This window comes from Agrococcus sp. Ld7, assembly GCF_045064095.1.
Classification (GTDB): domain Bacteria; phylum Actinomycetota; class Actinomycetes; order Actinomycetales; family Microbacteriaceae; genus Agrococcus.
Map to the genome: position 1 here is coordinate 57,672 of NZ_JBISGY010000014.1, position 52,778 is coordinate 110,449.

General features: G+C 71.0%; 53 protein-coding genes and 1 tRNA gene (1 of these 54 only partly in view). 36 read left to right on the forward strand and 18 right to left on the reverse strand.

Translation table 11 applies throughout. The features are described from left to right. Together tal and tkt are read right to left on the reverse strand one after the other, a co-directional pair. On the reverse strand, positions 1 to 244 hold the 5' portion of the coding sequence (gene tal, locus ACJJVL_RS03160; protein ID WP_405216861.1) for a transaldolase. The gene continues 866 nt to the left of window position 1, outside the view; the window shows 244 of its 1,110 coding nt (coding positions 1–244); it begins with the start codon at positions 242 to 244; the stop codon falls past the left edge of the window. A 20-nt stretch (positions 245 to 264) separates the two neighbouring features. Beyond that, complete coding sequence (tkt, locus tag ACJJVL_RS03165; protein WP_405216862.1) at positions 265 to 2,379, reverse strand: transketolase; 2,115 nt, start codon at positions 2,377 to 2,379, stop codon at positions 265 to 267. Between the two features lie 189 nt (positions 2,380 to 2,568). Here tkt and ACJJVL_RS03170 point away from each other — a divergent pair, with 189 nt between their 5' ends. Then, a complete protein-coding gene (locus ACJJVL_RS03170; RefSeq protein ID WP_405216863.1) occupies positions 2,569 to 3,513 on the forward strand; it encodes a heme o synthase in 945 nt (314 codons plus the stop codon). A 157-nt stretch (positions 3,514 to 3,670) separates the two neighbouring features. On the opposite strand, the gene ACJJVL_RS03175 is transcribed toward ACJJVL_RS03170, so the two are convergent. Next, positions 3,671 to 4,687 (reverse strand): Ppx/GppA phosphatase family protein, encoded by a 1,017-nt coding sequence (locus ACJJVL_RS03175; protein ID WP_405216864.1) that lies wholly within the window; start codon positions 4,685 to 4,687, stop codon positions 3,671 to 3,673. 16 nt (positions 4,688 to 4,703) lie between these two features. Continuing rightward, complete coding sequence (locus ACJJVL_RS03180) at positions 4,704 to 5,642, reverse strand: COX15/CtaA family protein (protein ID WP_405216865.1); 939 nt, start codon at positions 5,640 to 5,642, stop codon at positions 4,704 to 4,706. Positions 5,643 to 5,831: 189 nt separating this feature from the next. Between ACJJVL_RS03180 and sufB the strand changes: the two genes are divergently transcribed. The 6 genes from sufB (at position 5,832) to pnuC (ending at position 10,901) form a co-directional block, all read left to right on the forward strand. After that, complete coding sequence (gene sufB / locus ACJJVL_RS03185; protein ID WP_405216866.1) at positions 5,832 to 7,250, forward strand: Fe-S cluster assembly protein SufB; 1,419 nt, start codon at positions 5,832 to 5,834, stop codon at positions 7,248 to 7,250. After that, entirely contained in the window at positions 7,250 to 8,470 is a 1,221-nt protein-coding gene (sufD, locus tag ACJJVL_RS03190) for a Fe-S cluster assembly protein SufD (RefSeq protein WP_405216867.1), read from the forward strand. The genes sufB and sufD overlap by 1 nt, the downstream gene beginning before the upstream one ends. Continuing rightward, positions 8,467 to 8,796, forward strand: a complete 330-nt coding sequence (locus ACJJVL_RS03195; RefSeq protein WP_405216868.1) for a non-heme iron oxygenase ferredoxin subunit — start codon at positions 8,467 to 8,469, stop codon at positions 8,794 to 8,796. Before sufD ends, ACJJVL_RS03195 begins: the two co-directional genes overlap by 4 nt. Before the next feature lie 48 nt (positions 8,797 to 8,844). Further along, entirely contained in the window at positions 8,845 to 9,603 is a 759-nt protein-coding gene (sufC, locus tag ACJJVL_RS03200) for a Fe-S cluster assembly ATPase SufC (RefSeq protein ID WP_405216869.1), read from the forward strand. Beyond that, positions 9,603 to 9,935 (forward strand): metal-sulfur cluster assembly factor, encoded by a 333-nt coding sequence (locus ACJJVL_RS03205; RefSeq protein ID WP_347753601.1) that lies wholly within the window; start codon positions 9,603 to 9,605, stop codon positions 9,933 to 9,935. The genes sufC and ACJJVL_RS03205 overlap by 1 nt, the downstream gene beginning before the upstream one ends. A gap of 258 nt (positions 9,936 to 10,193) precedes the next feature. Next, positions 10,194 to 10,901 carry a nicotinamide riboside transporter PnuC gene (gene pnuC / locus ACJJVL_RS03210; protein WP_405216870.1) on the forward strand — a complete coding sequence of 236 codons (708 nt, stop codon included), beginning with the start codon at positions 10,194 to 10,196 and terminating at the stop codon, positions 10,899 to 10,901. Here the strand turns inward: pnuC and ACJJVL_RS03215 are convergent. Together ACJJVL_RS03215 and ACJJVL_RS03220 are read right to left on the reverse strand one after the other, a co-directional pair. Then, positions 10,898 to 12,703 carry a DEAD/DEAH box helicase gene (locus ACJJVL_RS03215; protein WP_405216871.1) on the reverse strand — a complete coding sequence of 602 codons (1,806 nt, stop codon included), beginning with the start codon at positions 12,701 to 12,703 and terminating at the stop codon, positions 10,898 to 10,900. The genes pnuC and ACJJVL_RS03215 overlap by 4 nt on opposite strands. Before the next feature lie 10 nt (positions 12,704 to 12,713). After that, positions 12,714 to 13,331, reverse strand: coding sequence for a biotin transporter BioY (locus ACJJVL_RS03220; protein ID WP_405216872.1), 618 nt, complete (start codon positions 13,329 to 13,331; stop codon positions 12,714 to 12,716). Positions 13,332 to 13,407: 76 nt separating this feature from the next. Between ACJJVL_RS03220 and ACJJVL_RS03225 the strand changes: the two genes are divergently transcribed. The 3 genes from ACJJVL_RS03225 to ACJJVL_RS03235 all read left to right on the forward strand — a co-directional run bounded on the left by ACJJVL_RS03225 (position 13,408) and on the right by ACJJVL_RS03235 (position 16,567). Then, entirely contained in the window at positions 13,408 to 14,163 is a 756-nt protein-coding gene (locus ACJJVL_RS03225; RefSeq protein WP_405216873.1) for an isocitrate lyase/phosphoenolpyruvate mutase family protein, read from the forward strand. A gap of 92 nt (positions 14,164 to 14,255) precedes the next feature. After that, positions 14,256 to 15,866: an ABC-F family ATP-binding cassette domain-containing protein gene (locus tag ACJJVL_RS03230; protein WP_405216874.1), complete on the forward strand. Its 1,611-nt coding sequence runs from the start codon at positions 14,256 to 14,258 to the stop codon at positions 15,864 to 15,866. Between the two features lie 41 nt (positions 15,867 to 15,907). Next, positions 15,908 to 16,567 carry a trimeric intracellular cation channel family protein gene (locus tag ACJJVL_RS03235; protein WP_405216875.1) on the forward strand — a complete coding sequence of 220 codons (660 nt, stop codon included), beginning with the start codon at positions 15,908 to 15,910 and terminating at the stop codon, positions 16,565 to 16,567. Positions 16,568 to 16,574: 7 nt separating this feature from the next. On the opposite strand, the gene ACJJVL_RS03240 is transcribed toward ACJJVL_RS03235, so the two are convergent. The 3 genes from ACJJVL_RS03240 to ACJJVL_RS03250 are packed head-to-tail and all read right to left on the reverse strand — an operon-like array spanning position 16,575 to position 17,907. Beyond that, positions 16,575 to 17,372 (reverse strand): SURF1 family protein, encoded by a 798-nt coding sequence (locus ACJJVL_RS03240; protein ID WP_405216876.1) that lies wholly within the window; start codon positions 17,370 to 17,372, stop codon positions 16,575 to 16,577. Then, positions 17,372 to 17,611 (reverse strand): hypothetical protein, encoded by a 240-nt coding sequence (locus tag ACJJVL_RS03245; protein WP_405216877.1) that lies wholly within the window; start codon positions 17,609 to 17,611, stop codon positions 17,372 to 17,374. The genes ACJJVL_RS03240 and ACJJVL_RS03245 overlap by 1 nt, the downstream gene beginning before the upstream one ends. Continuing rightward, on the reverse strand, positions 17,608 to 17,907 hold the full coding sequence (locus tag ACJJVL_RS03250; RefSeq protein ID WP_405216878.1) for a DUF3099 domain-containing protein: 300 nt from the start codon (positions 17,905 to 17,907) through the stop codon (positions 17,608 to 17,610). Before ACJJVL_RS03250 ends, ACJJVL_RS03245 begins: the two co-directional genes overlap by 4 nt. Before the next feature lie 60 nt (positions 17,908 to 17,967). On the opposite strand from ACJJVL_RS03250, the gene fabG reads away from it, so the two are divergent. After that, on the forward strand, positions 17,968 to 18,675 hold the full coding sequence (gene fabG, locus ACJJVL_RS03255; RefSeq protein ID WP_405216879.1) for a 3-oxoacyl-ACP reductase FabG: 708 nt from the start codon (positions 17,968 to 17,970) through the stop codon (positions 18,673 to 18,675). Here the strand turns inward: fabG and ACJJVL_RS03260 are convergent. Beyond that, on the reverse strand, positions 18,672 to 19,670 hold the full coding sequence (locus tag ACJJVL_RS03260; protein WP_405216880.1) for an IS481 family transposase: 999 nt from the start codon (positions 19,668 to 19,670) through the stop codon (positions 18,672 to 18,674). The genes fabG and ACJJVL_RS03260 overlap by 4 nt on opposite strands. A 127-nt stretch (positions 19,671 to 19,797) precedes the next feature. Between ACJJVL_RS03260 and ACJJVL_RS03265 the strand changes: the two genes are divergently transcribed. Beyond that, positions 19,798 to 20,190 carry an SRPBCC family protein gene (locus ACJJVL_RS03265; RefSeq protein WP_405216881.1) on the forward strand — a complete coding sequence of 131 codons (393 nt, stop codon included), beginning with the start codon at positions 19,798 to 19,800 and terminating at the stop codon, positions 20,188 to 20,190. A 4-nt stretch (positions 20,191 to 20,194) separates the two neighbouring features. Here ACJJVL_RS03265 and serB read toward each other — a convergent pair whose 3' ends face one another. Together serB and glgC are read right to left on the reverse strand one after the other, a co-directional pair. Next, positions 20,195 to 20,854, reverse strand: a complete 660-nt coding sequence (gene serB / locus ACJJVL_RS03270; RefSeq protein ID WP_405216882.1) for a phosphoserine phosphatase SerB — start codon at positions 20,852 to 20,854, stop codon at positions 20,195 to 20,197. Then, positions 20,851 to 22,089: a glucose-1-phosphate adenylyltransferase gene (gene glgC / locus ACJJVL_RS03275; protein WP_405216883.1), complete on the reverse strand. Its 1,239-nt coding sequence runs from the start codon at positions 22,087 to 22,089 to the stop codon at positions 20,851 to 20,853. Before glgC ends, serB begins: the two co-directional genes overlap by 4 nt. Before the next feature lie 105 nt (positions 22,090 to 22,194). Here glgC and glgA point away from each other — a divergent pair, with 105 nt between their 5' ends. The 3 genes from glgA to ACJJVL_RS03290 all read left to right on the forward strand — a co-directional run bounded on the left by glgA (position 22,195) and on the right by ACJJVL_RS03290 (position 24,577). Further along, complete coding sequence (glgA, locus tag ACJJVL_RS03280) at positions 22,195 to 23,391, forward strand: glycogen synthase (protein ID WP_405216884.1); 1,197 nt, start codon at positions 22,195 to 22,197, stop codon at positions 23,389 to 23,391. Between the two features lie 57 nt (positions 23,392 to 23,448). Beyond that, positions 23,449 to 24,234 (forward strand): ABC transporter ATP-binding protein, encoded by a 786-nt coding sequence (locus tag ACJJVL_RS03285; RefSeq protein ID WP_405216885.1) that lies wholly within the window; start codon positions 23,449 to 23,451, stop codon positions 24,232 to 24,234. A gap of 94 nt (positions 24,235 to 24,328) precedes the next feature. Further along, positions 24,329 to 24,577, forward strand: a complete 249-nt coding sequence (locus ACJJVL_RS03290) for a type B 50S ribosomal protein L31 (protein ID WP_347753622.1) — start codon at positions 24,329 to 24,331, stop codon at positions 24,575 to 24,577. A gap of 209 nt (positions 24,578 to 24,786) precedes the next feature. Here the strand turns inward: ACJJVL_RS03290 and ACJJVL_RS03295 are convergent, their stop codons facing one another. Further along, positions 24,787 to 25,518: an exonuclease domain-containing protein gene (locus ACJJVL_RS03295; protein WP_405216886.1), complete on the reverse strand. Its 732-nt coding sequence runs from the start codon at positions 25,516 to 25,518 to the stop codon at positions 24,787 to 24,789. Positions 25,519 to 25,566: 48 nt separating this feature from the next. Here ACJJVL_RS03295 and ACJJVL_RS03300 point away from each other — a divergent pair, with 48 nt between their 5' ends. Continuing rightward, positions 25,567 to 26,475 carry an alpha/beta fold hydrolase gene (locus tag ACJJVL_RS03300; RefSeq protein ID WP_405216887.1) on the forward strand — a complete coding sequence of 303 codons (909 nt, stop codon included), beginning with the start codon at positions 25,567 to 25,569 and terminating at the stop codon, positions 26,473 to 26,475. 4 nt (positions 26,476 to 26,479) lie between these two features. Continuing rightward, positions 26,480 to 27,550: a glycosyltransferase family 4 protein gene (locus tag ACJJVL_RS03305; protein WP_405216888.1), complete on the forward strand. Its 1,071-nt coding sequence runs from the start codon at positions 26,480 to 26,482 to the stop codon at positions 27,548 to 27,550. Between the two features lie 723 nt (positions 27,551 to 28,273). On the opposite strand, the gene ACJJVL_RS03310 is transcribed toward ACJJVL_RS03305, so the two are convergent. Continuing rightward, positions 28,274 to 29,086 (reverse strand): Sir2 family NAD-dependent protein deacetylase, encoded by an 813-nt coding sequence (locus tag ACJJVL_RS03310; RefSeq protein ID WP_405216889.1) that lies wholly within the window; start codon positions 29,084 to 29,086, stop codon positions 28,274 to 28,276. Positions 29,087 to 29,144: 58 nt separating this feature from the next. Between ACJJVL_RS03310 and ACJJVL_RS03315 the strand changes: the two genes are divergently transcribed. Continuing rightward, entirely contained in the window at positions 29,145 to 29,963 is an 819-nt protein-coding gene (locus ACJJVL_RS03315; protein ID WP_405216890.1) for a TrmH family RNA methyltransferase, read from the forward strand. Continuing rightward, the gene (locus ACJJVL_RS03320) at positions 29,960 to 31,225 is read left to right on the forward strand and encodes a D-alanyl-D-alanine carboxypeptidase family protein (protein WP_405216891.1); all 1,266 of its coding nucleotides are present in this window, start codon (positions 29,960 to 29,962) and stop codon (positions 31,223 to 31,225) included. The genes ACJJVL_RS03315 and ACJJVL_RS03320 overlap by 4 nt, the downstream gene beginning before the upstream one ends. Positions 31,226 to 31,287: 62 nt before the next feature. Here ACJJVL_RS03320 and ACJJVL_RS03325 read toward each other — a convergent pair whose 3' ends face one another. Beyond that, the gene (locus ACJJVL_RS03325) at positions 31,288 to 32,097 is read right to left on the reverse strand and encodes an SGNH/GDSL hydrolase family protein (protein ID WP_405216892.1); all 810 of its coding nucleotides are present in this window, start codon (positions 32,095 to 32,097) and stop codon (positions 31,288 to 31,290) included. Positions 32,098 to 32,182: 85 nt separating this feature from the next. Here ACJJVL_RS03325 and dinB point away from each other — a divergent pair, with 85 nt between their 5' ends. From dinB to hutC, 4 genes are read left to right on the forward strand one after another with little or no spacing between them, the layout of a single operon-like run. Further along, complete coding sequence (gene dinB, locus ACJJVL_RS03330) at positions 32,183 to 33,529, forward strand: DNA polymerase IV (protein ID WP_405216893.1); 1,347 nt, start codon at positions 32,183 to 32,185, stop codon at positions 33,527 to 33,529. Then, complete coding sequence (gene hutU / locus ACJJVL_RS03335) at positions 33,526 to 35,235, forward strand: urocanate hydratase (protein ID WP_405216894.1); 1,710 nt, start codon at positions 33,526 to 33,528, stop codon at positions 35,233 to 35,235. Before dinB ends, hutU begins: the two co-directional genes overlap by 4 nt. After that, entirely contained in the window at positions 35,232 to 36,194 is a 963-nt protein-coding gene (hutG, locus tag ACJJVL_RS03340) for a formimidoylglutamase (protein WP_405216895.1), read from the forward strand. Before hutU ends, hutG begins: the two co-directional genes overlap by 4 nt. After that, positions 36,191 to 36,982, forward strand: coding sequence for a histidine utilization repressor (hutC, locus tag ACJJVL_RS03345; RefSeq protein ID WP_405216896.1), 792 nt, complete (start codon positions 36,191 to 36,193; stop codon positions 36,980 to 36,982). Before hutG ends, hutC begins: the two co-directional genes overlap by 4 nt. Before the next feature lie 2 nt (positions 36,983 to 36,984). On the opposite strand, the gene ACJJVL_RS03350 is transcribed toward hutC, so the two are convergent. Then, on the reverse strand, positions 36,985 to 37,224 hold the full coding sequence (locus ACJJVL_RS03350) for a PspC domain-containing protein (protein ID WP_405216897.1): 240 nt from the start codon (positions 37,222 to 37,224) through the stop codon (positions 36,985 to 36,987). Positions 37,225 to 37,315: 91 nt separating this feature from the next. Then, positions 37,316 to 37,401: transfer RNA gene (locus ACJJVL_RS03355), tRNA-Leu, on the reverse strand. An 89-nt stretch (positions 37,402 to 37,490) separates the two neighbouring features. Between ACJJVL_RS03355 and ACJJVL_RS03360 the strand changes: the two genes are divergently transcribed. Genes ACJJVL_RS03360 through ACJJVL_RS03370 form a run of 3 tightly spaced genes read left to right on the forward strand, consistent with a single transcriptional unit; the run spans position 37,491 to position 40,886 of the window. Further along, on the forward strand, positions 37,491 to 38,783 hold the full coding sequence (locus tag ACJJVL_RS03360; RefSeq protein ID WP_405216898.1) for a M20/M25/M40 family metallo-hydrolase: 1,293 nt from the start codon (positions 37,491 to 37,493) through the stop codon (positions 38,781 to 38,783). Between the two features lie 13 nt (positions 38,784 to 38,796). Then, positions 38,797 to 39,630, forward strand: a complete 834-nt coding sequence (locus tag ACJJVL_RS03365) for an undecaprenyl-diphosphate phosphatase (protein WP_405216899.1) — start codon at positions 38,797 to 38,799, stop codon at positions 39,628 to 39,630. Next, positions 39,627 to 40,886, forward strand: a complete 1,260-nt coding sequence (locus tag ACJJVL_RS03370; protein ID WP_405216900.1) for a cysteine--1-D-myo-inosityl 2-amino-2-deoxy-alpha-D-glucopyranoside ligase — start codon at positions 39,627 to 39,629, stop codon at positions 40,884 to 40,886. The genes ACJJVL_RS03365 and ACJJVL_RS03370 overlap by 4 nt, the downstream gene beginning before the upstream one ends. On the opposite strand, the gene ACJJVL_RS03375 is transcribed toward ACJJVL_RS03370, so the two are convergent. Continuing rightward, on the reverse strand, positions 40,883 to 41,911 hold the full coding sequence (locus ACJJVL_RS03375) for a PAC2 family protein (RefSeq protein ID WP_405216901.1): 1,029 nt from the start codon (positions 41,909 to 41,911) through the stop codon (positions 40,883 to 40,885). The genes ACJJVL_RS03370 and ACJJVL_RS03375 overlap by 4 nt on opposite strands. 105 nt (positions 41,912 to 42,016) lie before the next feature. Between ACJJVL_RS03375 and ACJJVL_RS03380 the strand changes: the two genes are divergently transcribed. The 10 genes from ACJJVL_RS03380 to ACJJVL_RS03425 are packed head-to-tail and all read left to right on the forward strand — an operon-like array spanning position 42,017 to position 52,542. Continuing rightward, positions 42,017 to 42,694, forward strand: a complete 678-nt coding sequence (locus ACJJVL_RS03380) for an HAD family hydrolase (protein WP_405216902.1) — start codon at positions 42,017 to 42,019, stop codon at positions 42,692 to 42,694. Then, a complete protein-coding gene (locus tag ACJJVL_RS03385; RefSeq protein ID WP_405216914.1) occupies positions 42,694 to 43,761 on the forward strand; it encodes a tRNA (adenine-N1)-methyltransferase in 1,068 nt (355 codons plus the stop codon). Before ACJJVL_RS03380 ends, ACJJVL_RS03385 begins: the two co-directional genes overlap by 1 nt. A 29-nt stretch (positions 43,762 to 43,790) precedes the next feature. Then, on the forward strand, positions 43,791 to 44,771 hold the full coding sequence (locus ACJJVL_RS03390; RefSeq protein ID WP_405216903.1) for an FKBP-type peptidyl-prolyl cis-trans isomerase: 981 nt from the start codon (positions 43,791 to 43,793) through the stop codon (positions 44,769 to 44,771). After that, complete coding sequence (locus ACJJVL_RS03395; protein ID WP_405216904.1) at positions 44,771 to 45,814, forward strand: helix-turn-helix transcriptional regulator; 1,044 nt, start codon at positions 44,771 to 44,773, stop codon at positions 45,812 to 45,814. Before ACJJVL_RS03390 ends, ACJJVL_RS03395 begins: the two co-directional genes overlap by 1 nt. Then, positions 45,811 to 46,758: a helix-turn-helix transcriptional regulator gene (locus ACJJVL_RS03400; protein WP_405216905.1), complete on the forward strand. Its 948-nt coding sequence runs from the start codon at positions 45,811 to 45,813 to the stop codon at positions 46,756 to 46,758. Before ACJJVL_RS03395 ends, ACJJVL_RS03400 begins: the two co-directional genes overlap by 4 nt. A gap of 31 nt (positions 46,759 to 46,789) precedes the next feature. After that, entirely contained in the window at positions 46,790 to 47,017 is a 228-nt protein-coding gene (locus ACJJVL_RS03405; RefSeq protein WP_405216906.1) for a twin-arginine translocase TatA/TatE family subunit, read from the forward strand. A 48-nt stretch (positions 47,018 to 47,065) separates the two neighbouring features. Next, positions 47,066 to 47,806 carry a twin-arginine translocase subunit TatC gene (tatC, locus tag ACJJVL_RS03410; RefSeq protein ID WP_405216907.1) on the forward strand — a complete coding sequence of 247 codons (741 nt, stop codon included), beginning with the start codon at positions 47,066 to 47,068 and terminating at the stop codon, positions 47,804 to 47,806. After that, positions 47,803 to 50,226 carry a DEAD/DEAH box helicase gene (locus ACJJVL_RS03415; RefSeq protein WP_405216908.1) on the forward strand — a complete coding sequence of 808 codons (2,424 nt, stop codon included), beginning with the start codon at positions 47,803 to 47,805 and terminating at the stop codon, positions 50,224 to 50,226. The genes tatC and ACJJVL_RS03415 overlap by 4 nt, the downstream gene beginning before the upstream one ends. Further along, on the forward strand, positions 50,223 to 51,821 hold the full coding sequence (gene lnt, locus ACJJVL_RS03420; protein WP_405216909.1) for an apolipoprotein N-acyltransferase: 1,599 nt from the start codon (positions 50,223 to 50,225) through the stop codon (positions 51,819 to 51,821). Before ACJJVL_RS03415 ends, lnt begins: the two co-directional genes overlap by 4 nt. Continuing rightward, positions 51,814 to 52,542, forward strand: coding sequence for a glycosyltransferase (locus tag ACJJVL_RS03425; protein ID WP_405216910.1), 729 nt, complete (start codon positions 51,814 to 51,816; stop codon positions 52,540 to 52,542). The genes lnt and ACJJVL_RS03425 overlap by 8 nt, the downstream gene beginning before the upstream one ends. Positions 52,543 to 52,778: the final 236 nt, after the last annotated feature.

The window sequence follows — 52,778 nt, forward strand, 5'->3', positions numbered from 1 at the left end:
TCGTCAGCGAGGTGATGACCTCGTCGACGCTCGCGCCGCTGGCGGCCAGCTCCTGCACGGCCGCCTCGTAGGACTCGCCCGCGGCGATCGCCTTCGCGAAGATCGTGGGGTTGGTGGTGACGCCCACGACGTTGCGCTCGGCGATCAGCTCGGCCAGGTTGCCGCTCTCGATGCGCTGCCTGGAGAGGTCGTCGAGCCAGATGCTGACGCCGGCATCGCTGAGCGCCTGAGTGTTGTCGTTCATGTGCTTGCCTCCTGGCTCGCTCAGCGAGCCGCTTCGATGGATGCGCGAGCGGCGTCGACGACGGCCTCCGCCGTGAAGCCGAACTCGCGGAACAGGGTCTGGTAGTCGGCGCTCGCGCCGAAGTGATCGATCGCGACCGTGCGGCCCGCGTCGCCCACGATGCCCTGCCACGTGAGCGGGGAGCCTGCCTCGACCGAGACGCGCGCCTTCACCGCTGCCGGGAGCACCGATTCGCGGTACTCGGCCGACTGCTCCGCGAACCACTCGAGCGAGGGCGCGGCCACGACGCGCGCGGCAACGCCATCGGCCTGCAGCCGCCCTCTGGCGTCCAGCGCGATCTGCACCTCGGAGCCGGTGGCGATGAGGATCACGTCGGGCGTGCCGTCCGTCGCCTCGGCGAGCACGTACGCGCCCTTGGCGACGTTGGAGGCGGCAGCGAGCGTCTCGCCGGACGCCTCGCCATCCCCGCGCTCGAACACCGGGATGTTCTGGCGGGTGAGCGCGATGCCCACGGGGCGGTCGTGCCGCTCGAGGATCGCCTTCCACGCCCACGCCGTCTCGTTCGCGTCCGAGGGTCGGACCACGTCGAAGCCCGGGATGGCGCGCAGCGCGGCGAGCTGCTCGATCGGCTGGTGGGTCGGGCCGTCCTCGCCGAGCGCGATCGAGTCGTGCGTCCAGACGTGGATCGGGTGCGCCCCCATCAGCGCCGCGAGCCGCAGGGCGGGCCGCTGGTAGTCGCTGAAGATCAGGAACGTGCCGCCGTACGCCCGCGTGGGGCCGTGCAGCACGATGCCGTTCAGGATCGCGGCCATGGCGTGCTCGCGGATGCCGAAGTGCAGCGTGCGGCCGCGCGCGGAGGCCTCCGACCACATCGTGGTGCCGTGCTCTGCGGGCACGAAGGAGCCCTTGCCCTCGAGCGTGGTGTTGTTCGACTCCGCCAGGTCGGCCGAGCCGCCCCACAGCTCCGGCAGCACGTCGGCGAGCGCGTTCAGCACCTTGCCCGACGCTGCGCGCGTCGACACCTCGGTGCCGGCCTCGAACACGGGCAGGGCATCCTCGACGCCGTCGGGCAGGGTGCCGGCCAGCAGGCGATCGAGCAGCGCGCTGCGATCCGGGTTCGCCGCCTTCCACGCGTCGAAGCGCTCCTGCCACGTCGCGCGCGCCTCATCGGCGCGTGCCCTCGCGTTGCCGCGCGTGTACTCGATGACGGCGTCGTCGACTTGGAACGACTGCTCGGGGTCGAAGCCCAGCAGCTCCTTCACCGCGGCGACCTCGTCGCTGCCGAGCTTGGCGCCGTGCGCCTTGCCGGTGCCCTGCAGCTTCGGGGCAGGCCAGCCGATGATCGTCCGCAGGATGATGAGGCTCGGCTTCCCGGTCTCGGCCTTCGCCTGCTCGATGGCGGCGTGGAGCGCCTCGACGTCCTCGACGTAGTCGTCCGAGGTGGGGCGGTCGCCCGTGCGCCACGAGACCTCCAGCACCTGCCAGCCGTACGCCTCGTAGCGCGCCTTCACGTCCTCGGTGAAGGCGATGTCGACGTCGTCCTCGATCGAGATCTCGTTCGCATCGTAGATCGCGATGAGGCGGCTGAGCTGCTGGTGGCCGGCGAGCGAGCCCGCCTCGCTCGTGACCCCCTCCTGCAGGTCGCCGTCGCTGGCGATGACGTAGGTGTAGTGGTCGAAGGCGCTCTCGCCGACGGCAGTGTCGGGGTCGAGCAGCTCGCGCTCGAAGCGCTGCGCGTACGCGAACCCGACCGCCGAGGCCAGGCCCTGTCCGAGCGGGCCGGTCGTCATCTCGACGCCCTTGGTGTGGCCGTACTCCGGGTGCCCCGGCGTGAGCGAGCCCCACGTGCGCAACGACTCGATGTCGTGCTTCTCGAGGCCGGAGCCCGTCAGGTAGAGCTGGATGTACTGCGTCAGCGAGGAGTGGCCTGCGGAGAGGATGAAGCGGTCTCGGCCCAGCCAGCGGTCGTCCGCCGGATCGCGGTCCATGACCTTCTGGAAGAGCAGGTGGGCGACGGGCGCCAGGCTCATCGCCGTGCCCGGGTGGCCGTTGCCCTTCTTCTCGACGGCGTCGGCTGCGAGCACCCGCGCGGTGTCGACTGCCTGCTGGTCGTTGGTGGTCCATTCGAATGGCAAGGTGGCTCCTTCATCGGGCTGCCCGCGCGGAGCTGCGAAGCGCCGCGGCGGGGCGGACGGTGCGACGCATCCAGCATAGTGAGGAAGCCCGCACCGGCCCTGGGCATTCCCACGAAGCCGAGGCCCGCGTCCGATAGGATGAGGGTTGGTCTCTGGCACTCGCCCTCGTCTGAACGGATCCCGCTGCATATGTCGAACTCGGCTTCGCCCGGCGTCGCCGCCCCAGAGGTCGAGGCACGGCCGCTGGGAGCCCGGCTCTCGGTGAAGGCCAAGGCCTATGTCGCGATGACCAAGCCGCGCGTCATCGAGCTGCTGCTCGTGACCGCGCTGCCGACCATGTTCCTGGCCGCGGGCGGCGTGCCACCGCTCGGCGCGCTGACGGCGACGCTCATCGGCGGGTTCCTCAGCGCAGGCAGCGCCAACGCGTTCAACATGATCCTGGACCGCGACATCGACAGGGTCATGCATCGGACGCAGCAGCGGCCGCTCGTGACCGGCACGCTGTCGGTGGTCGAGGCCCACGTGTTCGCCTGGACGCTCGCGGTGGTCTCCACGGTTGTGCTCGCAGTGTTCGCGACCCCGCTCGCCGCCGCGCTGTCGGTCGCCGCCATCGCCTTCTACGTGCTGATCTACACGATGCTGCTCAAGCGCCGCACCGAGCAGAACATCGTCTGGGGCGGGATCGCCGGATGCTTCCCGGTGGTGATCGGCTGGGCCGGTGTCACCGGCTCGCTGGACTGGCCCGCCTGGATCCTCTTCACGCTCGTCTTCCTCTGGACGCCCGCGCACTACTGGCCGCTGTCGATGAAGTACCGCGACGACTACGAGGCGGCGCACGTGCCGATGCTCGGTGTCGTCCGCGGCACGCAGATGGTGGGGATCCAGGTCATCCTGTACGCATGGGCATCGATCGCCTGCACGCTGCTGCTGATCCCGGTCGCGGGCATGGGGCTCGTCTACAGCGCCGTCGCCGTGATCGCCGGGGCCTGGTTCGTCGGTGAGTCGCACGCCCTCTACAGCCGCGCGATCCGCGGCGTGACCGAGCTGCGCGCCATGCGCGTCTTCCACGCCTCGAACACCTACCTGACGCTCATCTTCCTGGCTGTCGGCGTCGACCCGCTGCTGCCCTTCTAGCCGCGGCGCCGAGCCCTCCGGCGCGAGCGTCGCCTCCGGCTCCTGCACGCGTGTCGGGTGCTTGCACTTCCTGACCCTCAGCGGTGCAACAACCCAGCACGCGTCGGTCGCAACGCGGCGGATGGGCGGGGCGGGGCCGGGCGAGCGAGTGGCGTCGCTAGACGCGGTCGAGCATCTGCAGCAGCCGGCCCTCGCGCAGCGCCCACGGGCTCACGTCGAGCTCCTTGAGGCCGAAGGCGCGCATCGCCTCCGAGAGCACGATGCCGCCGGCGATGACCTGGAAGGTGCGGTCGGGCGTGATGCCGGGCAGCGCGGAGCGGGATGCGGCATCCATCTTCGCCAGTCGCGGCAACCAGTCGTCCAGCTGCTTGCGCGTGAGCACCGCGCGATCGGCATCGCCCACACCGGGCATGAGGTTGCCCGCCAGGCGCGCGAGCGAGCGGATGGTCTTGGACGAGCCGACGACGTGGTCGGGCCTGCCGAAGGGCTTCACCTGCGCGACCGCATCGCCGAGCACCGCTTTCGCGTACAGCCGCAGCGCGCGCTGGTCGGCCAGGGTCGGGGGATCGGCATGGAAGAAGCCCACGGTCGCCCGGCCGGCGCCGAGCGGGAGCGAGAGCGCCACGTCGGGTTCCTCGTCCCCACCGATCGCCACCTCGAGCGAGCCGCCGCCGATGTCGAGCAGCAGGATGCGGCCCGCGGACCAGCCGAACCATCGGCGCACCGCGAGGAACGTCAGCCTGGCCTCATCCGGCCCCGACAGGATGTCGAGCCGGACCTTCGCCTCGCGCTCGATGCGGGCGATCACCTGCTCGCCGTTCGCGGCCTCCCGCAGCGCGCTCGTCGCCATCACCACAAAGTCGTCGAGGTGCTCGTCCCTCGCGATCTCGGCGCATTCCCCGATCGCGGTCAGGAGCGCCTCGACGCCCTCCTCGCTGATCGCTCCGCTGTCGTCGAGGTAGCGCATCAGGCGCAGCGTCAGCTTGTGGGAGCGCTGGGGGATGGGTCGGCCGCCCAGGCGCACGTCGACGGTCAGCAGGTGCACGGTGTTGGAGCCGATGTCGAGCACACCGAGCCGCGTGCCGTGCCGCGCGGTGCCGATCGCGCCGTCCTCCGGTCGCCCCGTGTCGACGCCATCGTCGGAGGGGCCGGTGCGTGCAGCGCTGCGCGTCATGCGCCCGATCCTGCCATCACACCCGGGTGGCGGTCTCCGCACCCGCCACGGCATCGACGGAGTCCGCTCGTGAGCGCTCCACCGCCTTGTCAGCGGGAACGTGCCACAGCGACAGCACGGCGGCGACGCCGACCGCGGTCGAGACCACCGAGATCACCATGTGCACGCCCACCAGCAGCACCGGCAGCCCGGTGTTCGACTGGATGACGCCCACCAGGATCTGCAGCAGGATCAGGCCCAGCAGCACGAGTGTCCAGCGCAGGTGACGACGCGGTCCGTGCATCGCAGCGGCGATGACGGTCGCGAGCACGAGTGCCAGCAGCAGGTAGCCGGGCCAGGCGTGGACGTGCTGCATCACCGCAGGGTCCAGGCCGTTGCGCGCGGCGCCGCCATCGCCGGCGTGCGGGCCGGAGCCGGTCGTGAGCACACCGACGACGATCACCACCGCGAGGGCGGCCGTCATCGCGAGCACGAGCACCGACTGCCAGCGCGGCGCGGTCCGCGCGCCGGCTGGCCCGACCACGATCCGCCACGCGAGCACCGCGGCGATGGCGACCAGGATGACGGAGAGGAAGAAGTGGACGCCGACGGTGTCGGGGCGCAGCGACATCCACACCACCACCGCGCCGATGAGCGCCTGGGCCACCGTCAGGCCGAGGATGAGCGACGCCAGCGTCACGGCGACACGCCCGGCGTGCTGCCGGATCGCCAGCACGAGCATCACGATCGCTACCAGCACAACGATGCCGCCCATCACGCGGTTGGCGAACTCGATGATGCCGTGGATGCCCTGCTCGGGCACCGGCACGAAGGATTCGGGCGTGCAGTTGGGCCACTGCGTGCAGCCGAGGCCCGAACCCGTGAGCCGAACGGCACCGCCGGTGCCGACGATGACGATCTGCGACACGAGCGTCGTCCAGGCCGCGACGATCAGGCTGCGCGAGCGCGTGAGCAAGATGCACCTCTCCTGCCGTCGCGATAGGATGGATGGGAGCCCATCGGCTCCGAACCCCCGTGCCGCAGCTGCGGCGAGGCATATGCGACGGCCCTTTCATTATGGCGCGTTCTGCGGGGATCACGAGCCGCGCGGAATGCCGAGGAGCACCGCTGGGTTACAAGAAGTGAAGCGTAGATAGGGGGAGCGATGTCCGATGTTCTGATCGACCGGCCCGAGCTCGAGGGTCTGGGACAGTACGAGTTCGGGTGGCATGACTCCGACGAAGCGGGTGCCATTGCCAAGCGCGGCCTGAGCGAGCAGGTGGTCCGTGAGATCTCTGCGCTCAAGGATGAGTCCGAATGGATGCTCGAGCGCCGGCTCAAGGGCCTGGCGCTGTTCGAGCGGAAGCCGATGCCGACGTGGGGTGCCGACATCTCCGGCATCGACTTCGACAACATCAAGTACTTCGTGCGCTCCACCGAGCGCCAGGCGAAGACGTGGGAGGACCTCCCCGAGGACATCCGCAACACGTATGACCGCCTCGGCATCCCGGAGGCAGAGCGCAGCCGCCTCGTCTCCGGCGTGGCAGCGCAGTACGAGTCCGAGGTGGTGTTCCACTCCATCCAGGCCGACCTGGAGGCGCAGGGCGTCATCTTCATGGACACGGACACGGCGCTCAAGGACCACCCCGAGTTCTTCGAGGAGTACTTCGGCACCGTCATCCCCTCCGGCGACAACAAGTTCGCGGCGCTGAACACCGCGGTGTGGTCGGGCGGATCGTTCGTCTACGTGCCGAAGGGCGTGCACGTCGAGATCCCGCTGCAGGCCTACTTCCGCATCAACACCGAGAACATGGGCCAGTTCGAGCGCACGCTGATCATCGCGGACGAGGGCTCCTACGTGCACTACATCGAGGGCTGCACCGCCCCGATCTACTCGTCCGACTCGCTGCACTCGGCCGTGGTCGAGATCGTCGTGAAGAAGAACGCGCGCGTTCGCTACACCACGATCCAGAACTGGTCGAACAACGTCTACAACCTCGTCACGAAGCGCGCAATCGCCGAAGAGGGCGCGACGATGGAGTGGATCGACGGCAACATCGGCTCCAAGGTGACGATGAAGTACCCGTCGATCTACCTGGTCGGTGAGCGAGCCAAGGGCGAGACCCTCTCGGTCGCGTTCGCGGGTCCCGGCCAGCACCAGGACGCCGGCGCGAAGATGATCCACATGGCGCCGTACACGACGTCGTCGATCGTCTCGAAGTCGATCGCGCGGGGCGGCGGCCGTGCGGGCTACCGCGGCGAGGTGCGAGTGGACGCCAACGCGCACCACTCGGCCAACAGCGTCGTCTGCGACGCGCTGCTCGTGGACACCATGTCGCGGTCCGACACCTACCCGGCGATCGACATCCGCGTCGATGACGTCGTGCTCGGTCACGAGGCCACGGTGTCGAAGGTCAGCGAGGAGCAGCTGTTCTACCTGATGTCGCGCGGGCTCGAGGAGACCGAGGCGATGGCGATGATCGTGCGCGGCTTCATCGAGCCGATCGCGCGCGAGCTGCCGATGGAGTACGCACTCGAGCTCAACAAGCTGATCGAGATGAGCATGGAAGGATCCGTGGGTTGATGACCGCCACTGACACGACACCCCAGCATCTGGTGACCGAGCCCGCGGAGCGCTTCGTCCCGATCCAGACCAGGTCCGAGCGGCCCACGTCGTTCGAACCGGCCGACTTCGGCACCCCGACGGGCCGCGAGGTCAACTGGAAGCTCTCCGACGTCAAGCGCCTCGCGCCGCTGTTCGTCGACGAGGAGACGGAGGCCGGTGACGACACCGGCATCGACTATCAGCTCGCGGAGCTCGAGTCGCGTGGCCTGCTGGTCGAATCGACCGGGCACGACGCTGCGCCGCGCGGCGAGATCTTCCTTCCCGAGGATGTCGTCAGCGCGATCGCGTGGAAGCGCTGTGCCAACGCGCTGCACATCCGCCTGCCCGAGGGTCGGGTGCAGGACGAGCCGGTCATCGCCCGCCTGATCGGCAAGGGCGCTGACCGCCGCTCGAACGCGCACATCGTCATCGAGGCGATGCCGGGCTCCGAGGGCACGGTCGTGCTGCACCACTCCGGCTCGGCGCAGTACGCGCAGAACGTCGAGATCATCGTGCGCGACGGCGCCCGCCTCACGCTCATCTCGGTGCAGGACTGGGAGGACGACACCGTCCACGCCTCCGCGCACCAGGCGGTCGTGGGCGAGGGCGCGTACCTCAAGCACATGGTGGTCTCCTTCGGCGGTGGCGTCGCACGCGTGAACCCGTCGATGCGCCTCGCAGGGCTGCACGCCGAGGGCGACATGTACGGCCTGTCGTTCGCCGACAGCGGCCAGCACATCGAGAGCCAGGTCTTCATGTTCCACGAGGGCGTCGCCACGCGCGGCAATGTCCTCTACAAGGGGGCGCTGCAGGGCACGGGAGCGCGCTCGGTGTGGATCGGCGACGTGCTGATCGGCAGCGGAGCGACCGACACCGACAGCTACGAGAAGAACCAGAACCTGGTCCTGACCGACGGCGCGCGCGCCGACAGCATCCCGAACCTCGAGATCAAGACGGGCGACATCGCCGGAGCCGGCCACGCGTCGACCACCGGTCGCTTCGACGACGAGCAGCTCTTCTACCTGGAGTCGCGCGGCATCGAGGAGGAGGAGGCGCGTCGCCTCGTCGTCATCGGCTTCCTGATGGAGATCGTGCAGAAGATCGGCGTGCCCGAGATCGAGGAGCGCCTCGCCGAGGCGATCGAGGATGAGCTGCGCCTCGGTGCCGGTCTTGCGCCGGCGTCGAAGGTGGGCGCATGACGGCACAGCGCGCCTGCGGAGTGAACGACGTGGCCGTCAACGCGGCCATGAAGGTCGAGCTCGACGGCATCCCGGTCGCGATCGTCAAGGACTCCGCTGGCGAGATCCACGCCATCGGCGACACCTGCACCCACGGAGAGATCTCCCTCTCGGAGGGCTTCGTGGAGGGCGAGGCGATCGAGTGCTGGGCCCATGGCTCGCAGTTCGCACTGCGAACGGGCAAGCCGCTGAACCTCCCGGCCTACGAGCCCGTGCCGGTGTTCTCCGTGACCATCGACGGCGACGACGTGCTCGTCGACGTCCAGAATCCACTGACCCAGAGCTAGCGCAGACAGCGTCTGCTGCGGCTGCGGCCGCGAAGGAAAGGAAGCGCGATGAGCGTCCTCGACATCAAGGACCTGCATGTCTCGATCGAGACCGAGCAGGGCAAGAAGGACATCCTCAAGGGTGTCGACCTCACCATCAACTCCGACGAGATCCATGCCGTGATGGGCCCGAACGGCTCCGGCAAGTCGACGCTCGCATACACGATCGCCGGGCATCCGCGCTACATCGTGGACAGCGGCTCGATCACGCTCGACGGCGAGGACGTCCTCGCCATGAGCGTCGACGAGCGTGCGCGTGCCGGCCTGTTCCTGGCGATGCAGTACCCGGTGGAGATCCCGGGCGTCACCGTCTCGAACTTCCTCCGCACGGCGAAGACCGCCGTGTCCGGTGAGGCACCGCGCGTGCGCCAGTGGATCGGCGACGTCCGCTCCGCGATGGAGCAGCTGCGCATGGACTCGTCGTTCGGCGAGCGCAACGTGAACGAGGGCTTCTCCGGCGGCGAGAAGAAGCGCCACGAGATCCTGCAGCTCGAGCTGCTGCGCCCGCGCTTCGCGGTGCTCGACGAGACCGACTCCGGGCTCGACGTGGACGCCCTCCGCATCGTCTCCGAGGGCGTCAACCGCGTGAAGGCGGACAGCGGACTCGGCGTGCTGCTGATCACGCACTACACGCGCATCCTGCGCTACATCGAGCCCGACCACGTGCACGTGTTCGTCGACGGCCGGGTGGCCGAGCAGGGCGGCGCCGAGCTCGCCCACCGGCTCGAGGCCGAGGGCTACGACCGCTACCTGAAGGCGGGTGTCTGATGGCACTGACCGAGATCGAGGCCTCGAAGTTCGACGAGCTCACCGAGGCCCTCAAGGATGTGGTCGACCCCGAGCTCGACGTGAACATCGTCGATCTCGGGCTGATCTACGACCTGGCCTGGGACGACGACCAGGATGCGCTCGTCGTCTCGATGACCCTCACCTCGGCCGGCTGCCCGCTGACCGACGTGATCGAGTCGGAGATCGCCGAGAAGCTCGACGGCCACGTCGAGCAGTTCCGCATCAACTGGGTGTGGATGCCGCCGTGGGGTCCGGAGCGGATCACCGAGGACGGCCGCGAGATGATGAGGGCGTTGGGCTTCACCATCTAGCGATGGATACCCGCGGGCAGAACACCCGCGGGCATGACCACGGACGGTCCTGTGGACCGTCCGGCCCAACGCCGTCGCGAGCGCAAGCGAGCGAGCTGGGGTTCACCGCGCGCAGCGAGATCCGCCCGAGTACCGTCGCGAGCGCCAGCGAGCGAGTTGGGGTTCACGCCGTACGGTGAGATCCGGCCCAACGCCGTCGCGAGCGCACGCGAGCGAGCTCGGGCTCACCCACCCCGCACGAGAGCAGGAAGCCGCCGCATGGAGCCCCTCGACTGGATGGTCGCGCTCTACACCGCGACCATCCCCGTCGGCGGCGGCCAGGAGCTGCTGCTGCGCGAGGTCGTTGGCAATGCCTTCGGCCTCGCGAGCGCGCTCGGCGGCATGCTGCGGCGCGTCTGGGCATGGCCGGTCGGCATCGTCGGCAACCTGCTGCTGCTGACCGTGTTCCTCGGCACGCTGCTCGACCCCGCGCATGAGATGCCGGCGCTACTCGGGCAGGCGGGGCGGCAGGTGATGTTCATCGCCGTGGCGATCTACGGCTGGGTCCGCTGGCGGCAGGCGCGCGGTGCCGACGGGCAGATCGTGCCGCGCTGGGCATCCTGGCGGCAGCGCGGCGCGCTCGTGCTGGTGCTCGTGGTCGGCACGATCGCGATCACCCCGCTGTTCCGCGTCCTCGGCTCCTACGAGCCGGTGTGGGCGGATGCGTGGACCTTCGTCGGATCGCTGCTCGCGACCTACGGCATGGCCCGTGGCTGGACCGAGTTCTGGCTGATCTGGATCGCCGTCGACCTCGTGGGCGTGCCGCTGCTGCTGAGCGCCGGCTACTGGGCGACCGCGGTGATGTACGCCTTCTACGGCGTCTTCACGCTCGTCGGGTTCATCGTGTGGTCGCGCGCGCGGCAGAAGCCAGCCGTGCAGACGCTCATGCCCGACCCCCGCATCGGGCCGGGCCGGGAGCGTCCCTAGCGGTCTCGGTCGTGGCGCGGCTTCCGCGCAGGGCGGTCGTCGCGCTCGGGCCTGTCGTTGCGTCGCGGGCGGTCGCCCTGCTCGCCGCGTCCGCCCCGCTCGTTCCGGCCCGTGTCGACGCGGATGTCGATCGGCACGCCGACGATACGCGTCTTCGACAGCCGCTCCAGCTGTGCGCGATCGAGCTCCGGCAGCTCCACGAGCGTGAAGTCCCAGCGGATCTGGATCCGCCCGAAGTCGTCGCGGCCGAGCCCGCCCTCGTTTGCGAGCGCGCCGACGATCTGGCGCGGCTCCACGCCCTTCCGGCTCCCGACCGCGAGCCGATAGGTGGTCGCGTCGGAGGGTCCGCGGCGCGGGCGTCGCTCACCGCTCTCGCCGCCCGTGCGGCCGGTCTGGTCGGCGCGCGGCGGGCGCTCGGCCCTGGAGGCCTGGAGCGCGCGGTCGGCACGCTCGTCGAGCAGCAGCGGCGTGTCGCCCTGCGCGACGACCGCGAGCGCGGCGGCGACATCCTCCTGCGGGGCATCGTGGTGCTCGACGTAGTGCGCGACGATCTCGCGGAAGCGCTCGATGCGGTCGGTCTGCGCGAGCGCGGCGGTGATGGCATCGTCGAAGCGCGTCAGTCGGGTCGAGTTCACCTCGTCCGCGCTCGGCATGGGCATGATCTGCACGGTCGCGCGGGTCGCCTTCTCGATGGCGCTGAGCATCCGCCGCTCGCGCGCCGTCACGAAGCTGATCGCGTCGCCGGTGCGGCCCGCGCGGCCGGTGCGGCCGATGCGGTGCGTGTAGGACTCGATGTCGATCGGGAGGTCGTAGTTGATGACATGGCTGATGCGCTCGACATCGAGGCCTCTGGCGGCGACATCCGTGGCCACGAGCACGTCGAGGTCACCGGAGCGCAGCTGCTCGATGGTCTTCTCGCGCTGCGGCTGCGCGACGTCACCGGAGATCGCCGCTGCCGCGTAGCCGCGTGCCCGCAGGCGCTCCGCCACCGTCTCGGTCTCGTTGCGGGTCCTGGTGAACACGATCGCACCCTCGAAGGGCTCGACCTCGAGCACGCGCGTGAGCGCCTCGAGCTTCTGCTGGTACGACACCATGAGCGCGCGCTGCGTGATGCTGGGGGAGCTCGTCGCCCCCGCGCGCACGGTGACCTCCGCGGGCTCCCGGAGATGCTGCTGCGAGATGGCGCGGATCTGCCGCGGCATGGTGGCTGAGAACAGCGCCACCTGCTTCTCTGCGGGCGTCGCCTGCAGGATCTGGTCGACATCCTCGGCGAAGCCCATCCGCAGCATCTCGTCGGCCTCGTCCAGCACCACGTGCGTCAGGCCGGAGAGGTCGAGCGTGCCCTTCGCGAGGTGGTCCATGATGCGGCCGGGCGTCCCGACCACGACGTGCACGCCGCGGCGCAGGGCCGAGAGCTGCACGCCGTAGCCCTGGCCGCCGTAGATGGGCAGCACGTGGACGCCGCCGAGGTGGGCCGCGTAGCGCTCGAACGCCTCGCACACCTGCACGGCCAGCTCGCGCGTGGGGGTGAGCACGAGCGCCTGCGGGCTGCGGTTCGCCACGTCGATCGCCGAGAGCACGGGCAGCGCGAAGGCGGCGGTCTTGCCGGTGCCGGTCTGCGCGAGACCGATCAGGTCGCGACCGGAGAGCAGCAGCGGGATGGTCTCGGCTTGGATCGCCGAGGGCGTCTCGTAGCCGACGTCGTCGAGCGCCTGCATGATGCCGGCGGGGAGGCCAAGGCTCGCGAAGGTGATGCGCTCGCCGTCGGTCTCGGGGGCGGGGGTGCGCTCGGTGTCGGTCATGCCCCCAACGCTAGTCGGCCGCGCGGTCGAGCGCGCGCACGCCAGCCCATGCTGCTGGCAGGGCCGCGGCCGCGATCGCCCACTTCACGAGCCCGCCGACGATGAACGGCAGGAAGCCGAGCGCGAAGGCGCCGGCGACGTCGACCGGTGAGCCCAGGGCAGCGAGCATCATCGCCATGTACGGGATGCCGAAGGCGAAGGGGATGAGGCTCGCCAGGCCGAAGAGCGCGATCGCGAGCACCGGACGGCGGTCCCAGCGACGCTCGGCGAGCCAGCCCACCACCGCTGCTGTTGCGACGAAGCCGATGATGTAGCCGAAGCTGGGCTTGCCGAGCGCGGCGATGCTGCCGGTGAATCCGGCGAAGATGGGTGCGCCGGCGACTCCGAGCAGCAGGTAGCCGCCGAGCGCCGCGACGCCGCGCCGGAAGCCGAGGCTGGCGGCGACCAGCATGACGCCCAGCGTCTGTCCCGTGATCGGCACCGGCCACATCGGGATCTCGACCTGCGCGAGCGCAGCGACGACCGCGATGCCCGCGGTGACGAGCAGCACATCCTTGACGAGGGTTCGCTGGCCGACGAGCGCGTCGGCGAGCACGGTGCGGGGGAGGGGCACGGCAGCAGCAGTCATGCGCACAGACTATGACGCCCGCCGTGCTCGCCCGTGCATCCGGCCGATGGGCCCGGGATGCCCGTAGTGTGGCGGCATGAGTGAACTCACCGCCAAGGCCACCGCACTGCTGCGCATGCACGACGACTTCGTCCTGCTTCCGACCGTCTGGGACGCGTGGTCGGCCCGTGCGGTCGTCGACGCCGGCTTCGCCGCCATCTCGATCGGCAGCAATCCGCTCGCCGCCTCCCGCGGGCAGCAGGACGGCGAGGACATGACGCTCGACGACGCGCTCGACGGTATCGCGCGCATCACCTCGGCGGTCGAGGTCCCGGTGAGCGCCGACATGGAGTCGGGCTACGACACGGCTCCCGCCGAGCTGATCGAGCGCCTGCTGGAGGCGGGCGCCGTGGGGCTGAACGTCGAGGACACCGTGCACAGCGAGGGACGCATGCGCGACCCGCAGGAGCACGCCGACTACATCGCGGGCCTGCGAGCCGCGGCCGACGCATCGGGCGTCGACGTGGTCATCAATGCGCGCACCGACGCCTTCGTGCGCCCGGAGCTGCACGGCGCCGACCCGGTGGAGCAGGCGGTCCTCCGCATGCAGCTCGCCGAGCAGGCCGGCGCGCGAGCGCTCTACCCGGTCAAGGCGCCGGATCCCGCAGCGCTCGGCGCCGTGCTCGAGGCCGTGAGCCTGCCGGTCAATGTCGTCGCGCACCCGCAGGATGGCTCGGCTGTCGGGAAGCTGGAGGCGATGCGGGCCATGGGCGTGCGTCGCGTCACGTTCGGGCCCATGCTGCAGAAGGCCCTCGCTGCATCGATGACGGAGCTCGTCCAGCCCTGGCGGTGACCGGGACGGGAGCCCACTGGTAGGCTGGACGGCTGGCTCGCTCATCGCAGGGCCGTCACACCCCAACCGCATCGAGAGAGGCTTCCGCGCGCATGATCGCAGTGTCCGGCTTCGACCTCTCCGTCGGCCCGCGGACGCTGATGAGCGACGTCTCCTTCCGCATCTCCGCGGGCGACAAGATCGGGCTCGTCGGCCGCAACGGCGCCGGGAAGACCACCATGACGAAAGTGCTCGCGGGCATCAGCGACGACCGCGACGGCCACACCTTCTCCGGCACGATCGACCGCAGCGGCGAGATCGGCTACCTGCCGCAGGATCCGCGCTCCGGCGATCCCCAGCAGACCGCTCGGCGCCGCATCCTGGACGCGCGCGGCCTCGGCGAGATCGTCGAGGGCATGCGGATCGCCACCGAGCAGATGGCCGAGACCGGTCCCGTCGCCGATGACGCCATGCGGCGCTACGGCCGGCTCGAGGATCGCTTCCTCGCGCTCGGCGGCTACGCGGCCGAGGCCGAGGGCGCTGCCATCGCCTCGAACCTGCAGCTGCCGGACCGGATCCTCGACCAGCCCCTCGAGACGCTCTCGGGCGGACAGCGGCGCCGCATCGAGCTCGCGCGCATCCTCTTCTCCGGTGCCGACACGATGCTGCTCGATGAGCCCACCAATCACCTCGACGCCGATTCGGTGGTCTGGCTGCGGGAGTTCCTCAAGGGCTACCAGGGCGGCCTGCTCATCATCAGCCACGACGTGCAGCTCGTGGAGGAGACGGTGAACCGTGTCTTCTACCTCGACGCGAACCGGCAGGTCATCGACATCTACAACATGTCGTGGAAGCTCTACCTGCGGCAGCGCGAGGCCGACGCCGAGCGCCGCAAGCGCGAGCGCGCGAACGTCGAGAAGCAGGCGTCGCAGCTCGAGCTGCAGGCGGCGAAGATGGGCGCGAAGGCCACCAAGGCCGTCGCCTCGAAGCAGATGGCGAAGCGCGCGGAGCGGATGCGCTCGGGGCTCGACGACGTGCGCGCCGTCGACCGCGTCGCGAAGCTGCGGTTCCCGAAGCCCGCTCCGGTGGGCAAGACGCCGATCATGGCGCGCGACCTCTCGAAGTCCTACGGCTCGCTGGAGATCTTCACGGCCGTCGACCTGGCGGTCGATCGCGGGTCGCGCGTGGTCATCCTGGGACTCAACGGCGCAGGAAAGACGACGCTGCTGCGCATCCTCGCGGGCGTCTCGGAGAGCGACACCGGCGAGATCGACCGCGGCCACGGCCTGCGGGTCGGCTACTACGCCCAGGAGCACGAGACGCTCGATGTCGAGCGCTCGGTGCTGCAGAACATGCTGAGCGCTTCCCCCGACATCACCTCCACAGAGGCGCGTCGCGTGCTGGGCTCGTTCCTGTTCACCGGCGACGACGCCGACAAGCCGGCGCGGGTGCTCTCCGGCGGCGAGAAGACCAGGCTGTCGCTCGCGATGCTGGTCGTCTCCAGCGCCAACCTGCTGCTGCTCGATGAGCCGACCAACAACCTCGATCCCGCCAGCCGCGAGGAGATCCTCGGCGCACTGGGTGCGTACGAGGGCGCCGTCATCCTCGTCAGCCACGATGAGGGCGCGGTGGAGGCGCTCGACCCCGAGCGCGTGCTGATCATGCCCGACGGCACCGAGGACCTCTGGAGCCCGGAGTACCTCGACCTCATCGGCCTGGCCTAGCCTCGGAGCTGAGCCGCAGGCAGCGCAAGGAGGCAGCAGCGATGGAGGATCCCACCGGATGGGTCGCGGTCGTCCGAGATCTCTTCTCGGGCGTCGGCATCCTCGCCTTCGCCATCTCTGGGGCGCTGCTCGCCGTGCAGAAGCGCATGGACTTCGTGGGCATGGCGGGACTCGCGGTCGTCACGGCCACGGGCGGCGGCATGCTGCGCGACGTGCTGATCGGCGCGACGCCGGTCGCAGCGATGGTCGACTGGTGGATGCTCATGGTGGCGCTCGGCGGTGCGCTGGCGGTCTGGGTGCTGCACCGGTGGATGGTTCGCCTGAACCGGCCGGTGCTGGTCTTCGACGCGATCGGCCTCGGCATCTTCGTCGTGGAGGGCGCGCGCAAGGCGCTCGAGTTCGGCGTCGGTCCGGTCGGGGCCGCCTTCGTCGGCATGCTCACCGGGATCGGCGGCGGCATCCTGCGCGATGCCCTCGCCAACGACATCCCCGCGGTGTTCCGGCGCGATTCGCGCCTCTACCTGCTGCCCGCGCTGGTCGGCTCGAGCGCCGCCGCCGCTGCCGTCGCGCTCGGCGTCGGGCAGTGGTACGTGCTGGCCCTCATCGCGGTGGGAGTCTGCGCCCTGCGCATCGCGAGCGAGCTGCTGCACTGGCACGTGCCGGCGCTGAAGACCGAGGCGATCACGGTCATCCGCGACTGAGCGGGCGTCAGCGTCGATCGAGGATGTCGTCCTCGACATCCGCGTCGCTGCGTCGCGCACGCTTCGGACGCTCGACGAGCGACTCGCTGCGCAGCTCGTCGCGCATGCCCCAGGCGAGCGCCGCGAAGCCTCCGAGCGCGAACACGTACCATTGGAGCGAGTACGACAGGTGCGGCCCAGGGTCGAGCACCGGCCGAGTCGCGATCGCGACGTCGTCCGGCGCCGCACCGTCCTCCTCCACCAGCAGCCCGTAGGCACCCGTGTAGGTCGGCTGGCCGAGCGACTCGGCGATCGACGGAAGATCGACCGTCGCGATCTGGCCCTCCGGGGCGCCGCGGCCGGCGATCGTCCCCTCGTTGGGGCGCAGCCTGGCCACGACGGTGGTGGGGCCGACGGGGGTCTCGGGCTCCGTCGCTGGCTGCTGGGTGTTGGAGGCCTGATCGATCCAGCCTCGATCCACGACGAAGACGGCGCCGTCGTTCGTCTGGAACGGCACGACCACGTCGAAGCCGACCTGGCCCGCTCGCCAGCGGCCCCGCAGCAGCAGCTGCTCTTCGAGCAGGTACTCGCCCTCCAGCAGCACCGGGGTCCACTGCTGGTCGAGGTCGAACCCGCCCGGCTCGGGGAGCACGTCGCCGACCGGCGTCGGCGTCCGGTCGTAGTTCGTCTCGAGCCGATCGATCGCGCTGAGCGCCTCCGCGCGACGATTCCACTGCCAGACGCCCAGCATCGAGCACGCGATCGCGAAGACGACCGCGAGCGCGATGTAGCCGAGCCAGCGCGGCTCCCGCAGCAGGCGCAGCATCAGAGCACCCGCTCCACCGTCTCCCCGAAGTCGGTGACGCTGACGGGGAATCCTCGCGATCTGAGCCACTCGCTCAGTGTCTCGCGATGCTCGGGGCAGGCGGCCCAGGTCTTGACCCGATCGACGCCGTGGATGGAAGGATTGCGCCAGTGGATGGCGAGCCGCGCGGGCTCGGTGCAGCCGGCCGACGAGCACGTCGCTGTCGTGCCCGCGCCATCCAGCATCGACAGCAGGCTCACTGCGGCGCGCCCTCTGCCACCGGGGGAGTCGAGGAACGGCCGGGCGGGAGCGCATTGGGCGCTTCGATGCCCTCCGGCTGCCGATGCGTGGACACGGTCGCGATCACGACTGCGAAGTAGGGGATGACGACGGCGAGGAACGCGGGGATGAGCTTCCACCAACCGGGGACGACGAAGAACACACCCAGCGCGGCGACCCGCACGAGCATCAGGTAGAAGTACAGCCGGAAGCGCCGCTGGCGGTCTTCGTCAGGGGACATCGGCAGGTCGGTGAGCGACCGAGAGTTCTCTCTCATGGCTCTGCACACACTACGCCCGTGGCCTTTGCATCACCCATGCAGACGTAGGCTTGCCGCATGACCACTCGCACCGTGCTCGTCACCGGCGGCAATCGCGGCATCGGCCGCGCGATCGCCCAGGCCTTCCTCGACGCGGGGCACCGCGTCGCGATCACCTCGCGGGACGGCTCGGGCCCCGATGGGGCGCTCGCCGTCGCGGCCGATGTCACCGACAGCGCGTCGATCGATGCCGCCTTCTCGGTGGTGGAGGCCGAGCTCGGACCGGTCGAGGTGGTCGTCGCCAATGCGGGCATCACGCGCGACACGCTGCTGATGCGCATGAGCGAGCAGGACTTCTCTGAGGTCGTCGACACCAACCTCACAGGCGCCTTCCGCGTCGTGCAGCGCGCCTCCAAGGGCATGCTGCGCGCGAAGTGGGGTCGGGTCGTGCTGATCTCGAGCGTCGTGGGGCTCTACGGCGGCCCCGGCCAGGTGAACTACTCGGCCTCGAAGGCGGGCCTCGTGGGCATTGCGCGATCGATCACGCGCGAGCTCGGCGCCCGCGGCATCACCGCCAACGTGGTCGCACCCGGCTTCATCGAGACCGACATGACCGCCGAGCTCGACGACGCGACGCAGGCGGAGTACAAGAAGGCGATCCCCGCCGGTCGCTACGCCACCCCTGCGGAGGTCGCGAACGTGGTGCGTTGGATCGCGAGCGATGAGGCCGCGTACATCTCCGGTGCCGTCATCCCGGTCGACGGCGGCCTCGGGATGGGCCACTAGGTGTGATGCCCAGGCAGGTTGTTCAACCTGCTGATGGGTGTGCCGCCGATGGCGGAGTGTGCTCGGTGATGATTGTAGAAGTGCAGCCAGCCGGGCAACTGCGCGCGTCGTTCGGTCTCTGACGAGTAGAGGCGGGCGTAGGCCCAGCCATCGGCGAGAGTGCGGTGGAAGCGCTCGATCTTGCCGTTCGTCTGCGGCCGGTAGGGGCGTGTGCGCTTGTGCACGATGCCGAGATCCGCGCAGGCGTCTCGCCAGGCGTGGGACTTGTAGGCGGAGCCGTTGTCGGAGAGGACGCGCTCGACGGTGACGCCGCGGTCGGCGAACCAGGCGACGGCGCGTCCGAGCACGCCGATGGCGGTCTCGGCGCGCTCGTCGGAGCAGATCTCGGCGTAGGCGACGCGGGAGTGGTCGTCGATGACGGTGTGGACGAAGGCGCGGCCCAGCAGCGGCTGGTGACGCTTGTTCTTCGGCGCGCCGGTGCGTGCGGCGGTCGCGATCCGGTTGCGGTCGCCCTGCTGCTTGCCGACGTAGCGCCAGCCGCCGCCATCGGGGACGTTGCCGAACTTCGTCACGTCCACGTGGATGAGCGAGCCAGGGTGCGGGTGCTCGTAGCGGCGGATCGGCTCGCCCGTGACCCTGTCGATCGTGCCGAGCCGGTTCAAGCGGCAGCGCACGAGCACCGCATGCACGGTCGAGGCGGCAATGCCCAGCCAGCCGCCGATCTGGACCGGTCCCAGCCGGTGGCGCCAGCGCAGCATCACGATCGCCCGCACGACCTCGTGCGGCGTGCGGTTCGGACTGGTCTTGGGACGGCTGGGCCGGTCCGCCATGCCGGCCGCGCCCTCCTGCCGATACCGCGTGGCCCATTTGCGGGCGGTCGGGGGCGAGACCATGAACAGCTTCGCGGCGGTCACCGCCGTCCAGCCGTCATCGACGATCAACTTGGCAAGGCGAAGACGGGTGCGCGGGGTCAGCGCGGCATTAGCGTGGGACACGAAGGCCTCCTGGTACGTGGAGCGGTGAACTGAACAGCTCCACTCCACTACCGGAGGCCTTCACCTACCCGCAGATCACGCCCGTGTCACGAAACAACGTCCCTGGGCATCACAACTAGGGGGCGGTGTGCAGACCCTGCACCTGAGCGTCGTCGTCCGTCGCGAGCCGCAGGAGGTCTGGGCGTTCGCGCGCAGCGACGAGCATCTGCCGCAGTGGGCAGCCGGCCTGGCGAGCGGCGCGCTGCAGCGCGTGGGCGATGATCTGCTCGTCACCTCGCCGATGGGTCTGGTGCGGGTGCGCTTCGTGGCGGCCAACGAGCTCGGCGTGCTCGACCACGACGTGACACTGCCGGACGGCAGCGTCACGCACAACCCGATGCGCGTGCAGCGGCATCCGCACGGCGCAGAGGTCGTCTTCTCGCTGCGACGGCAGGACGGCGTGACGGCGGAGGCGTTCGACGCGGACGCACGCGCGGTGGCGGCCGACCTCGAGCGGCTGCGCTCGCTGCTGGAGGACTGAGGGTCTACCAGGGCAGGGCGGCGCCGGGCAGGAGCGGCAGGATCCGCTGGAAGTCGGGCACGTCGACGGCGTGACTCGCCTGCTCGCGAACCACAGGCTTGGCGCAGAAGGCCACCGAGATCCCCGCGGCGCCCATCATCAGCAGGTCGTTCGCTCCATCGCCGATCGCCACAACGTGGTCGCGCGGCACACCGAGGTTCAGCCGCAGCGCCTCGAGGGTGTCGCGCTTCGCCGCGCCGTCGATGACGGGACCGACCGAGCGGCCGGTGAGCCGCCCATCCGCGACCTCCAGCCGGTTCGCACGCGTGTGGTCGATGCCGAGCGTCGTCGCGAGTGGGTCGAGCACCTCGTGGAACCCACCGGAGACGGCAGCGACCACGCCGCCGCGCGCATGCACCTCGGCGATGAGCTCCGGCACGCCATCGGTGACGGTGATCTGCTCGCGGGCGTCGTCGATCACCGACACGGGCAGTCCCTCCAGGATCAGCAGGCGCTCGGCGAGCGACGCGGCGAAGTCGAGCTCGCCGCGCATGGCGCGCTCGGTGACCGCGGCGACGTGACGCTCGGCATCCGCGCCGACGGCACGCGCGAGCAGCTCGATGACCTCGTCGCGGATGAGCGTCGAGTCGACGTCCGTGACGACGAGCAGTGAGGCCCGCGTCACTGGTCGAGCTGCATGCCCTTGGGCACGGTGACGATGCCGGAGTCGGAGATCGAGAACCCGCGCGCCCGGTCGGCGGCCTGATCGACGCCGATCTGCACACCGGGACCGATCACCACGTCCTTGTCGATGATCGCGCGGCGCACGACCGCGCCGGCACCCACGTGCACGCCGTCGAACAGGATGGCGTCGGAGACGGTCGCGCCGGCATCGATGATGCACCAGGGTGCGACCACGCTGCGCACGATCGACGCGCCCTGCACGACCGATCCTGCGCCCACGATCGCCTCGTTCACGTCGGCAGCCCGACCCCACGCATCGCGGGTGAACTTCGCGGGCGGCGCGTTCACGATCTGGGTGAAGATCGGCCACTCGCGGTTGTAGAGGTTGAAGATCGGCAGCGCAGAGATGAGGTCCATGTGGGCGTCGAAGAACGACTCGATCGTTCCCACATCGCGCCAGTAGTACTTGTCGCGCTCGGTGGCGCCCGGCACGGTGTTGTTCTTCAGGTCGTACATCGCGGCCTCGCCGCGCTCGACGAACCAGGGGATGATGTCGCCGCCCATGTCGTTGCTGGAGCCCTCGAGCTCGCTGTCGACCGTGACCGCCTCGACCAGTGCATCCGCGTCGAAGACGTAGTTGCCCATCGAGGCCAGCACCTCTCCCGGCGCGACGACGAGGTCGGATGCATCGGCGGGCTTCTCGTGGAAGGCGCGGATGAAGCCCGGCCTGTCCTTCTCCTCCTCGATCACGCCGAACTGATTGGCCAGCTCGATCGGCTGGCGGATGCCCGCGACCGTCGCGCGCGCGCCGGACTCGATGTGCGCCTGCACCATGTCGCGGAAATCCATGCGGTAGACGTGGTCGGCGCCCACGACGACGATGATGTCGGGCTTCTCATCCACGACGAGGTTGAGCGACTGGAAGATCGCGTCGGCCGAGCCCTGGAACCAGCGCTTGCCGGTGCGCTGCTGCGCCGGCACCGAGGTGACGTAGGAGTTCAGCATGTTCGACATCCGCCAGACGCGGGCGACGTGTCGGTCGAGCGAGTGGGACTTGTACTGCGTGAGGACGACGATCTGGCGCAGATCGGAGTTGATGAGGTTCGAGATCGCGAAGTCGATGAGCCGATACGCGCCTCCGAACGGCACCGCGGGCTTTGCCCGATCGGCCGTCAGCGGCATGAGCCGCTTGCCCTCGCCGCCAGCGAGCACGATCCCGAAGACCTTGTTTCCCATGGCGCCACCCTACGCAACCGATCCTGGCTCTGGGCAAGCAATACGGGATCTGGTCGAAACCAGGAGCATCCGGACACCGGGACAGCACTGAAGTACGGTGAGGCCATGCGCGTCGATCTGCTCACCAAGGAATACCCGCCGGCCGTCTACGGGGGCGCTGGCGTCCACGTCGCCGAGCTCGTCAAGGCACTGCGTCGCAGCACTGAGGTGCAGGTGCGGTGCTTCGGCGACCCGCGCGACGAGGCGGACACCACCGCGTACGACGTGCCGGCATCGCTCTCCGATGCCAACGGTGCGCTGCAGACGCTCGCGGTCGACCTGCAGATCGCGGACGCGGTCGCGGGCACGGACATCGTGCACTCGCACACCTGGTACGCCAACGAGGCCGGCAGGCTCGCGCAGGAGCTGCACGGCGTCCCGCACATCGTCACGGCGCACTCGCTGGAGCCGCTGCGCCCCTGGAAGGCGGAGCAGCTCGCGGGCGGCTACCGCATCTCGAGCGACATCGAGCGCCGCGCGTACGAGGCGGCCGACCGCGTGATCGCGGTCTCGAACGGCATGCGCGCCGACATCCTGCGCTCCTACCCGGCACTGGATCCGGAGCGCGTGATCACCATCTACAACGGGATCGACCTCGAGTCCTGGGCCCCGAACCACGATGCCGATAGGGCCCGCGAGCTCGGGCTCGACCCCGACCGGCCGTCGATCGTGTTCGTCGGTCGCATCACGCGCCAGAAGGGGCTGCCGCACCTGCTGCGCGCCGCGCGCGACCTGCCCGACGGCGTGCAGCTGATCCTGTGTGCGGGCGCGCCCGACACGCCCGAGATCATGGCGGAGGTCAAGGCGCTCGTGCAGGAGCTGCAGCAGACCCGCGATGGCGTGGTCTGGATCGACGAGTCGCTCCCGCGCGAGGATCTCTGCGCGCTGCTGACGCACGCCACCACCTTCGTCTGCCCGAGCGTCTACGAGCCGCTCGGCATCGTGAACCTGGAGGCCATGGCCTGCGGTGCACCGGTGGTCGGCAGCGGCACGGGGGGCATCCCGGAGGTCATCGACGACGGCGTCACGGGCTTCGTCGTGCCGATCGACCAGGTGCAGGACGGCACCGGCACGCCCACCGACCCGGAGCGCTACGAGGCCGATCTCGCCGAGGCGCTGTCGCGCATGGTCGCCGACCCCGAAGCCGCGAAGCGGATGGGCGAAGCCGGCAGGGAGCGCGCGCGCACGCACTTCAACTGGGAGCAGATCGCCGAGCAGACCCTCGAGGTGTACGAGACGGTCATCGCCGAGCGCGCGCAGTAGCAGCGCCGCTGGGCGCGCCACCTCGGTGGGCCTGGTGGGATCGATAGGCTCGCCTGCATGGCCAGTGTCCTCGAGCTCTCCGACGTCGCGTTCGTCAGGAACGGCAATCGCATCCTCGATTCGGTCTCCTGGACGGTCGATGAGGCAGACCGCTGGGTGATCCTCGGCCCCAACGGGGCCGGCAAGTCGACCATCCTGCAGCTGGCCTCCGCGACGACGCATCCGACATCCGGCACGGTCGACGTGCTGGGGGAGCGGATCGGCGCCGTCGACGTCTTCGAGCTGCGCACGCGCATCGGCCTCGCGGCGACGGGTCTGGCACGGCGGATCCCGCCGCAGGAGCGCGTCGGCGACGTCGTGCTCACCGCCGCCTACGCCGTGACCGGCCGCTGGCGGGAGCGCTACGAGTCGTTCGACCTCGAGCGAGCGGCAGAGGTGATGGATGCGTGGGATCTCACCGGGCTGTCCACGCGCAGCTTCGGCACGCTCTCCGACGGCGAGCGCAAGCGCGTGCAGATCGCCAGGGCCGTCATGACCGACCCGGAGCTCATGCTGCTCGACGAGCCCGCAGGCAGCCTCGACCTCGGCGCCCGCGAATCACTGCTCGAGTCGCTCGCCGACTACGCATCCAGCGATCTCGCGCCGGCCATCGTGATGGTGACGCATCACGTCGAAGAGATCCCGCCCGGCTTCACCCACGCGATGCTGCTCGCCGACGGCGCGATCCGCGCCGCCGGGCCGCTCGCGGAGGTGCTGACCGACGAGCACCTGACCGCCACATTCGGCGTTCCCCTGCAGGTGCGCCACGAGGACGGCCGCTGGAGCGCTCGCGCGAAGCGCTGAGGCTCGCCGCCGCCCCGAACATCACCTGATACACTCGTCTGTCGGCCCGTACGTTGGCCGAAGACTTCCCGCGCCGAGCGACACAAGGATTGCTATGAAGACCGAGACTCACCCCGACTACCAGTCGATCGTGTTCCGCGACCTCGCCTCGGGCGAGACGTTCCTGACGCGCTCGACGCTCACGAGCGACAAGACGATCGAGCTCGATGGCGAGACCTACCCGGTCATCGACGTCGAGATCTCGTCGGCGTCGCACCCGTTCTACACGGGCAAGCAGCGCATCATGGACTCCGCCGGCCGCGTCGAGAAGTTCAAGAACCGCTACAAGGGCTTCGGCGGCTGATCAGCCCCTGCAACGAGGGCGTCGAGCTTCGGCTCGGCGCCCTCCGTCGTTTCCGCGTGCGACGCCTGCCCGCGTCCGCCTCGCGCGCCGCGCTCCTGCGTCCGCCTCGCGCGTGTCGGGTTGTTGCACTGCCGAGGCCGAGGAACAGCAACAACCTGACACGCGATCCCCGGCGGCGGGACGCCGACGCGGGCGCTGTGCGGCGCGCGTCAGGCGCGCAGCGGCCAGCCCCGCCCAGCGCTGAACGCCGGGTCGGTGCGACGCCGGAACGCCTCGAAGTCGGCCGCCTGCTCATCGGCCCACGTGGCGGTCAGCTCGTGCAGCGAGATGGGATCGATGCGCAGCTCCGGGAACTTCGCCGCCATCGCCTGCGCCACGCGCCCGGCAGCGATGGCGTCGGCGCTCGCATCATGCGCCTCGAGCAGCTCGACCCCGTAGGTCTCGGTCGCGACCGTAAGCGTGCGCTTGCCGCGCCGGAAGCGATCGAACTGTCGGTCGAGCACCATGGGATCGATGACGGGCTTGGCCTCCAGGGGCTCGTGCCCGTGCCGGCGGCACTCGGCATCGAGCAGCGACACGTCGTAGGCGGCGTTGAACGCGCAGACCGCCAGTCCCCGGGCAAGGTAGTCGGCCAGCACGTCGCGGATCTCGCACACCGCATCGGCTGCCCCCGCCCCCTCGGCGCGCGCGCGCTCGGTCGTGATGCCGTGGATCGCGACCGACCCCTCGGGGATGTCGATGCCGGGGTCGACGATCCACGACCGCTCCTCGATGACCGAGCCCGACGCATCCAGCACGCCGACGTACGCCGTGACGATGCGCGCCTCGGCGGGGTCGACGCCCGTGGTCTCGAGGTCGAACACGACGAGCCGGTCGATCCAGCGATCGGGCGCCTCGGGGCTGACCGCGAGGATCGGGCGGTGCATCTGGGTGTCGGTCATGCCGTCACGCTAGCCGGGGCCACCCACGGCCGCCGGTAGGCTCGGCGAGTGCCTGAGGAAGACGGATCCGTGGATCGGCGAGCGGTCGCATCGCCCTACCGAGCGCTGCTCGAGCAGCTGCCGCGGCGCCAGCGCGAGCTCACCATCGACGGCGTGCGCACGGCGGTGTTCGAGTACGGCCCCGAGGACGCGCCGCCCATCGTCTTCGTGCACGGCTTCCGCGGCGATCACCACGGGCTCGAGCCGGTCGCGGCGCACCTGCCCGGCATGCGGGTGATCGCGCCCGACCTGCCCGGCTTCGGAGACTCGGATGCGCTGCCGCACGCCACGATCGACGCCTACGCGAGCTGGCTGCGCGGCCTCGTCACAGAGGTGGCGCCCGGCGCGGTCGTGCTCGGGCACTCCTTCGGGTCGATCGTGGTGGCGCACGCGGCGGCGACCGGCCTGGATGCATCCCGGATCGTGCTCGTCAACCCGATCGCGACGCCGGCGCTGGCGGGCGCCAACAGGATCGGGTCGCTGCTCGCACTCGGGTACTACCGCGCCGCGGCCGTGCTGCCCGAGCGCGCGGGCCTCGCGCTGCTGGGCGCACCGCCGATCGTGCGCGGCATGAGCGCATTCATGGCGAAGACGCGCGAGCCGCAGCTGCTGCGGTGGATCCACGATCAGCATGACCGCTACTTCTCGCGCTACGCGTCCCGCCAGTCGGTGCTGGAGGCATTCGACACATCCATCCGCCACACGGTCGGCGAGGTGGCAGACCGCATCGCGCAGCCCGTGCAGCTCATCGCCGCCGACCGCGACGACATCACGCCGCTGGCGCACCAGCACCGGCTGCGCACGCGGTTCCCGGATGCGCGGCTCTCGGTGCTCACGGGCGTCGGCCACCTCGTGCACTACGAGCAGCCGCGTGAGGCGGCCCGCGTCATCCGCCGCTTCCTGGCAGAGCAGGGGTAGCCGGGTGCGCATCCTGTTCGACTGCCGCTACGTGCGCTTCCCGCGGCACGACGGCATCTCCCGCTTCTCGGCGGAGCTCGTCGCGGGCCTCGCGCGCGAGCACGACGTCACGATGCTCATCAGCGACGCACGGCAGCGCGCGATGCTGCCGGAGCTGCCATTCCTGCTCGGGCCGTCGCCGACCGGCCCGCTCGAGCCCCTCACAGCCTGGCGGCTGCGCGGCGTGCAGGTCGACATCGCCTACTCGCCGATGCAGACGATCGGCGCCGCGGGCCGCGCCTGGCCGCTCGTGACGACCGTCCACGACCTGATCTACTATCGCCACCCGACGCCGCCGCGCGACCTGCCGGCGCCGGTGCGGCTCCTGTGGCGGGCCTACCACCGCTCGTTCGCGCCGCAGCGGATGCTGCTGAACGCCGTCGACGGTGTCGTCACCATCTCCGAGACCACGCGCGGGCTCATCGAGCGGCACCGCCTCACGGGGAAGCCGGTCGCGATCGTGCCGAACGCGGCCGCGGCGCTGGGAGCGCCGGTCGAGCACCGGGCGCCTGCGACCAAGCGTCTGGTCTACATGGGCTCGTTCATGCCCTACAAGGATGTCGAGACGCTCGTGCGCGCCGCTGCGCTGCTGCCCGACCATGAGCTGCACCTGTGCAGCCGCATCGACGCCGCGACGCGCGACCGCCTCCGTGCGCTCGCACCGGGCGCTGCCATCGTGTTCCACGACGGCGTGGCGGACGACGAGTATGCCGAGCTGCTGCGCAGCGCCACCGCGCTCGTGCATGCGTCGCGCGACGAGGGCTTCGGCATCCCGCTGCTCGAGGCGATGACGCTGGGCGTGCCGGTCGTGGTCGCCGACACCGAGATCTTCCGGGAGGTCGGTGGCGACGCGGCGGTGTACTTCCCGGTCGGTGATGCGGATGCGCTCGCACGCGCCGTGCGCGATCTGGAGGGGCAGTGGGCGGAGCGGTCGCGAGCCTCGCTGCAGCGGGCTGCCGCCTTCAGCTGGCGCGACTCCGCGACACGACTGGGAACCTTCCTCGAGGAGATCGCGGCGGCTGCGCGCCGCCCGTAGGCCGCGCCCGCAGATCGAACCGCCCGCAGATCGAGGAGGCGGCGGCCGCAGGCCGCTGCCGTCACGAGATCGAAGGGCCAGCGCTCGCACGTCCGATCTCGTGACGCGGGCGTGCTGCGCACACCCGCTCCTCGATCTACGAGGGTGGGCGGGCTCGCACGGCCGATCTCGTGACGCGAGCGTGCTGCGAACGCACGCTCCTCGATCTACGAGCGGGGGCAGGCTCGGCCGCCAAGCCCGCAGATCGAGGAGGCGGCGGCCGCAGGCCGCTGCCGTCACGAGATCGAAGGGCCAGCGCCCACACGTCCGACCTCGTGACGCGGGCGTGCTCCGCACGCGCGCTCCTCGATCGACGAGGGAGGGCAGGCTCGGCCGCAGCGCCGCAAAGCCCGCAGATCGAGGAGGCGGCGGCCGCAGGCCGCTGCCGTCACGAGATCGAAGGGCCAGCGCTCGCACGGCCGATCTCGTGACGCGGGCGTGCTGCGCACGCACGCTCCTCGATCGACGAAGGAGGGCAGGCTCGCACGCCAAGCCCGCAGATCGAGGAGGCGGCGGCCGCAGGCCGCCGCCGTCACGAGATCGGAGGGCGCGCTCGCGCGTCCGATCTCGTGACGCGGGCGCGCTGCGCACGCACGCTCCTCGATCTACGAGGGTGGGCGGGCTCGCGTCCGGCCTCGAGACGCGGGCGTGCTTCGCACGCGCGCTCCTCGATCGACAGGAAGGCTAGAAGGGGGCGACGAGGGAGTCGGCGATCGCCGTCAGGGACTCGCTGGTGCCGCCCTCGACGCGCACCGCGGCGCGCCCGTCCCACTTCGTCTCGCCCCGATTGACGATCACGATGGGCACCTCGCTGCGCCGCGCGACCTCCAGCAGCCGGGTGCCGGAGTTCACCATCAGCGACGATCCCGCCACGAGCACCACGTCGCCCGCCGCGATGACGTCACGCGCCGCTGCGAAGGTCTTCGGCGGCACGAACTCGCCGAAGAAGACCACGTCGGGCTTCAGCATCCCGCCGCACACAGGGCACGCGGGCACCTCGAAATCCTGCGCCGCATCGATCTCGACGTCGCCGTCGGGCTGCAGCCGCACCTGCTCCGGCACCACGATCCACGGGTTGAGCAGCTCGATCTCCGCGGCGATCCGCTCGCGGCTGAAGGTGGTGCCGCAGTCGAGGCACGTGACCGTGTGCATCTGCCCGTGCACGTGCACGACCTCCTGCGATCCGGCCCGCTCGTGCAGGTCGTCGACGTTCTGCGTCGCGATGCCGCTCACGAGCCCCGCCTCCTCAAGCCGCGCGAGTGCTCGGTGCCCGTCGTTCGGATGCACCGAGGCGAAGCGCTGCCACCCGAGGTGGCTGCCGGCCCAGTAGCGACGTCGGGCATCCTCGCTCGAGCGGAAGGTCTCGAAGACCATGGGCGTGCGCCTGGGCGCACCCGCACCGCGATAGTCGGGGATCCCGGAATCGGTCGAGATGCCGGCACCGGTCAGCACCGCGATGCGGCGGCCGCGGAGCAGGTCGATCGCTGTGTCGAGCACGGCTGCAAGCCTAGTGCGCCACTACCCTCGAAGCACGGCGACGTCGGGGGAGCAGCGCATGCAGATCATCGAGATCGACTCGCTCGACGACCCCCGGCTGCAGGACTACGTGGCGCTGACTGACGTCGCGCTCCGCCGCCGCACCGAGCCGGAGCGCGGTCTCTACATCGCCGAGTCGCAGACGGTGCTCGAGCGCGCGCTGCGCGCCGGCCACCGACCCCGCTCGGTGCTCGTGGCACCCCGCTGGCTGCCGCAGGTGGAAGCGGTCCTGCAGGAGTCTGCCGCGACCGGCGGTGTGCCTGTCTTCGTCGGCGAGGAGCCTGTGCTCGAGCAGCTCACCGGCTTCCACCTCCACCGCGGCGCGCTCGCCTCGATGCAGCGGCCCGTGCTGCCGGATGCCTCGGCGCTGCTGGCGCAGGCACGTCGGGTCGTCGTGCTCGACGGACTGGTCGACCACACCAACGTCGGTGCGGCCTTCCGCTCGGTCGCGGGCATCGGGGCCGACGCCGTGCTCGTCACGCAGACCTGCGCCGACCCGCTCTATCGTCGCAGCGTGCGCGTCTCGATGGGCACCGTGCTGCAGGTGCCGTGGACCCGCATCGAGTCGCTCGAGGCTGCCGCACCCATCTTCCGCGACACCGGCTTCGAGACCGTCGCGATGGCGCTCCGCGATGACGCGGTCGATCTCGAGCAGTACGCCGCCGACCCTGCCGAGCGCGTCGCGCTCGTGTTCGGCTCGGAGGGCCCTGGGCTGAGTCGCCGGGCGCTTGCCGCCGCCGACCGGGTGGTGCGGATCCCCATGCACCACGGCGTCGACTCGCTCAACGTCGCCGCCTCAGCCGCGGTGGCGATGTGGGCGCTGCGAGGCGCCGCGTGACGGTCACCGCTGTGAGTCAGCGCGCCAATCGGACCCATCCGCTCGTCACGCTGCTGCGGGCGCTCCTCGTGCTGGTGCTCCTCGCCGCGATCGTCGCGGGCGCAGCCGTGCTGTTCGCTCCCGCACCCGCGGTCGCGGCGCGGCCGCTGGAGCCGACCCCGCCTGCGCTGCCGGCGGCCACGGTCGAATGGCCGGAGCAGGCGCGAGCCGCGGGCTTCGGGGTCGTCGGCGTCGATGGCCAGGAGGATGTGTGGCAGTCCTGGGGGAGCGAGGAAGCGCATCCGATGGCGAGCGTCACCAAGCTCGTGAGCGTCCTCGTCGTGCTGGCCGAGCATCCGATCGAGGGCGACGAACGCGGTCCGCTCATCACGCTCGGTCCGGATGACGTCGCCGCGGTCGCAGACGCGCTGAGGGAGAACGCGCCCGTCGCTCCGGTCTTCGACGGCATGCAGGTGCATCAGCGCGACCTCATCGAGTGGGCACTCGTGGACTCAGCCGGCAACGCGATCTGGTCGCTCGCGAACTGGGCGTTCGGCAGCATGCAGGAGTTCGAATCCGCCGCTGCCGCCTGGACCGCGCTCCACGGCTTCGACGACACGGTGCTCCGCGACGCTGCCGGACTGGATGCCCGGAGCGTGTCGAGCGCCGAAGACCTGACGCGGATCGCGCTGCGGGCAGTGGCAGAGCCGGTGGTGCTCTCGACGCTGCAGCTCGAATCCGTGCAGATCCCGGGGATCGGCACCGCGCCCAACACCAACCGTCTGCTCGGGGTGAACGACATCGACGGCGGCAAGACCGGCACGCTGCGAGTCTGGGGCCGCAACCTGTTCGCGACCGCGGTTCGAGAGGTCGACGGCGTCGAGCGTCGCATCGTCGGCGTGGTGATGGGGACGATCGCAGCCGATGAGACCGACGCCGCCATGATCGGCATGATTGAGAGCGTCTGGCCGAACTTCACGACCCGCACGATCATGCCAGCCGGGACGGCGATCGCCGAGTATCCGGTGCCGTGGGGCTCGCCGGTGCTGGCGGTGACAGCCGCAGACCTCGACGCGCAGGTCTTCGGGGATCAGGTGCCGACCGTCGAGACGACGACTCGGAGCGTCGTGGTGGGCTCGCCGCGCCTGCAGGTCGGCGAGGCCAGCGTCGCAGGCACAGAGACGACCGCTGAGGTGCAGATCACCGAGAGCGTTCCCGAGCCCGACCCCTGGTGGCGCCTGACGCACCCGGCGACCGCCGTCGGCTGGTACTTCGAGGACTGATCGTGCGGTGAGCGACCGGTGCGGCCGGGAGTGCTCGAGCCGATCGAATCGCGCCAGCGGGTTCAGTCGCCGCGGTGCTCGCGCGCGATCGGCTGCACGTGCGTCGGCTCCGGCCGCTTCGGCAGGATCGAGTCGCCCGACGACCTGCGGCGCAGCCGGCGCACGACCCAGGGCCCGAAGTGCTCCCGTGCCCACTGCAGATCCTCGCGTCGGAGCTGGTAGCGGGTGAGGTCGGGCAGCGGCTCGGGCTCCATGGGCGAGAGCTGGTGCTCGACACCGAGCGCGTCGAGCACCAGGATCGCGATCGCGTGGTGGCCGTTGGGAGAGAAGTGCAGGCGGTCGGGCGCCCACATCTGCGGCTGCTGCAGATGGCGAGCCGACCACATGTCGGCCATGACGGCCCCGTGCTTCGCCGCCACGCCGAAGAGGTTCGCGTTGTAGATGCCCACCCGGCCGCGGATCGACCGCAGCACCGGCGTCATGGCGATGTCGGGGCCGTTGAAGAGCACGACCTCCGCACCGGTCGCTCGCAGCCTCCCCACGATGCCGTCCAGGCGCGCGGCAAGCGCATCCGGGTCGCCGCCGGGGCGAATGAGGTCGTTGCCGCCTGCCGAGATGGTCACGAGGTCGGGCTGCAGCGCGATTGCTGGCTCGAGCTGCTCGGCCTCGATCTGGCCGAGCAGTCGCCCGCGGATGGCGAGGTTGCCGTACTCGAAGTCGGGACGCGTGCGCGCGAGCTCCTCGGCGACGCGATCCGCCCAGCCTCGGACGCCGTTGGGCACGTTGGGCTCGTCATCGCCAACGCCCTCCGTGAAGCTGTCGCCGAGGGCGATGTAGCGGGTGTACGGATGCTCCATGCCGGCGTGCTGCATACGTCCATCCTGCCGTCCCCGAGCGCGCGCAGGAACCATCGGTGCGGGCGCGGCCCGTGTGGGCCCCGCGTGGGACGATGAACGCGTGAGCAAGCAGGACGGCTCGAACCGGCTGGTCTCGGGGCCCGGGATCGACGACACCACCGCGACGATCATGCACGTCGACCTCGATGCGTTCTTCGCGTCCGCCTCGCTGCTCGCACGGCCCGACCTGGTCGGCAGGCCGGTCGTCATCGGGCACGACTCCAGCCGCTCCGTCGTCACCGCCGCGACCTACGAGGCGCGCAAGTACGGCGTCTACTCGGCGATGCCGATGGCGCGGGCGCTGCGGCTGTGCCCGAGCGCCGTCATCCTCGAGCCGGACTTCGCCCTCTACTCGCGGCTGTCGACGCGCGTCATGGGCATCCTCGACGAGACCTCGCCCGACGTCGAGCGGCTCGGCATCGATGAGGCGTTCGTGGGCATTGCCGGGCTGCGCAGGCTCGCGGGTGGTGCCAACCGCATCGGGCCGGCGCTGCGGGCTCGCATCACCGCAGAGACGGGGCTCGTCGCCTCCGTCGGTGCTGCCAGCACGAAGTACGTGGCGAAGCTCGCCTCCTCGCGCGCCAAGCCCGACGGGATGCTCGTGGTGCCCGACGAGCGCGTCATCGAGTTCCTGCATCCGCAGCCGGTCTCGGCGCTCTGGGGCGTGGGGCCGAAGCAGCAGGAGCGGCTGGCGCGCTACGGCCTGCACACGATCGCCGATGTCGCCCACACGTCCCAGGAGCGGCTGAGCTCCTGGTTCGGCGAGGCCACCGGCCGCCACCTCGCCGATCTCGCGTGGGGCCGCGATCCTCGCGCCGTCGCAGAGCGCGGGCACGAGCAGTCCTTCGGTCACAACCACACCTTCTTCCGCGATGTCACCGAGCAGACCGAGCTGCAGGGCGAGATCCTGCGCCTCGCAACCGGGGTGGGTCGGCGCCTGCGCGACGCGAGCGTGCAGGCGCGCACCGTCACGCTCACGGTGCGCTTCCACGACTTCCGCACCATCACCCGCTCGCGCACGCTCCCGGAGGCCACCGACGTCACGCGCGTGATCGTCGAGACCGCCTGGTCGCTGCTCGACGCGCTCGGGACGCTGCCGCCCGTGCGGCTGCTGGGCGTGCGCGCGAGCTCGGTGCAGGAGGCGGGCGATCACGGGCTGCTGTGGGACGACACGGAGACGTGGGGGAGCGCCGAGCGCGCGATGGACGCCGTGCACGATCGCTTCGGCGCTGCCACCGTCGTGCCCGCCAGCATGCTGCGGCGCGAGCGCAAGCGCGATGACACCGGCCCCTCGGGCGGGGACCGACCCGCACCGCGACACGCGCACGATCGCTTGACCGCCTACCTGTCTATACAGCACGATGCAAGCAGCACCCGATCGCCGTCGCTCAACGAGGAGCCCCCATGACACTGTCGTCTCCCGGCCATGAGGCCAGGCCCGTCCGCGCAGCTCGCGGCGCCGAGCGCTCCGCGAAGAGCTGGCAGACCGAGGCTCCGCTCCGCATGCTCATGAACAATCTCGACCCGGAGGTTGCCGAGCGCCCTGACGACCTGGTCGTCTACGGCGGCACCGGTCGCGCTGCTCGCAGTTGGGCGGCCTTCGACGCCATCGTCGAGACGCTGCGCGACCTCGAGGACGACGAGACCCTCCTGGTGCAGTCCGGGAAGCCCGTCGGCGTGCTGCGCACCCACCGCTGGGCGCCGCGCGTGCTGCTCGCCAACTCCAACCTGGTGGGCGACTGGGCCACCTGGCCCGAGTTCCGGCGCCTGGAGGCGGAGGGCCTGATGATGTACGGCCAGATGACGGCCGGCTCCTGGATCTACATCGGCACCCAGGGCATCCTGCAGGGCACCTTCGAGACCTTCGCCGCGATCGCGAAGAAGCGCTTCGACGGCACCCTTGCCGGCACCATCACGCTCACCGGCGGCTGCGGCGGCATGGGCGGCGCGCAGCCGCTCGCCGTCACGCTCAACGACGGCGCCTGCCTCGTCGTCGACGTCGACGAGAGCCGCCTGCAGCGCCGCGTCGGCAAGCGCTACCTCGATGAGGTCGCCTCCGATCTGGACGATGCGCTCGCAAAGGTGCAGCTGGCGAAGGATGAGCGTCGCGGCTGGTCGGTCGGCCTGGTCGGCAACGCCGCGGAGGTCTTCCCGGAGATCCTGCGGCGGCATGAGGCGGGCGAGATCACCATCGATGTGGTCACCGACCAGACCAGCGCCCACGACCCGCTGTCCTACCTGCCGCTCGGGTACTCGGTGGCCGAGTGGCAGGAGCGCGCTGCCGCCGACCCCGAGGGGTTCACGCGCGACGCGCAGGCCTCCATGGCGGCGCACGTCGACGCCATGGTGGGGTTCCTGGATGCCGGCGCCGAGGTGTTCGACTACGGCAACTCGATCCGCGACGAGGCACGCCAGGGCGGCTGCGCGCGCGCGTTCGACTTCCCGGGCTTCGTGCCCGCGTACATCCGGCCGCTGTTCTGCGAGGGTCTCGGCCCGTTCCGCTGGGTCGCGCTCTCCGGCGACCCGGAGGACATCCGCGTCACCGACGAGGCGATCCTGGAGCTGTTCCCGGACGACGCGCACCTGCACCGCTGGATCCGAGCCGCGCAGCAGCGGGTCGAGTTCGAGGGCCTGCCCGCGCGCATCTGCTGGCTCGGCTACGGCGAGCGGCACCGCGCAGCGTTGCGGTTCAACGAGCTGGTGGCAGAGGGCAAGCTCTCTGCGCCCATCGTGATCGGCCGCGACCACCTCGACTCCGGCTCGGTCGCCTCGCCGTACCGCGAGACCGAGGCGATGGCCGACGGCTCGGACGCTGTCGCCGACTGGCCGCTGCTCAACGCGCTCACGGCCGCATCCTCGGGCGCCACCTGGGTGTCGATCCACCACGGCGGCGGCGTGGGCATCGGCCGCTCCATCCACACGGGGCAGGTGTCGGTGGCGGACGGCACCGCGCTCGCCGCCGAGAAGCTCTCCAGGCTGCTGCTGAACGACCCCGGCATGGGGGTCATCCGGCACGTGGACGCCGGCTACCAGCGAGCCGCGGATGTTGCCAGGGAGCGCGGCGTGCGGATCCCCATGGAGCCCGTCATCCGCGACAGCGGGCAGGAGCGATGACGCCGGCCGCGTGGCACGACGCGGTCGACCTGCCGCCGCAGCTGTGGTCCGGTCGCGACGACGGTCCGGGGCCCGAGCACGCCCGGTGGCACCAGGCGGTGGGGGAGTACGCCGCGGACGCCGCCCCGGGCATCGCCCTGATCGGCTTCGCGAGCGATGAGGGCGTGCGGCGGAACGGAGGCAGGCCGGGGCAGGTCGACGGCCCGGATGCGCTGCGCGCGGCGCTGGCACCGCTCGCGCTCGGGGGGCCGCTCACGGTCCACGACGCCGGCACGGTGGTTGCGGGCACGTCGCTCGAGGACGGGCAGGAGCGTCTCGGGCGCGCCGTCGCGAGCCTCATCGATGCCGGCCAGCTGCCGATCGCGCTCGGCGGTGGCCACGAGATCGCCTACGGGAGCTACCTCGGCATCGCCGACACCGCGCTGCGCGCCAGCGGGCGCCTGGGGGTGCTGAACCTCGACGCGCACTTCGATCTGCGCCGCGCCCCCCGCGCCTCCTCCGGCACGCCCTTCCTGCAGCTGCTGGAGCGCGAGGCGTCGCTCGGCCGCGTCGTGGACTACGCGGTCCTCGGCATCAGCGAGCCGTCGAACACGCGAGCTCTGTTCGAGACCGCCACCCAGCACGGCGTGCGCTGGCTGCTCGACGACGACAGCCGCACACCCGCGTCGGTCGACGGCTTCCTCGACGCGTTCCTGGACGGAGTCGACCTGCTCTACCTGACGATCGATCTCGACGTGCTGCCCGCCTGGGTCGCCCCGGGCGTCTCGGCGCCCGCCGCATTCGGTGTGCCGCTCGAGGTGGTCCAGCACGTCTGCGATCGCGTGGCCGCGAGCGGCACGCTGGCGCTCGTCGACGTCGCAGAGCTCAACCCCGCCTTCGACGTGGATGGACGCACTGCGCGGGTGGCTGCCAGGCTCATCCACCGGCTCGCGGCGCGTCGCGCACCGCTCGCGCCGTGAGCGGTCTCGACGCGGACGCGCTCGCGCGCGAGTTCCACGTCGCGGGCGGCGACGGCACCCCCGCGTACCTGCGGATCAAGCGGCTCGTGAGCGCCCGCATCCGCACGGGCGAGTGGGATGCCGGCGATCGGCTGCCGTCGGAGCATCAGCTCGTCGCGGCCCTGGGCGTGTCGCGCATGACCGTGAACCGGGCGCTGCGGGAGCTCGCGGACAGCGGCGCGATCGTGCGCACCTCCGGCGTCGGCAGCTTCGTCGCCGCCGCCAAGGCGGCATCGCCGCTGCTCGAGGTGCGCAACATCGCCGACGAGGTGGAGCGGCGGGGGCACCGGCACCGCACGCGGCTCGTCTCGCTCGCAGCCGAGGATGCCGACGGGAGCCCCTTCGTCACCGGTGCCGCCGCCGGTGACGGTGCCGGTGCCGGTGCCGCAGACGATCGCGTGCACCGCTCGGTCATCGTGCACTTCGAGGACGAGACGCCCATCCAGCTGGAGGATCGGATCGTCAACCCCGCGCTCGTGCCCGGGTATCTCGAGCAGGACTTCACGAGCAGCACGCCGAACGACTACCTCAGTCGCATCGCCCCGCTGACTCGTGCAGAGCTCACGGTCGAGGCGGTGCTGCCGACCGAGGCAGAGGCGGCGCTGCTCGGCGTCGAGACCGCGGAGCCGTGCCTGCTGATCCGGCGGCACACCTGGTCGCGCGATGGGCTCGTGAGCATCGTCCGGCTGCTGCAGCCCGGCACGCGCAGCCGGCTGGAGGGCGGCTTCGACGCGTCAGGCGCCGACTGAGGTCAGCGCCGGCCCAGCCAGCGCTCGAGCGGGATCGAGCCCTCCTGGTTCGGCGTCAGCACCCATACGACGAGGTAGAGCCCCCAGCCGACCACGGGGAGCGCGAAGAGCAGGAGCATCACCACGCGCACGAGCCAGACGTTGAACCCCACCTTCGCCGCGATGCCGCCGCAGATGCCCGCGAGGAGCCTGCTCGGGCCGCGGCGGAAGCCGGCGGAGCGGATGGAGTTGAAGATCGACATGTCGCCAGCGTAGCCGCGCCGCCTGAGCGCCGCGCGGATCGCGTCCGGGAACGGGAAGAGGCCCGGAGCGGATGCTCCGGGCCTCTCACTGTGCGCGAGGGGGGACTTGAACCCCCACGCCCTAATACGGGCACTAGCACCTCAAGCTAGCGCGTCTGCCATTTCCGCCACCCGCGCAAGGTGTCGGACCACTTGGTGGACCAAGAGACGACAGTAGCACGGCGCTGGCGCGCTCGACGACCAGCGGCGGCCACTAGCCTGGATGGGTGACCGACCGACTGACTCGAACCGCGCGCATCGCCAGGGACCTCATCCGGATCGACACCCAGAACTGGGGCGAGGGTCGCTCGAACGGTGAAGCGGATGCCGCCGCCTACGTGACCGAGGTGCTCACCGCCATGGGCGTGGAGAGCCAGACCTTCGAGTCGGCGCCCGGCCGCGCGAGCGTCATCGCCCGTGTCGAGGGCGAGGACCCGTCGCTGCCGCTGCTCGTGGTGCACGGTCACCTCGACGTCGTGCCCGCCGACGCGTCCGAGTGGAGCGTCGACCCGTTCGCGGGAGAGATCCGCGACGGGCTGCTCTGGGGGCGCGGCGCGGTCGACATGAAGCAGATGGACGCCATGATCCTGGTCGCGCTCGAGCGCATCCTCGCCGCAGGCCGCAAGCCGCGTCGGGGACTCGTGATCGCCTTCTTCGCCGACGAGGAGGCCGGTGGCGTGTACGGCTCGCAGTGGCTGGTGCGCAACCACCCCGAGCTGTTCGCCGGCGCCACCGAGGCCATCAGCGAGGTCGGCGGCTACTCGATCGACATCGACGGCACGCGCGCGTACCTGCTGCAGACCGCGGAGAAGGCGCTGCAGTGGATCCTGCTGCGCGCCCGCGGCACCGCCGCGCACGGCTCGCAGCACATGCGCGACAACGCCGTGACGAAGCTCGCGCGCGCCGTTGCCGCAATCGGCGAGCACGAGTTCCCGGTCGAGATGACCGATACGACGCGCGGGCTGATCCGGGGCATCGCCGAGATCCTCGGGGTGCAGGACGACGACCCGGATGCCGTGGCCGAGCGCACCGGCACCGTCGCCCGCTTCCTGCGCTCGAGCCTGCGCCACACCGCGAACCCGACGATGCTCGAAGCCGGCTACAAGCACAACGTCATCCCCTCGGTCGCCGAGGCGCGCATCGACGTGCGCCCGCTGCCCGGCCGCGAGGCCGAGGCGATCGACGCGCTCCGCGCGCTCGTCGGCGATGAGATCGAGGTCGAGCTCGTGCACGGCGACGTGGGGATCGAGCATCCCTTCAGCGGTGCGCTCGTCGAGGCGATGACCGCCGCCATCGGCCGCCACGACCCCGGCGCACCCGTGCTGCCGTACATGCTCTCGGGCGGCACCGACAACAAGGCGCTCTCCGAGCTCGGCATCGCCGGCTACGGCTTCGCGCCGCTCAAGCTCACGCCCGACCTCGACTTCGCGGCGATGTTCCACGGCGTCGACGAGCGCGTGCCGCTCGAGGCGCTCGAGTTCGGCACCGACGTGCTCGAAGACCTCCTGCTGACCTACTGAGGACCACCGCTCCATGGACTGGCTGATCGCGATCTTCCTCGGTGCGCTGCAGGGCGCCACCGAGTTCCTGCCCATCTCCTCCAGCGCGCACCTTCGGATCGCGGGGCTCTTCCTCCCCGGCGCCGAGGATCCCGGCGCGACGTTCACGGCGATCACGCAGATCGGCACGGAGCTCGCGGTGGTGCTCTTCTTCTGGAAGGACATCACGCGCATCATCCGCAAGTGGTTCCAGCAGTTCTCGGGCAAGACCGATCGCAGCGATCCCGACGTGAAGATGGGCTGGCTCGTGATCATCGGCACCATCCCGATCGTGGTCGCGGGCGTGCTCTTCCAAGACCTCATCCGAGACCAGCTGCGCAGCCTGTGGATCACGGCGACGGTGCTCATCGTCTTCGGCATCATCCTCGGCATCGCCGACATGCTCGGACGGCGGGTGCAGACGCTCGAGACGACCACCTATCGCGACGGCCTGCTCATCGGTCTCGCGCAGGTGCTCGCCCTCATCCCCGGGGTCTCGCGCTCCGGCGCGACGGTGACGATGGGTCGCGCCCTCGGCTACGAGCGGCCCGCTGCGGCGAAGTACGCGTTCTTCCTGGCGGTGCCCGCGGTCTTCGGCGCCGGCATCTACGAGACCATCCAGGCGGTCTCCGAGCCCTCCGCCGTCGGCCTCGGCTGGGGCCCGACCATCCTCGCGACCATCGTCGCCTTCGCCGTCGGCATCGCGGTCATCAGGTGGCTCATGGACTGGATCTCGCGGCGCAGCTTCATGCCGTTCGTCGTCTACCGCATCGCGCTCGGAGCCCTGCTCCTCATCGCGCTCAGCGCCGGATGGATCGAGGCGCTGTGAAGACCTGGAACCGGGCCGCGGTGCCCTCGCTGACCGCGTACGGGCACTCGGAGGGCGAATCGCCCAGCCTGCACGACGTGCGCACCGATCGTCGGCTGACGCTGCCGACGGGGCGAGCGGCGTCGATGTACACCTGCGGCATCACGCCGTACGATGCGACCCACCTGGGCCACGCCTTCACCTACCTCGCCTTCGACACCCTCACGCGCGTGTGGCTGGACGCGGGCATCGAGGTGCGCACCGCGATGAACTCGACGGATGTCGACGACCCGCTGCTCGAGCGCGCGGCGCGCGACGGCGAGGACTGGCGCGCGCTGGCGGAGCGGCAGCAGGAGCTGTTCCGAGGCGATATGGCGGCGCTGCGCATCCTGCCGCCCGACTCCTGGGTGGCGGTGACGGAGCGCATCGGACCGATCGCGCACGCCGTGCAGCGCCTGCTCGACTCCGGCGACGCCTATCGCCTGCCCGCGCAGGACGCGCCGGGCGAGGACGTGCTGTTCGACACCGCACGCAAGCGCCGCTTCGCGATCGGCGAGGGCAGTCGCACCGATGCCGCCCGCATGCTCGAGCTCACCCGCGAGTTCGGCGGCGAACCCGATCGCCCCGGCAAGCGATCACCGCTCGACCCCGTCCTGTGGCGGGCCGAGCGGCCGGGGGAGCCGGCGTGGGATGCCCCCGTGGGGCGCGGGCGCCCCGGCTGGCACGTCGAGTGCACGGTGATCGCGATGGACGAGCTCGGCTCGCCGTTCACGGTTGCCGCCGGTGGACGCGACCTGCGGTTCCCGCACCAGGAGATGCAGGGACACCACGCGGTCGCGCTCGGCGCGCCGCTGTTCAGCGAGGCCCGACTGAACGCCGGGATGGTCGGCTTCCGGGGCGAGAAGATGTCGAAGTCGCTGGGCAACCTCGTGCTCGTGTCGCGCCTGCTCGCAGACGGCGCGCGACCCGCGGCGCTGCGGCTCGCCCTGCTCGACCATCACTGGCGCGACGACTGGGAGTGGTTCGAGACCGACCTGGAGGCGGCCGAGCAGCGACTCGACCGCTGGCTCGCGTGGTCGCAGACGCCCGACGACGACCCCTCGCTCGCGGAGTCGATCGTGCCGTGGCTGCGCGTGACCCTGCAGGACGACCTGAACACCCCCGCGGCGCTGCAGGCGGTGGACGCGTTCATCCTGCGCGCACCGGCCGACGACGGCAGCCTGGCCGCGATCGACGCCTTGCTGGGCATCGATCTGCGCAGCATCCAGCCGCGCTAGACCGGTGGCGGGGTGTCGTCGGGACGCTCGTCCGGCGACTCCGACGGCGACTCGGGCGCGGCATCGTCGGCGGCGTCGCCCGCCGCGTCCGGGTCCGCTCCATCCGGGTCCGTCCTGGAGGGCGCCGATGCTCCGCTCGGCGGCTGCTTGCCGCCCTCCGCGCGCAGGAAGCGCTCGAACTCGTGGGCGATCGCCTCGCCGGATGCCTCCGGGCTCTCCACCGCGTCGCGCTGCTCCTCGAGCTTGCCGATATAGGCGCGCATGTCGTCGTCGCGCTCGGTGATCTCGTCGATGCCGCGCTCCCACTCGCCCGCCTGCTCCGGCAGGTCACCGAGCGGGATCGTGACGTCGAGCATCTCGGAGAGCTGGTCGAGCAGCGCAACGACCGCCTTCGGCGCCGAGGCGTTGTGCACGTAGTGCGGCACCGACGCCCACAGGGATGCGGTGTGGATGCCCGCCTCCTCCGCCACCAGGCTCAGCACGCTCATGATGCCGGTCGGGCCCTCGTAGTCGCTCTGCACCGCGCCCAGCCGGGCCTGCAGCTCGCTGCTGTCGCTCGTGACGGTGGTCGCGATCGGCCGCGTGTGCGGCACATCCGCGAGCATCGCGCCCACGAACACGATCGCCTCGATCTCGCAGCCCCGCGCGATCTCGAGGAACTCTGCCGCGTACACCGCCCAGTTGCGGCTCGGCTCCGCGCCGACGAGCGCGAAGATCTCTCCCTCGTTGCCCGTGGAGACGTCGAGCCCTGCGTCCGCCGCGAGCGAGGTCCTGCTGGAGGGCCGGGTCGGCGCGTAGGCGATCGATGCGGGCCACTGCAGCGCGCGCGTGCCGTCGTCGAGCGTCCGGACCACGGGTCGGTGCATCGCGAAGTCGACGAACTCGTCGGGCTCGATCTCGTCGAACGCCTCGAGCTCGCAGGCCTCGATGAGCCGCTTGACGGCGCCGCTCGCGGCATCGCCGGCATCGGTCCAGCCTTCGAAGGCGACGACCATGGTGCGGCCCTCGATCGGTCCTCGTGCCACCCGCGGCACCTCCTCACGTCGAGGATCCACTCTAGGCCCGTCGCCGTCCACTGGGCTCGGCGCACCTGCTCGCGGCGCCCGCTGCGCGTTCACTAGGCTTGCTCGGTGACCTCGTCTGCTCTCGCCGCCGTGCTGTTCGACATGGACGGCACCCTGATCGACACCGAACCGCAGTGGATGGGGGCTGAGGCCCGCCTGGCCGCCGAGCACGGCATCCCATGGGGCGCCGCAGAGGCGGAGGCGCTGGTCGGCTCCGACCTCTGGGATGGCGCGCGCGTCTTCATCGAGCTGGGGGTGCCGCTGGATGCGGACGCGATCGTCGCGCGGCTCGTCGACGAGGTGCTGCGCGGCATCGACGAGGAGCTGCCGGTCAGGCCCGGTGCGATCGAGCTGCTGCACGAGCTGCTGGACGCGGGGGTGCCGGTGGCGCTCGTCACCATGTCGACGCGAGTGATCGTCGATCGCGTGGAGGCTGCGCTGACGCAGCGGCTCGGCCGCGCACCGTTCGCCGCGACCGTCGCCGGTGACGAGTGCGAGCGCGGGAAGCCGCACCCGGAGCCGTACCTGCGCGCCCTGGAGCAGCTCGGTGCCGATCCGGCGCGGAGCGTCGCGATCGAGGACTCGATCACGGGTGCACGCAGCGCGCTCGCCGCCGGCCTCACCACGATCGGCGTGCCGCACGCCGTCGACGTCTCGCAGGTGGACGGCATCGTCCACTGGCCCACGCTCGCGGGCCGGACGCTCGACGACCTCGCCGCGACGCTGGGGGAGGTCCGCGCGTGATGGGCAGGACGGGCCCGTTCCAGTGGGGCGACATCGTGCAGATCACCGGGCCGAAGCAGAAGATGTACACGATCGTGCTGACCGAGGGGAAGCAGTTCGGCACCCAGCGCGGCGCGGTGCCGCACGAGCACTTCATCGGGCTGGACGACGGTTCGCTCATCACCGTCGGCGAGGCCGAGCACCTGGCGATCCGGCCGCTGCTGCACGACTACGTGATGTCGATGCCGCGCGGCGCGGCGATCATCTACCCGAAGGACGCATCGCACATCGTCGGCTTCGCCGACATCCACCCCGACCTGACGATCGTCGAGGCAGGCGTGGGCTCCGGCGCGCTCTCGCTGTGGCTGCTGCGCGCGCTGCACGGCACCGGCAGGCTCGTCTCGTTCGAGCGCCGCGAGGAGTTCCGCGAGGTCGCGGAGGCGAACGTCACGGGCTTCTTCGGCGAACGGCCCGGCAACTGGGACACGGTGCTGGGCGATCTCGCCGAGGAGCTGGGCGAGCACGTCGCCGACGGCGAGGCCGACCGAGTGCTGCTCGACATGCTCGCGCCCTGGGAGTGCGTGGATGTGAGCGCTCGTGCGCTCCGCCCCGGTGGCCTCATCCTCTGCTACGTCGCCACCGTCACGCAGCTCTCCCGCGCCGTCGAGGCGATCCGCGCCGACGGCCGGTTCACCGCGCCGAAGTCGACCGAGACGCTCGTGCGCGGATGGCACGTCGAGGGGCTCGCGGTGCGGCCGGACCACCGCATGGTCGCGCACACCGGCTTCCTCATGACCGCGCGCCGCATCGCCGACGGCGTCGAGCTGCCGTCCTTCCGCCGTCGGGCGGCGAAGGCGGATTTCGCCGACGCCGACATCGAGGCGTGGACCCCTGGCGCGCTCGGCGACCGCGTGCCGAGCGCGAAGCGCGCCCGCCGGGCGCGACGCGACGCGCTGCGACAGGCCGACGCGATCGCCGCGGGCGCAGAGCGCCCAGACCCTGCCGCGCCGCCTGCAGCAGAGCCCGAGCCACCCGTCGCCGTCCCGCCCGCCGCGGACGCGGCCGAGTCGGCCACGCAGGTAGACTGACCCGATCCCCGACCCCGAAAGGCCTCGCTGTGCGCACACGCCCCCTCTCGATCGCCGCGCTGCTCGTCGCCGCAGCCGGTCTCACCGCCTGCGGAGCGCCCGACGACGGCCCGGGCGGCTGCGAGCCGCTCGTGCCGCCGGGAGCGGCGTCCGATCGCGTGCAGGTCGAGCAGGGCGAGGGTGCGCCGACCGTCGAGTTCCAGCACCCGCTCGTCAGCGACGGGATGCAGGTCAGCCACCTCGGTGGCGGCGACGAGCGCGTCTCCCGCGGCGGCATCGTCGATGCCGACTACGTCGTCTACTCCGGCAAGACGGGGCTCGAGATCACCAGCTCCTACGCGGCCGAGAGCGCGCAGGCGCCCGCCGCCGAGCCGCTGCGGGTGACCGCGGGCGGCGAATCGACGCTCGGCCAGGCGGTCGCGTGCGCGGCTGCTGGAGAATCCATCGTGCTGACCACGTCGATCGAGGCGCTCTTCGGGGCCGGCGCGGCCTCGGAGGAGCTGGACATCGAGCCCAATGACACGGCCGTGGTCGTGCTGGAGGTCAAGGAAGTGCACCCGGGCCGCGCCGAGGGCAGCCCCCGCCCGGGCGAGCAGGGCATGCCCGCGATCTCGCTCGCCACCGACGGCACCCCCGGCGTGACCTTCCCGGGCAGCCCCGCACCCGCCGAGCTCAGGGTGATGCAGAGCATCGCGGGTGACGGCGAGCCGGTCGCAGAGGGCGACAGCGTCCTCGTCCACTACACCGGGATCATCTGGGAGACGGAGGAGGTGTTCGACTCCTCCTGGGAGCGCGGCGCCCCCACCGCGATGACCATCGATGACGCGAACCTGATCCCCGGCTTCGTCGACGCGGTCGTCGGTCAGCCCATCGGCAGCCAGGTCGTGGTCTCGATCCCGCAGGAGCTCGGCTACAGCGACCCCGCGACGCGTCCCGCGTCGATCGGGGAGGGCGAGCATCTCCTGTTCGTGATCGACATCCTCGATCGACTCGAGCCCGTCGCCGGCTGATGGTGAGGATCGAAGCCGAGGAGCGGCAGTTCTCGCTGCTGCTCGCGCTCGTCGACACGGGCGTCGGCTTCACGAAGCACGAGCTGTTCGCGCGCGTCGCCGGCTACCAGGGCCAGGCGCCCGGCGATGCGCTCGAGCGCATGTTCGAGCGCGACAAGGATGCGCTGCGCGAGCACGGCATCGTGATCGACGTCGTGCAGCCCCCGGGCGACGACAGCAACCAGGAGGCGCGCTACCGCGTGCTCGACGGCGTGCTGGGCGATCCTGCGGAGCTGCACTTCGACGCCGAGGAGCGCGACCTGCTCGACCTGGCGCTGCGCGTCTGGCACGAGGGCGGCCTCACGGAGGAGGCGCAGCGCGCGGCGCTCAAGCTGCGCGCCGATCCGGAGTTCCGCGGAGGGCTGCCGCTCGCGCGCACCCCCGGCCGCACCGTCGACCAGGCTGCGCCGGGCATCGCCGCCATCCTGCAGGCCAGGCAGCGACCGCGCGAGGAGGCCTTCCAGGCGCTCAAGCGCGCGGCCGACCGCCGACGCGAGGTGCTCTTCGACTACCTGAAGCCGGGCGAGCGCACCCCTCGCACCCGCACGGTGCAGCCATGGGCGACCGTGCTGTTCCGCGGGCGATGGATGCTGGTCGGGTTCGATCTCGGGGCCGAGGACACGCGCACCTTCCTGATGCAACGCATCACCTCGACGGTGCGCGACCGCGCCCCCAAGCAGGCGTTCGAGGCGCCCGCCGATGCGGCGAGCGCCGCCCTCGCGAAGCTCGAGGAGATCTGGTCCAGCGCGGCCGTCGGCGTGCACGTCATGCCCGGCAGCGACGCCGACATCCGGCTGCGCCACCGACGCGACACGCGCGAGGAGGACGGGCTGCTCGTCATCCATCACGCCGACCGCAACCTGATCGCGGATGAGCTGTCGGGGTTCGGCAGCGACGTCGCGGTCGTGTGGCCCGAGGAGCAGCGGGTGCTCGTGCGGCAGCGGCTCGAGCGCATCCGCGACGCCCACGCTGACGGCGACGACTTGGACGGGAGCGCCGCATGAGCGCCGGGCGCGCCGAGCGCGGCATCGGCCTGCTGCTCTCGCTCATCCAGTACGTCACGGCCTCGGGCACGGTGACCGTGCAGGAGGCCGCCGCCCACTTCGGCGTGCCGGAGGAGCGCATCCGCGAGGCCGTCACGCGCGTGTTCATGGCGGGCGTGCCCGACGGATCCGGCGACTTCATCCGCTTCGACATCGACTTCGACGCCTTCGAGGTCGACGACATCATCTCGGTCACCATGCGGCCGGCGTTCGAGGACGAGACCGTGCGGCTCTCGCCGCGCGAGGCGAGCGCGCTCATCGCTGGGCTGACGCTGATCGCCGGCTACACCGACGCGGCCCCGGAGCGGGTCGCGTCGCTCCGCGAGAAGCTGCGCAGCGCCGCCTCGCAGGGCGCCGACACGGTGGCAGTGGACGCCCTCGCCGCCCCGCGCGCGGTGCAGATCGTGCGCGACGCGATCCGCGACCGCTGCGTGCTCGAGCTCGACTACCGCAAGCCCGATACCGGTTCGCAGCGACGCCGCATCGCTCCCGTGAAGCTCGACCTCCACGAGGGCCAGGTCTTCATCGAGGCCGCAGACCTCGACCGGCACGGGATGCGCACGTTCCGGCTCGACCGCATCGAGCGGATCGAGCGGACGCAGCACGCGTGGCCGGATGCGCTGCCGGCGCACGAGCGCACCGTCACGGGCACGGCGCAGGTCGTCGCGACGCGCGCCGCCGCCGCGATGCTCGCCGACTACGCCACCTGCGAGCCCGTGTCGATCGATGGCGAACGGGTGCGGCTCGAGATCGAGGTGTGGAGCGAGGCGAGCGTGCTGCGCGCGGTGGCCTCGTGCGGCGGCGACGCCGAGATCGTCGCGCCGGCGAGCCTGCGGCGAGCGATGCACCGCTTCGCGTTCGACGCGCTGCGGACCGGTGCGAGCGCAACCGCGGTGGAGCGGTAGGCTTGGAGCGCGACCACGAAGGGAGGGCGACATGCCCTTTGGCAATCTGACCGGATGGCACTTCCTCATCCTGCTCGTGGTGGTGCTACTCGTGTGGGGCTCCACGAAGCTCCCCGCCCTGGCGGAGAGCATCGGCAAGTCGGCGAAGATCCTGAAGAAGGAGCTCCGCTCCGACGACGAGCCAGCCGCTGGCCCGGACCGCTCCGCGACCGGCACCGATCGCACCGGCACCGGCGACACACCGCGCGACCCGCGCTAGTCCATGGCCCGGACACGGGCTCGCAGCACCCGCAACGCTGACGGCCGCATGCGCCTCGGCGAGCACCTCGTCGAGCTGCGCCGTCGGCTCATCCTCTCGGCGCTCGCGATCCTGCTCTCCACGATCGCAGGCTTCTTCGCCGTCGACTGGCTGCTCGAGCTGCTGCAGCGGCCGCTCCTCGAGCTGGCAGACAGCGGCCGCGTCACCGACCTGTTGTACACGACGGTGACGCAGGCCTTCGACCTGAAGTTGCGCATCGCGATCACGCTCGGCGTTATCGTCGCCAGCCCCGTCTGGCTGTACCACCTGATCCGCTTCTTCCTGCCTGGCTTGAAGAAGAACGAGCGCAGATACGTGTTCGGGTTTCTCGCCGCGGCACTGCCGCTGTTCCTCGCCGGCTGTGCGGCCGGCTGGTGGGTGTTCCCGCAGATCGTGCAGCTGCTGGTGCAGATCGCACCGAGTGGTGCGATTTCCTACCTGGATGCGACCACCTACTACGACTTCGCGTTCAAGCTGCTGCTCGCGGTCGGGGTCGGCTTCGTGCTGCCGGTGTTCCTCGTCGTGCTGAACTTTGCCGGGGTCCTCAGCGGCAAGGGCATCCTCGGCGCCTGGCGCTGGGCCGTGATCGGCATCACGCTGTTCACCGCCATGGCGACGCCGGCCGCCGACGTCATGAGCATGTTCCTGCTCGCCATCCCGATGCTGCTGCTCTACTTCGGCGCCGCCGGCATCGCGATCCTGCGCGACCGCAGGATCGCCAAGCGCGCGGCAGCGAAGGCCGCCGTATGACCATCGCCACCGACGCCTTCGCCCGCACCATGCCGTTCGGGCTCGACCCGTTCCAGCGCGAGGCCTGCGAGGCCATCGAGGACGGCTCGAGCGTGCTCGTCGCCGCGCCCACCGGCGCCGGCAAGACGGTCGTCGCCGAGTTCGCCATCCACCTCACCATGGAGGCCCCCACCGGTCGCGTCTTCTACACCACGCCCATGAAGGCGCTCTCGAACCAGAAGCACCGCGAGCTCACCGAGACCTACGGCGCCGCATCCGTGGGGCTCCTCACCGGCGACACGAGCATCAACGGCGACGCCCGCATCGTGGTGATGACCACCGAGGTGCTGCGCAACATGCTCTACGAGGGCCGCGACCTGACGCAGCTCGAGTACGTCGTGATGGATGAGGTGCACTACCTCGCCGACCGGTTCCGCGGCGCGGTGTGGGAGGAGGTCATCATCCACCTACCGCGCCACGTGCGGATGGTCTCCCTCTCGGCCACCGTCTCGAACGCCGAGGAGTTCGGCGCCTGGCTCGACGCCGTGCGCGATGACACGCGTGTGATCGTCTCCGAGCACCGCCCCGTGCCGCTCGACGCGCACGTGCACATCAAGGGCCGATTCGTCGACCTGTTCGACTCCAAGGCGGGCGAGGCCACGCATCGGCCCAGCAGGGAGCTGCAGGAGCTCGCGCGCGGCACCGACATCGAGGCATCCGCCGCACGCGGCCACCGGGATCGCGGCGGCCACAACCGGCATCGCTCCCGCGACGCGCCGCGCAGGGGCCGGCAGCGCGACTTCCAGCCGTGGCGCTCCGGCGGTCCCACCCGCGTCGACCGGGTGCGCCTCATCGAGCAGCTCGACGAGCGCGACATGCTGCCGGCCATCGACTTCATCTTCTCGCGCGCGGGCTGCGACGCTGCCGTGCGCCAGGTGGTCGACGGCGGCGTGCGGCTCACGAGCCCCGAGGACCGCGCCGAGATCCGCGCGATCGTCGACGAGCGCACGCGCCTGCTCGACGACGCCGACCTGGGCGTGCTCGGCTACTACGACTGGCTCGACGGCCTCGAGCGCGGCGTCGCGGCGCACCACGCCGGCCTGCTGCCGGTGTTCAAGGAGGTCGTCGAGGAGCTCTTCCGCGCCCGCCTGCTGCAGGTCGTCTTCGCCACCGAGACGCTCGCGCTCGGCATCAACATGCCCGCCCGCACGGTCGTGCTCGAGCAGTTGGAGAAGTTCAACGGCGAGGCCCGCGTGCGCATCACGCCGGGGGAGTACACGCAGCTCACCGGCCGCGCCGGCCGTCGCGGAATCGACACCGAGGGGCATGCCGTCGTGATCTGGAGCGGCAAGCTGCAGCCGGTGGAGGTCGCCTCGCTCGCCTCGCGTCGCACGTATCCGCTGCACTCCAGCTTCAAGCCGACCTACAACATGGCCGTCAACCTCATCGACCGGCTGGGCGTGCCCGGCACGCGCGAGGTGCTCGAGACCTCGTTCGCGCAGTTCCAGGCCGACCGCTCAGTGGTGCAGCTGGCGCGCCGCGTGGTCGATCAGCGCGCGAGCCTCGCGGGCTACGAGGAGTCGATGTCGTGCCACCTTGGCGACTTCGCCGAGTACTCGCGACTGCGCCGCGAGCTCAGCGATCTCGAGCGCGACGCGCAGCGCCAGAACCTCAGCCACGCCGAGCACGACCGCATCCAGCGCGAGCTGCAGCGACTGCGCCGCACCATGAAGCAGCATCCGTGCCACGCCTGCCCCGAGCGCGAGTCGCACGCCCGCTGGGGCGAGCGCTACTGGCGCCTGCACCGCGACGTCGAGAAGGCGGAGCGGCAGATCTCGCGCCGCACGGGCGAGATCGCCGAGCGGTTCGACCGCATCACGGTGATCCTGCGCGAGCTCGAGTACGTCGAGCAGACCGACGACGGCGCGCACATCACTCCCGCCGGCGAGGTGCTGCGCCGCATCTACGGCGAGCGCGACCTGCTGGTGGCCGAGAGCATCCGCCAGCACCTGTGGAACGGGCTCGACGCCCCGGCGCTCGCAGCGCTCGCCTGCGCGCTCGTGTTCGAGGGGCGGCGCGACGACGGGATGCTGCCGGAGCGGATGCTGCCGAAGGGCGCGTTCCTGCAGGCGCTCGATGCCACCCACCGGCTCTGGGCGCAGCTGGACGACCTCGAGCAGGCGCATCGGCTGCCGGGATCGGAGCCGCTGCAGACCGGCCTCACGCTCGCGATGCACCGCTGGGCGCGCGGCTACCCGCTCGACGGCGTGCTGCGCGACACCGACCTCGCGGCTGGCGACTTCGTGCGCTGGACGAAGCAGACGATCGATGTGTTGGAGCAGATCGAGCACGTCGCGCCCAAGCGGCTCGCGCGCACAGCGCGCGACGCGGTCGCGGCCATCCGCCGGGGCGTCGTGGACGCATCGGGGTCGGCGCTGTGATCGAGCGGAGCAACCCGATCAGCGGCGCGGGCGTGCAGCCGCGGCAGCGGCGCACCCGCGCTCGCGCGCCGCTGCCCCCTGCCGCCGCCTGGGGCGCCGCCGTGCTGGCAGGCATCATCATGCCCTTCGCCTTCCAGCCCTACGACGCGTGGCCGCTCATCGTGCCGGCGGTCGCGCTCTCGCTGCTGGCGCTGCGGGGCAGGCGCATCGGCAGCGCGTTCGCGCTCGGCTTCACGACCGGGTTCGTGTTCTTCGTGCTGCACATTCAGTGGATCACCGTCTATCTCGGGCCCGTGCCGCTCGTCGCCCTCACCGCGTGGATGGCCGTGTGGTGGGGCCTGGGCGGCATGCTGCTCGCACTCGCCTGGCGCTGGGGCGAGACGCGCGCGAGGGGACCGGTCGGCGCGTTCCTCGCGCTGCCGCTGCTGCTCGCGGGCGTCTGGACGCTGCGCGAGTCGCTCTCGTCGACCGTGCCGTGGGGCGGCTTCGCGTGGGGGAGGCTCGCGCACTCGCAGGCCGCGAGCCCGCTCGCGGACACGACCAGCTGGGTGGGCTTCACCGGGCTCACCTTCCTCATCGCCGCGGTGTCGGCGCTGCTGCTGCAGCTCGTGCTGCACCACCGCACGATGGTCCGCCGCCGGCTCACGATCGCCGCCGCCGCGCTCATCCTGCTCGTGGCCATCCCCGCCTTCCCCATCGCTCAGTCCGGCAGCATCCGGGTCGGCGCTGTGCAGGGCGACAGCGAGGCGGGCCTGCTCGCCCCTCGCGTGCCTGGCCTGATCCTGCAGCAGCACGTCGACGCGACGCGAGAGCTCGCGGGCGAGCAGCTCGATCTGCTCGTCTGGCCCGAGAACGCCGCCGAGTTCTACGCCGACGAGCTGCCGTCGACGATGGCGGTGCTCGAGCGCATCGCCACCGAGTTCGACGCGCCGCTCGTGGTCGGCACGGTCACGCGCGACGGCGATGACACCTACAATGCACTGCTGCAGATCGAGCCGGGCGCGGGCGCCGTGGCGGAGTATCGCAAGCGGCACCCGGTGCCCTTCGCCGAGTACCTGCCCCAGCGCGCGTTCTTCGAACCCATCCTCGACGCGCTCGGATTCCTGGAGCTGATCCCGCGCGACTTCTCGATCGACCCGACGAGCGCGAACGCCTTCGACGTCGCCGGCACGGTAGCGGGCGTAGCGATCTGCTTCGACGTGATCGACGACTACCTGGCGCGCGAGATGGTGCTGGAGCACGGCGCGCAGCTGATCCTCGCACCGACGAACAACGCCGACTTCGGCGAGGGCTCCGCCGAGAACGTGCAGCAGCTCGCGATCGCGCAACTGCGAGCGGTCGAGGCGGGCCGTGCTGTCGTCAACATCTCGACGGTGGGCACGAGCGCCATGATCGGCCCCGACGGCACGATGCTCGACCGGCTGCCGCAGTACACGCCCGGCGCCATGGTCGAGGATCTGCCGCTGTCGACGACCATCACCCCTGGCATTCGTCTGGGAGCATGGATCGACTGGGCGCTGGGCATCGGCAGCGTCCTCGCGCTCGCCGGACTCGGCGTCGCCACTGCAATCGAGCGAAGGAGGGCGGATGCCTGACGTCATGATCGTCGTGCCCACCTACAACGAGATCGAGGGTCTGGAGCGCACGGTCGGGCGGCTGCGGCAGTCCGTGCCGCACGCCGAGCTCGTGATCATCGACGACGGCAGCCCCGACGGCACCGGTGAGCTCGCCGATCGGCTCGCCAAGACCGACGCGGGCACGCTGGTCATCCACCGCACCCAGCGGGGCTATCGCTCCGCCGTCATCGAGGGCATGCGGTTCGCGATGTCGCGCGGCGCGACCAAGGTGGTCGTGACCGACGCCGACGGCTCCTACGACGCGGACGGCCTGCCGGCGCTGCTGGAGCTCTCCCAGTCGGGCGTCGATCTCGTGATCGGATCCCGCTTCGTCGAGGGCAGCGACGTGCGGAACATGGGCGCTCGGCGTCGCATCGCCGCGAAGATCGGCAACGTGTACGCGCGCTCGGTGCTCTCGACCGCCGTGAAGGATCTGACCAGCAGCCTGCGCGTCTACCGCACGCGCATCCTCGAATCCATCGACCTCGATGCGATCCAGGTCGATGCGTACGCGTTCCAGATCGCCATGGCGGTGCGCGTCGCGCAGGCCGGCGGCACGATCGCAGAGGTGCCGATCGGCTTCATCGAGCGCGCCGTCGGCAGCTCCAAGATGCGCGTCTTCGAGGAGCTCGGCACCATCGGCGCCGTCACCAAGTGGGGGCTGTCCGGCGTGCGCGCCCTGCCGAAGCCGCCGCGCTGACCCAGCGCCCGCCCGCCGCCCGCCCGCCCGTCGGTCGAGGAGCGGCCGCAGGCCGCGTCACGAGCTTGGCGGGGCGCCCTGCGGGCGCCGCTTTGGATGGGCGAAAGTGGGGCTATGGCTGGGTCTGGTGGCGGGCCATGCTGGGTGTGCTGCGGTCGACGCCGGTCGGTCTTAGTGCTTGTGAGCCTGTTCACGAGCTTGGCGTGGAGGGCTTCCACGGGGACCGTGGATTGGTG

What these genes read in the sequence shown, in the direction of transcription:
- ACJJVL_RS03170 (WP_405216863.1), top strand. Translation starts at nt 2,569, where the DNA reads ATGTCGAACTCGGCTTCGCCCGGCGTCGCCGCCCCAGAGGTCGAGGCA.
- ACJJVL_RS03175 (WP_405216864.1), bottom strand. Translation starts at nt 4,687, where the DNA reads ATGACGCGCAGCGCTGCACGCACCGGCCCCTCCGACGATGGCGTCGAC.
- sufB (WP_405216866.1), top strand. Translation starts at nt 5,832, where the DNA reads ATGTCCGATGTTCTGATCGACCGGCCCGAGCTCGAGGGTCTGGGACAG.
- sufD (WP_405216867.1), top strand. Translation starts at nt 7,250, where the DNA reads ATGACCGCCACTGACACGACACCCCAGCATCTGGTGACCGAGCCCGCG.
- ACJJVL_RS03195 (WP_405216868.1), top strand. Translation starts at nt 8,467, where the DNA reads ATGACGGCACAGCGCGCCTGCGGAGTGAACGACGTGGCCGTCAACGCG.
- sufC (WP_405216869.1), top strand. Translation starts at nt 8,845, where the DNA reads ATGAGCGTCCTCGACATCAAGGACCTGCATGTCTCGATCGAGACCGAG.
- ACJJVL_RS03205 (WP_347753601.1), top strand. Translation starts at nt 9,603, where the DNA reads ATGGCACTGACCGAGATCGAGGCCTCGAAGTTCGACGAGCTCACCGAG.
- pnuC (WP_405216870.1), top strand. Translation starts at nt 10,194, where the DNA reads ATGGAGCCCCTCGACTGGATGGTCGCGCTCTACACCGCGACCATCCCC.
- ACJJVL_RS03215 (WP_405216871.1), bottom strand. Translation starts at nt 12,703, where the DNA reads ATGACCGACACCGAGCGCACCCCCGCCCCCGAGACCGACGGCGAGCGC.
- ACJJVL_RS03220 (WP_405216872.1), bottom strand. Translation starts at nt 13,331, where the DNA reads ATGACTGCTGCTGCCGTGCCCCTCCCCCGCACCGTGCTCGCCGACGCG.
- ACJJVL_RS03225 (WP_405216873.1), top strand. Translation starts at nt 13,408, where the DNA reads ATGAGTGAACTCACCGCCAAGGCCACCGCACTGCTGCGCATGCACGAC.
- ACJJVL_RS03230 (WP_405216874.1), top strand. Translation starts at nt 14,256, where the DNA reads ATGATCGCAGTGTCCGGCTTCGACCTCTCCGTCGGCCCGCGGACGCTG.
- ACJJVL_RS03235 (WP_405216875.1), top strand. Translation starts at nt 15,908, where the DNA reads ATGGAGGATCCCACCGGATGGGTCGCGGTCGTCCGAGATCTCTTCTCG.
- ACJJVL_RS03240 (WP_405216876.1), bottom strand. Translation starts at nt 17,372, where the DNA reads ATGCTGCGCCTGCTGCGGGAGCCGCGCTGGCTCGGCTACATCGCGCTC.
- ACJJVL_RS03250 (WP_405216878.1), bottom strand. Translation starts at nt 17,907, where the DNA reads ATGAGAGAGAACTCTCGGTCGCTCACCGACCTGCCGATGTCCCCTGAC.
- fabG (WP_405216879.1), top strand. Translation starts at nt 17,968, where the DNA reads ATGACCACTCGCACCGTGCTCGTCACCGGCGGCAATCGCGGCATCGGC.
- glgC (WP_405216883.1), bottom strand. Translation starts at nt 22,089, where the DNA reads ATGGGAAACAAGGTCTTCGGGATCGTGCTCGCTGGCGGCGAGGGCAAG.
- glgA (WP_405216884.1), top strand. Translation starts at nt 22,195, where the DNA reads ATGCGCGTCGATCTGCTCACCAAGGAATACCCGCCGGCCGTCTACGGG.
- ACJJVL_RS03285 (WP_405216885.1), top strand. Translation starts at nt 23,449, where the DNA reads ATGGCCAGTGTCCTCGAGCTCTCCGACGTCGCGTTCGTCAGGAACGGC.
- ACJJVL_RS03290 (WP_347753622.1), top strand. Translation starts at nt 24,329, where the DNA reads ATGAAGACCGAGACTCACCCCGACTACCAGTCGATCGTGTTCCGCGAC.
- ACJJVL_RS03295 (WP_405216886.1), bottom strand. Translation starts at nt 25,518, where the DNA reads ATGACCGACACCCAGATGCACCGCCCGATCCTCGCGGTCAGCCCCGAG.
- ACJJVL_RS03315 (WP_405216890.1), top strand. Translation starts at nt 29,145, where the DNA reads ATGCAGATCATCGAGATCGACTCGCTCGACGACCCCCGGCTGCAGGAC.
- ACJJVL_RS03325 (WP_405216892.1), bottom strand. Translation starts at nt 32,097, where the DNA reads ATGCAGCACGCCGGCATGGAGCATCCGTACACCCGCTACATCGCCCTC.
- hutU (WP_405216894.1), top strand. Translation starts at nt 33,526, where the DNA reads ATGACACTGTCGTCTCCCGGCCATGAGGCCAGGCCCGTCCGCGCAGCT.
- hutG (WP_405216895.1), top strand. Translation starts at nt 35,232, where the DNA reads ATGACGCCGGCCGCGTGGCACGACGCGGTCGACCTGCCGCCGCAGCTG.
- ACJJVL_RS03350 (WP_405216897.1), bottom strand. Translation starts at nt 37,224, where the DNA reads ATGTCGATCTTCAACTCCATCCGCTCCGCCGGCTTCCGCCGCGGCCCG.
- ACJJVL_RS03365 (WP_405216899.1), top strand. Translation starts at nt 38,797, where the DNA reads ATGGACTGGCTGATCGCGATCTTCCTCGGTGCGCTGCAGGGCGCCACC.
- ACJJVL_RS03385 (WP_405216914.1), top strand. Translation starts at nt 42,694, where the DNA reads ATGGGCAGGACGGGCCCGTTCCAGTGGGGCGACATCGTGCAGATCACC.
- ACJJVL_RS03395 (WP_405216904.1), top strand. Translation starts at nt 44,771, where the DNA reads ATGGTGAGGATCGAAGCCGAGGAGCGGCAGTTCTCGCTGCTGCTCGCG.
- ACJJVL_RS03400 (WP_405216905.1), top strand. Translation starts at nt 45,811, where the DNA reads ATGAGCGCCGGGCGCGCCGAGCGCGGCATCGGCCTGCTGCTCTCGCTC.
- ACJJVL_RS03405 (WP_405216906.1), top strand. Translation starts at nt 46,790, where the DNA reads ATGCCCTTTGGCAATCTGACCGGATGGCACTTCCTCATCCTGCTCGTG.
- tatC (WP_405216907.1), top strand. Translation starts at nt 47,066, where the DNA reads ATGCGCCTCGGCGAGCACCTCGTCGAGCTGCGCCGTCGGCTCATCCTC.
- ACJJVL_RS03415 (WP_405216908.1), top strand. Translation starts at nt 47,803, where the DNA reads ATGACCATCGCCACCGACGCCTTCGCCCGCACCATGCCGTTCGGGCTC.
- ACJJVL_RS03425 (WP_405216910.1), top strand. Translation starts at nt 51,814, where the DNA reads ATGCCTGACGTCATGATCGTCGTGCCCACCTACAACGAGATCGAGGGT.